Here is a 46,092-nt window from a genome sequence, read left to right as displayed (position 1 = left end):
AACAATTCAAAATAGCTCCGGTTTTTTTGAATTCTGAATTTTGAATTTTGAATTGATTGGTGTCCGCTTTCTCCTCTCATGGGGGCGCTTTTTCTCAAGCCTTTGGATGACCGCATGGCGGAGTTGGGTTGCTTTTATGTCCGTTTTATGGATGATTGGGTGATTCTCGCGCCGACGCGGTGGAAGTTAAGGAAGGCGATTAAGGCAACCAATGAGGTGATGGAGGAGTTACAGGTGGAGAAGCATCCCGACAAAACTTTTATCGGGCGCATCTCGCGAGGGTTTGATTTTTTGGGCTATTGGTTCTCGCCACGGGGGTTATCGGTGGCGAGGAAAACCGTAGAACGGATGCTGGAGAAGGTACGGCGGCTTTATGAGCAAGGTGCGTCTAGGGGGCGCATTCTGTCTTATCTTTCTCTTTGGGGGCGTTGGGTGCGATCGGGTTTGCAAAAGGTTCAGCCTTTTTTTGCTGGTGGGGTGCGTTACGCTGTCGCTAACGCACCATACCACGAGCGGCGATCGTGATGTGCGACAACCTTTCACTGACGCACCCTACCATTTCCTACTCGGTTTTGATCGCCAAAACCCTTTCCTAAAAGCGATCGCTTGGTTTTTGTGGGGGTCTGGGGTGCGTCTTGCTTTCGCTGACGCACCGTACCATGATCTGCGATCGTGGTATTTGTGAGTTTGTGGGGTGCGTTTCGCTCTCGCTAACGCACCATACCACGAGCTGCGATCGTGATCGCCTCGTGAATGTCAAATGCGATCGCACAGGTTTTTATCGTTGGGTGGTGCGTCTCGCTTGGGCGGACGCACCCTACCTACCATGATAGCGATCGCACTACGATGCTAATCCGCGATCATTTTTTCAGTTTTTTCACTACCCTGTCCTTGATTTTTTCGCGCTCCTCTAAAAATGAATCCATGTATCGACGGCGTTTTCGCCGACCTTTTGGTTTTTGTTCGTCCTCCTCTGTGTAATATATAATCTTTTCATCATTCTTCGTGCTGTACTCGTTCTCCCACAAATCTTGCGGTTTTTGCTTAGATCTTTTCATTGCTTTCAATGCTTTTCTCTTCTTCCTGCCTTTCTTACTTAATTGCTTACTTTTCTTGGGTTTTACCTTTTGCCCCTCCTGACTGTACTTACTGAAGAATATATCGTACGGGTATTTAGAACGATCTCCATAAAAGTAGTCTTCTTTTAATACCGATTGAGATTTGGGTATCCAAGCGTCACTTATGACTATTTTGTCGGCGTCCTCGTCCGATGTGAAACCTTGTTGCGTTATCTCGTGATCTAGTTTTAAGCTCTTACGACGGATTGGGACATTTTTGCTGTTGTTGTAAAGTGAGGCAAATACACTTGATGCATGCTCGTCACAATTGCCTCCTGGAAAATGTTTCATATCTGAGAGATTGCTGGATATCCAATCCAAGTCAGAATCGCTATACTCGGATTGCTCGCCTTGGTAATTTGCCTCGTTTCGTCCTGCTTCCATATATTCCAACGACATTCCACTACTCTCCTGCACGGTTTTTTTGATATTTCCCGCTCCAAATGGTAGCCTTTTTGCCGTTTCCAAGATCGCTTTATTGCCTCGTAGAATTCGTTTCATTGTTTTTTCGTCGATCTTCTTTTCCACAACGTCTATGGGCGGGGTTACCTTGTGTCCCTCACTTTGATTTGTATTCCACGCTTCATAAAGTCCCATTCTGTGTTCAATTTTATTGCTCTGATTATCAATATAGTTTTGTACGTCTTTTTTCTTCGGAGCATTCTTACCACTGGATAGAGGTAGCTTTTGCATTATTATGTAATTTCTGGTATCGCTCTTAGTACACTGGATTATTTCTCGGCTTGACTGTAGTTCTCTCTTTTGATGCAGCTTCTGGGGCTGAAATACAAACGATGAACTCATAAGATGTCTTAATGGCATCATAGACGCTTTTTCCCCATCCATCTCTGTCCGAACTCGTTCTTTTTTACTCCCTATCCTTGATGTCTTGTGCTCCATCACACTAATGTTGATTTCTTGCTTGCTCGCTGTTCCTCTCGTTTCCTGCTCTTCTCGCATCATCTGCATGCCTTTCTTGCCCATCACATCCGCCTCGCGCTCCAAACCCCGATCGCCATTCACCCCAACCCCATTCACCTTAAACTCTTCTTTCACCCTTCCTTGCATCTGCTGTACAACGTGCCACGCCTCATGGGGCAAATGCCGCTCCTGTCTGGGCGCAACCTCGATCGCATTCCCTTGTGTATAAGCCAGAGCATTGAGTTGCGCGGGTTTGGGCGAATTGTAATTGACGCGCACGCTAGAGAGATCGCAGCCAGACATCATTTCGATCCCTTCCTTGAGGCGATCGGATAAACCTGTTTGGTTTGGTTTAGGGAATACCTCTCGCTTTTTCACGTCTTTTCCCATCGCCAACTTCCTCTGAATCGGTATCCCATTGACTCCAGACAACGGCGACAATAAATCCGATCGCCCGCTTGCTTGCACCTCTTCCCTCGGCATCAGGTTTTCCACATCTTGCATCCCGATCCTGCTTGCGTGAACTTGTTGCAGGTGCTGTTTGTATTCCTGCCGTTCTGCCGCCATTCTCTCGATATCCTCTCGTTCCTCCTTCACATTCCAGATCGTCTCTAGCGTCGCCTCATCCGGCTTGCGAACCTCTTCTAACTCTCCTGCGGATTTTGATTCCGATCCCTCTTGCCCAGAGAATATCTCTTCGGCATTCGTAAATGGCTCATGACCGATAGTTTTCGAGAGTCTGCTCCGGTTTCTCACCTGTAACTCGGGATTCTCTGGTTCTTTACTCCAGATTGGATGGGGAATTGCTTGACAAACCTCCTTTTTTAACTTCCCGGCGGTTTTCAAGTCCGCGATCGCTCTTTGCCAAAGATCGTCAAAGCGATCGAACCGATTGGTGTTGGCAGCTTTCTGATATTCATCGATTTTGTTCGCGATCTCATCCTCATACCCTTGCCATCCCGTTTTGGCACTCGCTCCTCGAATGTTCGCCAACAGTTTCCCGCTCATTTCATTTTGAGGTATATGGCCCACTACCATCGTCCTCTGCACGATCGCTTCATTTCTTGTATTACACAACAACTGCACTGGAGAAAAACTCGAACGCACTCCCCCCTCATACTCCCTCTGGATCGGCATCGCTTCACCCTTCCCCGCCAAATCCGATCGCCGAGCAAACCCCGAACCCAAAAACTCTTCCCGCTTCTCCTCCACGGGATACTCTTTCTCGCACTGTATTCTCACTTTCATGTCAGCTGTTCTCCTAAAATTGAGAATGATTTAAACCAGATCGGGAGCGAATCGGATCGGGAAACGAAAAAGCCGAAAAATCTGCCTCGATTTTACCATCCCATTGAAACTCCGTCTCGTAGATCGGTCGTCCTAGTTTTTGATACTCCGATCGCACCGCCACCAAAAGATGCCCCATCTCCACCGCCTCCCCATCCTTCGCCGCCAGAAACGCGGCATTGATGGCGATATTGTGAATTGCGCCCCCTGTAAGATTAAACTTTGCTAAATGAGCGTAATCCAACTCCCCGACCGGCATTTGAGAGGGAAAAGCCTTCTCCCATAACTGCTGGCGATAGGCCAAAGAGGGAAAGGGAAAATCGATAATAAACCGCAAACGCCGGAGAAATGCCTTGTCGAGAGACCCTTTCAAATTCGTCGCCATAATCGCCAAACCGCGATAAGATTCGATGCGCTGGAGCAAATAATCGATCTCCATATTGGCATAGCGATCGCGTGCGTCCTTCACTTCAGACCGCTTGCCAAATAGGGCATCTGCCTCATCGAAAAAGAGAATCGCCCCCCCTTCTTCCGCCGCAGCAAACAGACGGCTCAAATTCTTCTCTGTCTCCCCGATATACTTACTCGTTATCGAAGATAAATCGATGCGATAGAGATGCAAATCCAACTCATGGGCAATAACCTCCGCCGCCATCGTCTTTCCCGTCCCGCTTTCCCCCGCAAAGAGCGCCGCCGTCCCCAAACCTCGATTTAAGCGATCGCGAAATCCCCACTCATCGTAAACCCGCGATCGCCAGCGCACCTGATGGACGATCTGCCAGAGCAACCCCAACTCTTCCTCTGGCAAAACCAAATGCTTCCAATTCGCCTTCACCTCCAACCGTTGCGCCAAACTCCCCAAACGGGGTTGAGTTCGTTGCAAACAAGCACGCCACAGCGATCGCCCTGCCGTTGACCCGGCAATTTTCTCGATTTCCCCAAAATTTAAGCTAAATTGACCCGCTAACTGCAAAGGCGCATCCTCCGCCGCCTCGGGTAACACCACTTCCCAGGCTCGACGCTGTTCCTCGGGAGTGGGTTTCTCCGTCGCGATCGCCACTGCTTCTCGATTTGCCGGCATTTTCGCATCCCGACTGTCGAGAAAGAGCAACCCCCGACTTTGACTCAAAAATCGCCGCAATGCCACCCCTGAAGTTACTTCCTGCGTATCCACGTAAAGCGCCAAAGCGAGCAAGCGTTCTTCTCGCTCCCACAATCGCAGAAACTCTGCATATTCAGTAGAAGCGGGCATGAGTTCCCCCATCAAACCGTATAGCGATCGCCCGTAAATTTCCGCCACCTCTCGGGCAATTTGCTGCTTGCAAGCAGCATTTCCCCCCGTTAACTGAATAATTGGTAAGGGTTGCGCCGGATCTGCCCGTTCTAAAACTTGACAAATTTCCGCCACGATCGCTCCTTGAGACGGCGCGAGGTTGGGTAATTGCCCCGCTTCCTCCGAGCTTCCCAAAGGAAACAACAGCGAAGCCAAACGGCGATCGAGGCGATTGGATCCCGTGAGGAAATTGAGAATGCGATCGTCAATTTTTAGAGGGGAAGCGATCGCGGGTCGAGAATCTCGTCCCAGCACCTCCAGCAAGCGCCAATAGCGCAAAGCCCCTTCGGAAGACATTGCCTCCCAACTCGGCTCCCCAAAGACCTCAAACGCTAAGGAAAACGTCGGATAGGCGCGATTGTGCGTTCCCTGTAAGCGATCGCACAATTCCGGAATCGTCGGATCCAATTCTATGGCCGTACAAAGGAGCAAAATTCCTTGTTCCAATATTGAGAGATGAAAACACTCTCCTAAATATTCGAGGGTAGAGGGCAGTTGAATGGGGGAACATTCCTCCGCCTCGCCTATCATTTGCTGCAAGCGCGATCGCAGGGTTTCCAGAGCTATCCCCAAAGCGATACGATTCTCATTCATCTTTCTCGTACCTCAATTTTTTGGTTAAATTTCAACGGTCTCGCGGCAAAATCCACAGGGATGCTATCCGCACCATCCACTCGCAACCGCACCACGTAATCCCCCGCCGGGACATTGCCCACCCGAAACGTTAAGGTAGAAGGTGCGATCGCCTCCTCTGGGGTGGCAATTTCTTGTACGGGAATGCCGCGATCGCCCAAAAACAGAATGACCCGTTGAGAGGGTCGCACTTGAGGAATGCAGGCAATCTCTATGGTCAAATTACCCGCGATCGCCTCTCGGGGAGAAATTTCCACCACCTGTGGGGCGATCGCAAGGGGCAATTCTTCACTGGTCCGCACGTACTCTTCTCGGACAATAACGAGAGAGAGGGTATAAAACCCCGCCACCCAGCGAGAAACGATTTCGGGGTCTTGCAAGCGATCGGGTAATCGCACCTGCAATTCCTCCTCCGTCGGTTCCGGTAGAGGAGAAAGGGCGATCGCTTCTTCAAGGAGGGGATGAAGCAACTGCACTGATAAATTAGGGGCATTTAATAAAGTGCCACGCAGGGTGAAAACCTCCCCCATTTGGGCGCTGTGCTGGCGATGGGGCAATTGCACTGCCTTCAACGAGGGTACGCCGAAATTGGCGATCGGACTCGCACCACCCCGCAAACGACCGTTCATTTGGGGCAGTACCGGTAAAGACACTTTCACGGGGACGTGACTATCCAAAACCACGACCGAAATTTGATAGGCAACCGAAGCCCGATACTGAGCCTGAAACCCCTGCCAAATCTTAGAGATCTCCTCAAACGCGAGAGATTGCGGCACGATATTAAGACTGTCGATTTGTTCGTGGAGATTGCTTTGCGGCAATCGTTTTGCGGTCGCCGTGGCAATTTCAGCCGGTTTCAGGATTTTATGGTCGTGAAAGATGCTCATCACGCGACCGAGTAATTGATGGCTCGCGATTTCATCATCATCTTTGCCATAGGCCACGATTAAATAGTAGAGATCCAACCCTAAAGGCGACTCCTCGCGAATTCCTCGCGCCCCTTGCATTCTTTTCGGAAGATTTTTCCAAGCCAGATTGGGGGTTGCGTGATATAGAAACAAGTTGATTTGATTGCTATCGCTATGGCCGCGTGCTTTATCGAGAGGAAAGGCAGTGATATTACCACTTCCCAGTTCTTCTCGGAGACCCGAGAAAAGTAAGTTTTGCAACGTGGTCGTCACGGCGGCGATCGCAAGAGAGTTACTCATTGCTTATCTCGTTGGGAGCTAACTATACACTAGAATACAGCGTATCCTTTTTGATCTAGCATAGAATGCAGACTTTTCTTGAGTCCAAAGAATACACTAAAGAGATTACCAAAATACTTTTTAGAGAAGCAACTTAAAGAAAATTAATTTTTCTCTTTCTTGATAATATCGTGGATCGCAAGCTCTAATAGAAGAGAAAGCGATCGCACCTCTCATCTTCTCTTTCGGCTTTACTCCCATGCGTCCAATTGAGCTAACCAATTTTGCAGAGTTGAAGATACGCGATCGCGGCTGCGTTCAAAGTTAGCGGCAACAATAATTAAAATGATACCTGTCACCAAACCAATGACCCATTTTAAAAAAGCATATTGAAAAATGAGGACAATGAGTTGATAGAACGTGGCAAAAAGAAAAGTTATCGTTCCCACATACAAAAATGCCCGCACTTTTATCCCCAAGCCGATAAAAATAGCCAACAATGCGATCGCCCCGGGAACGAGTCCTGTTTCGCTATGCAATACCAGTGCGACAACACAAGTTAAACTACTGCCGATAACCCGCAATAAATGGCGGTTTTTCCCTTGGGAAGCGTCTTGCAAAGCCGGATCGAACTGGGCTATATAAATCAGGGATAAACTAGCTAGAGAAACATACCAAAGCGGATCTTGTAACTGATTGCTTTGGAAAAACCGCGCGATCGCCCAATTACAAAACCCTAAGGCAAAATACGTCCAACGCCAGTTTTTTGACTGTTGCGCCACTCGTAAATAAAATGCCGAAACAATGAGTAAATTTAGGGTGGAAATATCGGGAGATTGAGTTAAAAGAACGATGATGGGTAATGCGATCGCGCAATATTGCCAAGGTTGTTTGCGCCATCCCCAAACATTCCAAGGTAAAGAATAAAGGGCTAATGCGATCGCGCAACCGATGGGGACGGCGGCAATGCCAAAAAGCATAAATTCCGGCCAGAATAAGCGCAGATAAATTGAGAACAATCCTACTTCAATGAGTCCTAAAATGACCCAGAGATCGTTGATTTTGGGCTTATCTAAGCCACGTCCTTGTAGAACTGCATAGAGTGGGATAATTCCCCAAATTGGCGTTCCTAAAAGGCGTAATTGTGAGGGAAAATTCATGCCAAAAAGTAATCCCCACCCCATCAGTAAACTCGCGATCGCCCAGTGAATATTTCCGGCAAAAACCAGATCGATCCGTCGCAAATTATAGAAAATCTCACGATCGTTAGTTTGCAAGATGAATGTCAAACTCCGATAAGCGATCGCGATAACCATTGCAATCATTGCAAGGATAGTCAAGCCATCCACCGGACTGCCTCCCGATCCTTGCGCCATTTGATAGATCGTGAGTTCGTAGAGGGCGACGGATATACCTGCCAGAGAAAGGTAAGATAACCCCCGCCAACTGGGACGCTGACTTCCGATCGCCAGTCCTGTTAAAGCTGCGCCCAAGGTCAAAAATCCGGTATATGCGGTAAAGTATCCCCAACGTAGCAGCAACCCAAAAATTGTATACAGCAAGGAGATGAGGTAAAAGCGATCGGGAGAGACAAAACGCGATCGCAAGCCAGAGAAGCGATCGTAGACCATCACACCACCTATGAGGATATTAGCGATCGCAAGGGTAAATAAGGACGCATCTATGAGCAATAAACCGCCACTAACCATCAATTCTATCCCCCAAGCAATGCCCCAAACAATCTCATTCTCATGGCTGGGTTTCGTCCAGCCGCGCAAGGCGATCGCTCCAGTTAAAACGATAGGTGCAATGAAAAACGCCCAATGGGAGAGTAAAAGCTGCCCGTATCCTGCCGCGATCGTGGAGGACAGTCCAGACAATAGCGCAATTGTGAGCGCGATCGCCCAAATATCGGCAGCTTCTCGATAGACTTTCGCGAGAATGCCTTCTCGATGTTTTAAGAAGCGATGGAAACTCCAGAGGAGTGCAATGGCGATCGCACCCACAAATAACCATTCTGCACCCGCCAATTTCGGCCAGCAGATAGCAATTCCCAATCCTAATCCATAACCAATGCTAATGAATGCAGTCTCAGTGCGTTTGAAAAAATTTGTATTTGCAACCATGAGACCCGTCGCTGTCCCCAAACCAATTAATCTGGGGATAGGTTGTCCAATGAGTAAATATTGAACGGCGAAAAGTGCGATCGTACTGGCCAAAACTGCTTCTTTTTGGCGAGGAGAACTAACCCGAGAGACAATCGTTAAGGTCAGAGGAATCAGTAACCATACTAAAGCATATTCGGCTAAGATAATGTTTCCAACTTGAGGAACACTTAAACAAAGATAACTACCGATCGCCCCCATAAATCCCAAATGCCAACAACTGAAAGACCAGATTGCAAGCCGTTGTGTTGTTAATTTTGTTCGGTCTGCAATCTGTATTTTTTCTAAGCCCATAAAAGCGATCCATTCTGCGATCGCCCAAACCATAAAAATCACCGCATAATTCTCGATCGCGAGTTGGGGAAACAGCCAAGGAAAAAGCGAGAAAGTTGCGATCGTACTGGAAATATGAGCGAGATAGATAAGAAAAGGACGAATTCTAACGCGATGAGCAATAATGAGAAAAGAAATTGTCCAGAAGAACAAGGAAAGTGATAGTAATGAAGGAGAGGAAGAAACGAGTAAACAAGTCGATCCTCCTAATGTCAGTGCTAATCCTTCGCTAACGTTAATAAAGACAATTTTTTGACTGCGAGGATGTCCAATTCGAGAAACAAAGGTTAAAGCCAGAGGAACGAATAACCAGATTAGAGATTGTTCTATTGCAATAGATTTTACTGGCAGAATACTCACGAAAAAATAACTGCCGATCGCTCCAATAAATCCTAAATACCAACAACTTAAAGACCAGATCGAAAGCCGTTTTGCTGCTGATTTTGTTCGATCTCCAATCTGTATTTTTTCTAATCTCATAAAAGCGATCCATTCTACGATCGCCCAAGTGAAAAGAAGAATGCCATACGTTTCGATCGCGAGTTGGGGAAATAACCAAGGAAGAAGCGAGAAAACTGCGATCGCACCGGAAATATGCGCGAGATAGATGGTGACAGGACGAACTTTGAAACGATGGGCAATAATGAGAAATGAAATTGTCCAGAAAAATAAAGAAAGCGATCGCAAAGAAGGAACAAAAGATGCAGCCAAGCAAGTTAATCCTCCCAACACAAGCGCCAATCCTTCACCAAAATAGGCGAGATTGGGTTTGTCGAGTCGGTACAGTTTTTCCATGTAATGAATACAAAGAAAGCCGTAACCAAATGATGCACCAATCGTGAATGCAGCGCTAATCTCTTGATAACCTGTTAAATTGGCTAATACTATAAAGAAACTGTCCCAAAATTCTCTCGGAATTAAGAGGGTTAATAACACCCCACCTTGTGCGCCGATCGCAAATAATGCCAGTAAGTCTCCCTTGTGCCAATATTGCTTGAACCTTTTCAGAAAGCACCAAAATCCCAAACTACTGACCGCGACAGATTGCCAAGGAAATTCTCTTTGCAAGCCTACTTGCCAACCGAATATTATTAAAACAATACCAACAATTTCTAAATTTTTAGCCAGTACAATATTAGATTTAAGATACGGAACAATTTCCGTACATAGCCAGCCTCCAATCCCAATGACTAAACTTAATTGAGCAAGGGGGAGTTGTTCGAGAATTAGACCTCGAATCAATAAAACAAGAAGCGCAAACAGAATAAAACCGATCTGCAAAGGATCGATCTTTTCGGATTGAGAGAATTTTTGTCGTAAGAGAATCGCAGTGAAAATTGCCCCTAAATAAATAGCAATCAGAGGAAAATCGGGAAAATTCCATCCCCAATGTAAATAACATAATCCTAAAAATAAAGATGTTTCGATCGCGATCGCTTTTCGGGAAAGTAAAAAGGGTAAACTACTCAAACTAATTGTCGCGATCGCAATTGCCAACCACCCAAAAATATTACGCCATAAGCCAAAACTATCCATTGCGACAAAGTTAATGGGAATGAGCAACAGCGCGACAATTTTTAAGGTTTGCGAGGTTAATTTCAGTTTTTCATTTTTCCCAGTCCACCAGCTAGAAAGACCAAAAACTAAAGTATAAAGATATAAGATGCCATATTGTCCAATAGAAGAGATTTCTTGCCATTGAGTGGCAGCCATGACCCCCGAGGAAACAATAATGAGGAAAATTCCGAGGAAGAAGAGCCAGCGCAAACTCAGTTCATCTTTAAAAGATTGAAAAATTTGCTCGAGTCCAGAAGGTTGATAGGGTGCAGTATTTTGCGTTGCCAGCGCTCTTTGTGGGATGGGAATGGGAATTTCTTCGGGGATTTTCCGAACTGAAGATTCTGTTTTTTGTACCGTTATCATGGGTTCGGGTAAAGAGCAGGTTAAATAGCGCTGACTTAATTGTTTGACTTGGCGATCGTCTAGCAAACCTAATTGCAACCAATATTCTAAACCTGCTAAGAGTTGGGGTTGCGAGGCATTGACGGTAATTTCCAAGTATAAAAAACGGTTTATCTGAGAAGACATGGAAGTAATTTAAAATAACATTGGCAAATTTAAACTCGCGATCGCATAAATTTTTGAGCCAGAGGAGGAAATTTGGATTAAACCAAAAAGCATTTCATTTTTACCCAAATCTATTGGCTTCTAACCTTTAAGATGCCCTGAATTTTTACTCTTTTTCAAGGGCGATCGGGACGATCTCGCGATCGTCATGTTCGGAGTCCTAAAAATAACAAGGGAAAACCAACGATCTCGATATGAAAAAGCGAAGGAACGAATGACGATTTTGAGATTGCCACTTTCTCGATTTATGCTGGGTCAATATAATGCTATGGGAGGATGCAAATATGCAAATACTCACTCTTACTGTAGCGAACTCGAGAAGCGATCGCCTTTTTTCCTAAAATGTTCTTAAAGATTGTGAAACATAAAGAAATATGAATTAACCTAAGAAAAACGCGATCGACTCTTCTATAGGTTGTTATGGTTCAAGACATTTCTCCCCAATACTCTCTCACTTGGTTGCACAAAATGTCAGAAATTCCCCAAACAGCGTGGGATGAGTTGGCAAAACCTCTCGAAACGCCCTTTTTGGAATGGGAATGGCTGAATAATATCGAGACTTCTCGCAGTGCAACAGCGAAAACGGGATGGCAACCCTGTCATTTGACCGTCTGGCGCGATCGCCAATTGGTCGCCGCCGCACCATTGTATCTTAAAGCTCACAGTTACGGCGAGTTTGTTTTCGACCATCAATGGGGAGATTTGGCGAATCGTTTGGGGGTTTCTTACTATCCGAAGCTATTGGGAATGACTCCCTTTACTCCCGCAGTCGGCTATCGTTTTTTAATTGCACCGGGAGAAGATGAAGATATTTTAACGGCAATGATGGTCGCCGCGATCGACCATTTTTGCGATCGCAATCAACTCTCGGGGTGCAATTTTCTCTTTGTCGATCCCGAATGGCGTAAAGTCATGGAACGTCATGGGTTTAGTAGTTGGTTGCACCATAGCTATATTTGGAGCAATCGAAATTTTACGACATTTGATGATTATTTAAAAGTGTTTAATGCCAACCAACGGCGCAATATTAAACGGGAACGAAAATCGGTGACAAAAGCCGAGTTACGGATGGAAGTTCATGCAGGAGCAGAAATCCCTCATTTTCTCTATCCTATGATTTACCAATTTTACAGCAATACTTGTAATAAATTCTATTGGGGAAGTCAATATTTAACGCGCAAATTTTTCGAGCAATTGTATCCTAAGTATAGCGATCGCGTCGTTCTTTTTGCTGCTTATTTAGACGAACGAGACCCCAATAAACCCGTAGGAATGTCTTTTTGTTTGCGAAAAAATCAGAACTTTTACGGACGCTATTGGGGAAGTTTTGATGAGTTTGATTGTCTTCATTTTGAAGCCTGTTATTACAAACCCATTGAATGGGCAATTTCTCAAGGGATTCAAATGTTCGATCCGGGTGCAGGGGGAAGACACAAGCGCAGGCGAGGATTTCCCGCAACTCCCAATCATAGTTTACATCGTTTCTATGACGATCGCATGAGAAAAATTCTCTGTTCCTATATTGGCGAAATTAACGATATGGAACAGCAAGAAATTGAGGCAATTAATCAAGATTTACCATTCAATAAGCGAGAAATTAATTTCGATATATGTGATGGATGATTGAGCCAATAAAACTTTAATAACTGATGAGAAATGAACCAATTTCAATAAAACTCGACTCGATAAATTGATTCATTCGTTTCGAGATTAAACCAGAAAACCAGCATTCCTCGCCCAGTATCAACATACATTTTGCCCAATCTTGAATCGCGATGAAATATCGCAGAATAATCTAAATCTTCTAGGAATTGGGCAACAATTTGAGTGTTGCGACCTAAGAAACGTTTTAATTCTGAAGGACGGGGAGGCCATTGTCCAAAAGGTTCAAAGGCCGATCCTTCTTCAGAATCATATAAAAATGTGCCATCGCATAAAGTTATATCATTTCTAATACAAGAACGAACGGATTCTGTTAATATTGTCTTACCATTTTCTAAAATAGTTAATTGGGTCTCATCGATCTGATAGCGAGCGATCTTGCTTCTGGCATAATATTCATTCTCATTTTCTCCGCGAAATGCGGGCAATCGGAGAAATTCATTAGGGTCTTGACGATTGATGCTATAGTAATCTAGAGCATTATTCGAGGCAGTGCGATCTCGTCCCCGGCTGCCTTGACAAACATAAATATAAAAACTCTCTGTAACATAACGAACCAAAGTTTCTCCCCGTCCGCCATTTTCTGGGCAATATCGGGGCGGTTGACGGAGAAAACTCTCAAAATTTTGACTGTTAACGACAGAGGTTTGAGAGAGTCCTAATGTAAAACAGATGAGTCCCAATGCAGCATAGTGCAGTTTTTTGATAAGATATCTTTGAGTCATGATAGCATTTTACTCTGCGCTCCTGTTTTGCTTATAATATAAAGCTAAAGCTCAGAAAACAAGCAGTTTTAATAATTCCTCAAAAAACTCAGCATTATGTTAACAAATATTCGCCTTTTACTTGAGGCTTGTAAAAGACTAAACCTTAATTATGATATTCTCCATTCTACACAAAATCTCATCCGGGTACATTTATCTCAAGATTATTATTTTGTTAATTATACAATTCCGATTGTCAGTCAAGCGATCGCAAAAATTCTGATTGATAAAGAATATACTTATCAATTGCTTAAGGATTGCGTTAAGAGTCCCAAAACTCTTGCCTTTTTAACCCCTTTTTGTGACGAAAAATATCAGAATTATTTGCACTTTGATACAATTGGTAAAATCGTCGCAGAAATACAAACTCATTTTTCCTATCCCACAATTGTCAAAAGAAATCGAGGAACATCAGGTAATAATGTTTTTTTATGTAGTCATGAACATGAAGTGATTAATTCTCTTAAAACTATTTTTGATATCAAAAGTAAAAATAGCGACTATGTTGCTTTAGCACAGGAATATATTAATATTGAACAGGAATATCGAGCCGTTTTTTTAGATCGAGAATTAGTTTTACTGTATGAGAAAGACAATAAGAAGGCAAAATTCACAGGTAATTTAAGTCCGCTACATTGGGAAGGTGCAAAAGCAAAACATATTTGCGATCGCGATCTCATTGCCGAAATACAAACATTTATTGCTCCGGTTTTTACTCATCTCGATATCGGTTATGGTGGATTTGATGTCGCCCGCGATCGCAATAATCAGTTATGGTTAATTGAAATTAATTCTCATCCCAATTACAGTATTTTTATCCGAGACAATCACGAAGAAATTATCATCCAACTTTTCATCAAAATCCTCAAAAAATTACAAGATAACTCACTGGTAACTGGTGACTGGTGACTGATAACTGAATAAGGTTCGGTTCTCCTGCTATAGTATAAGCACGAGAAGCGTTAGCATCAAATAGATAGGAGGGATGTCGCCGCCTGCAAATGCAAGTTCTTGTAAAAAGGTAGAGAGGAATGGTTGGACTGAACTGGTCGTTACCCACTCTAAGTCAAGTGGTAGAACAAAGTGAAGATTGTTGGGAACAAAACAGACAAGATTCCCAACGAGAACCTCTATGTACTCTTAATGCACTGTTAAAAATTGAAGGTCAATGGTACGGTGCGATCGCGGCATTAGAACAATTATTATTAAAACTTATTCCCAAGGATACCGATAGCTGCCAAGGATTGTTACTGTCGGGTTCGACTCCAATTTTATGTAACCCAGAATTATTGTCCCACTTAAAAATGGGCGTATTTGCCCCTAAACGCCAACGGCAATTTTCCCTCCCTGCTGCTTTTTGTCAACCTCAACCGACCAAAACGCCGACGGTTTTTGAATATCCTCTCCTTGCTGCCGATCCTCTTTCCAGTGAGAAGTTTTGCCTCGCTTTAACCACTCATTTTGGGTTGGTTGTGGTTTTGGGCAAAGGAATAAGCGGAAAATTACAGTTTCGCTTCTCCTTCGATCCCGAGGTGGTCAATTTAGCATGGCAAACTTTGCGATCGCGCCTTCTCGTTCTCTGTAGCGATCGCCTTGCTTCCCTTGACAAAATCGTCTCTCGCTTTATCCCTCCTCCTCCAGACTATCGCCTCGTTACGGCCTTCAGTCGCCATTTATTAGCTAATTTACCTGATGAATCTCCTTTGATTTCTGTACGAGCCAAGCCTGAGATTTCTTGTGAGCAAAAAAAAGAGAAGTCAGAGTCTCTGGATACAGATATTATTTCAGAAATAGAACTATTGCAAGCGCTAACTCACGAAATTCGGACTCCTCTCACAACAATCCGAATGCTGACACGGTTGTTATTGAAAAAACGAGAAAATTTATCTGCTAAGGCGATCGAACGTTTGGAAATCATCGATCGCGAATGTACCGAACAGATCGATCGCATGGAACTCATTTTCCGAGCTGCTGAGTTAGAAAGCAAGCCCATGCGATCGGAAAGTATGCAATTAATTCCCATTTCCCTCAAAAATATTATTCAGCAAAATATTCCTCGCTGGAAAAAACAAGCGCAAGGTCGCAATGTTACGCTTGATGTGTTGCTTCCCGAACAATTACCCACGGTTGTGAGCAACCCAGAAATGTTGGGTCGTGTCCTATCTGGACTTATGGAAAGTTTCACCCGCAGTTTACCGACAGGAGGGCAATTACAAGTTCAAGTGGCTACCGCAGGGCATCAATTAAAATTGCAATTGGTTTCGGAAAATGTATCTTTAACCAACTCTTTGAAATCAATGGGACAATTGCTCATGTTCCAACCAGAAACCGGAAATTTAAGTTTAAATCTCGATGTTACTAAAAATCTTTTCCAGATATTGGGAGGTAAATTAACGATTCGCCAGCGCCCTCAAAAAGGTGAAGTTTTAACTATTTTTCTCCCTTTGGGGGTGCACCCTTCTCCTTTCCAAAAGTCCGATCTCAAAAAACAGAAAACCACCCATTAAGCTGACTCTCAAATGACTTTTCTGGCAATATGAAAAGCAGAAAGATAAGAAAGTTCGATTTTTCCTTCAAAATCTTTTTCAATTGTCTCTCTTAACGCTGTAAACAAAGATTCGCGATCGCGAGTTTCTATGCGTCGATAAGGAGAGAATGTATAGAGAAGAAGTAAATAATCATCTACTGTATAGGTAGTTTGACAAACAATTTGTTCGGAAATTAAATCTTGAAATTTACCCGAGTCGATAAGATTCTCAGCAACACTTTGTAAAATTTCTTCTTGTTTGGTTTTACCTTCATAGCAAGAGAGAGAAGGAGTATATCTTTGATAAACTTTGTTTAATTTCTTGTATTCTTCATATCGAGGTTCGGGATGCGTATTCCAAAATAAGATTAAGCGGCCTTCTTTTTGTAAAGCATTTGCTGCTTTAGGATAACCAATTTCTGACGGTATCCAATGAAATGAATTGGCAGCTAAAACGGCAGCAAATTTCTCTGGTTCTACTTCCCATTCTTCAAAAGATGTATTAGCAATCTTAACGCAAGGATACCCACGACAGTTATCTTGTAAAAATTGGCAAGCTTCTCGACTGGGTTCGAGACAAACCATTGAAAAACCGCGTTTAGCAAAGCCAATGGTTGCATTACCCGGACCGCTACCGATTTCTAAAATAGTTGCATCGGGACGCAATTGGGAAACTGCAACAGCGCGATCGCAGAGTGCTTGGGGATATCTCGGCCTCGCTCGATTATACGCCTCAGCAACCCTTGAATACCAAGTTTTCCGTGTGGCTAAATCTTGATTCGCATACCATTTTTTTTGTTGTTGCCAATCATTCATTGTTTTTGTTTTCGGTTATACTAAAACATTAGCATAAAATTAACAGATGAATGCTCTCCCTCCTCGCTGGCAACTTCCTCCTACTTCTGATGTTCCTGCGGAATTTATCGAGGTAATTAAATCTTACTGTCCTGCTTCCGAAGGAAAATTTGCCGCACAATTACTTTGGCAAAGAGAGATGCAGGATTTAGAAAAATTACCGGGTTTTATCAACTGCGATCGCTATCAGTCTGCCAGTCCTTTTGCTTTTGGCGAAGAGATGCAATATGCTGTCAAACGCCTTCAAAAGGCACGAGAAAGAGGGGAAAAAGTGACGATCTGGGGAGACTTTGATGCTGATGGAATCACCTCAACAAGCGTCCTCTGGGATGGGTTAGGGCAATTTTTCCCGCAATACTTGCAGTTAGATTATTATATCCCCAATCGTCTAACGGAATCCCACGGTTTAAATATACCGGGACTGGAAAAATTAGCAGCAACGGGAACAAAATTAATTGTCACTTGCGATACAGGAAGTACCAACATAGAAGAGATCCATAACGCCGCAGAATTGGGCATTGATATTATTGTCACCGATCATCATACTTTACCAGAAAAGCGCCCCAATGTTGTCGCGATTATTAATCCTCGTTATTTAGCAAAAACACATCCTCTCTATCACCTTTCTGGGGTCGCTGTTGCTTATAAATTAGTGGAAGCACTTTACGAAGATTTGCCGCAAGTATCGCAAAAACCCCTTGAAGAATTATTGGATTTAGTGGCAATTGGTTTGATTGCAGATTTAGTCGAATTGAGTGGCGACTGTCGTTATTTAGCGCAACGAGGAATCAAACAATTACAAAAACAACTGAGACATCCGACTCGTCCCGGTGTTGCTTTACTATTAAAATTATGTCAGAGAAGTGGCGATCGCCCTACAGATATTTCTTTTGGGTTGGGACCGCGAATTAATGCCGTCAGTCGCATTCATGGGGATGCTAATTTTTGCGTGGAATTATTAACCAGTCACGATCGCGATCGCTGTCGGTATCTTGCGGAAGAAACAGAATTGGCTAATAGTCGTCGCAAAGAATTACAAAAAAATGTCACGAATTCAGTAAAGAAAAAACTCCAACATCTGGACTTATCAACAACCTATGTGATTGTCTTGGAAGATCCGCAATGGTCGGTTGGGGTTTTGGGATTAGTAGCCGGACAAATTGCTCAAGAATACGGTCGTCCTACGATACTATTAAGTACAGAACAGAATCAGTCACCAGTCACCAGTCACCAGTCACCAGTAAATAGTCAAATATTATCTCTAGCACGAGGATCGGCACGTTCTGCGAATGAAATTGACCTTTATCAATTGGTGCATTCTCAAAAACATTTATTGCATCGTTTTGGTGGACATCCTTATGCGGCAGGCTTGAGTATTCCGATTGAAAATATTGCTCTATTTACTGAGGCAATTAATCAAGAAGTTCGCTTACAGATTGGTACTATAGAATTAACTCCGATGGTAAGTGCAGATATTACTGTAACGGTAGCCGACTTAGGTAAAGAATTATTTAAAGAATTGAATATTTTAGAACCTTGTGGTATGGGAAATCCTATCCCTAAACTCCTGATTGAAAATTGTTGGTTTACGAAAGTTTGGCATAATAATACGAAAGACAGTCGCGGTAAAAAAATTCAATATATCAAAACAACTTTTGAGATGGGTGATGATTCTTCTCCTTCTAGCTTTCCGGGGGTTTGGTGGGGACATTATAAGGAGGAATTGCCCGCCGATCGCCCTTGTGATGCGATCGTTGAGTTGGATTACAATACTTATAAAAATCAATACGAAGTGCGCCTAATTGCAGTGCACGATCGCAGTGCAGATCTCGTTTATCAAAATGACTTTTATGCGTCCAATATTCTCTTAGATTGGCGAGGAGAATTGTTACCAGAACAACAATATGATTCTACCATTCTCCTCCAAGATTGTCCGATGAATTGGCGGAAAATTTCTGAGGAATTTTATAAGGCAGTTTCAGAAACCCAAAAACTTGCCCTTGCTTATTCTTCTCCTGAATCTTTAACTTCAGGAGAAGTTTGGCAGAAACTTGCAGGAATGGCTAAATATTTGCAACGTACAGGAGAAACGACGACTTATCGGAAATTGCAAGCAAAACTCGATCTGAGTTCGCAAACCTTGGGCTTAGGAATTACTGCTTTAGAAGCAATCGGATTTGAGGTCAAAAATCACCCTCTTGCCTTACAGATTATCGGTATTAAAGAGGCGCGATCGCATCCCGAAACTGCAATTCAATACTTTATTGATGCAGTAGAAGAAGAACAATTTCAACGCCAGTTCTTTTACAAGGCTCCTTTGAGAACTTTGCAGGATACTTTGTCTTTTACAGTTCGCGATCGCAAACCTTGATATCCTGCAATTGAGAACACCAATCCTTAGTTAAAAAGTTGAAAAAACAGGGAAAATCAGTAATTATCATAGCTGAAGAAAAGAAATTGAACAAACATCTTAAAGCAGAAGCTAACTTATTTATTCTGGTTCATTAACTAGCATAATAGGTTACTATCTTCCCTACACTGGAGTCGTTTTAACAAAGCGATCGCTTATTTTTGATAAACATTACCAAAAATAAGCAATCGTTATTATTCAAGAACTAACTTTGTAAAACGACCTCACCTTCCGATTCCAATTTCACTGCAGCCTGATAACCATTGCCATTCAGAGAAACTTCCCCATCAACCGGAGATTTTCCTTGATAAGCATCGGTTAAAAGTTGCTTCAAATCACTAATTAAAGGATAGCGCGGATTCGATCCGGTACACTGGTCGTCAAAAGCACGATCGGCGGTTTGTTCTAATTGAGCGTAAAAGACGCTTTCCTCATCTTTGAGATACTCTTTGATACTGCTAGGAATATCAACTTGACGCTTCAAATCTTCTACGGCTGCAATTAAAAGATTTACTTTCTCTTCTTCGGTTTCGCCACCGAGTTGTAAATAATCGGCAATGCGAGAATACCGCCATTTTGCATTGGGATATTTATATTGCGAAAAAGTGGCTTGTTTGAAAGGAACATCCGTCGCATTGTAGCGAATGACGTGGGAAATCATCAACGCATTGGCCAACCCGTGGGGAATATGAAAAGTTGCCCCCAGTTGATGCGCCATCGAGTGACAAATTCCCAAGAAAGCATTAGCAAAAGCCATCCCCGCCATTGTTGCCGCATAGTGGACTTTTTCCCGCGCTTTCGGATCTTTTGCACCATTTTTGTAGGCACTAGGAAGATATTTAAACAGGAGGCGAATGGCTTCTAATGCTAACCCATTGGTATATTCTGAAGCTAACACGGAAACAAATGCTTCTAACGCATGAGTTAAGGCATCAATGCCACCGTAAGCGGTAAGGCGATCGGGCATATTTAAGACCAATTCTGGGTCAACGATCGCCATATTTGGCGTTAAAGCATAATCTGCAAGAGGGTATTTGATATCATTGCGGCGATCGGTGACAACAGCAAACGGTGTTACTTCCGAACCCGTTCCCGATGTCGTCGGAATTGCCACCATGATCGCTTTTTCTCCTAAAGGTGGGAGATCGTAAACTCGTTTGCGAATGTCCATAAAACGCATCGCTAACCCTTCAAATTCAATCTCGGGATGTTCGTACATCAACCACATAATTTTTGCCGCATCCATTGGCGATCCGCCACCGAGGGCAATAATTACATCGGGTTGAAACGTATTCATGACCACTAAACCGCGTTGAACTGTGTCCAAAGAAGGATCGGGTTCGACATCGTAAAAGATGTCATATTTTAAACCAATTTCATCGAGAACATCTTCCACATTTGCCGTCATTCCCAAATCGTAAAGAGGTTTGTCTGTAACGATAAAAGCGCGTTGTTTGCCAGCCAATTCTCGTAAAGCAACGGGGAGAGAACCGTATTTAAAATATACTTTGGGAGGAATGCGAAACCACAGCATATTTTCCCGTCGTTCCGCAACCGTTTTAATATTGAGTAAGTGTTGGGGTTCGACGTTTTCAGAGATAGAATTTCCGCCCCAAGTTCCACAACCCAAAGTTAAAGACGGATCCAAACGGAAATTATATAAATCACCGATCGCACCCTGAGAAGACGGCGTATTAATTAATACCCGAGAAGCTTCTACCCGATCCTCAAATTGTTTGATATGTTCGCTATTTCCGGGATTGGTATATAAAGCAGCCGTATGTCCTCGTCCGCCAAATTCTACTAATTTACAGGCTTTGATGACGGCATCATCATAATCTGTGGCGCGATACATAGCCAAAATCGGGGATAATTTCTCGTAAGCAAAAGGCTCGCTGACATCAATCTCTTCTGCTTCGCCGATAATCACCCGCGTATTGGGAGGAAGAGTCACATCGATTAAAGCGGCGATTTTATCCACGGGTTGACCGACAATTTCTGCATTTAACCGCCCGTTAACAATAATTTTACCCCGCATTTTCTCCGTTTCTTCCGGGGTGAGGAAATAGGCACCGCGATCGCAAAATTCCTGCTTCACGTCCTCATAAACGCCATCCACCACGACTACCGATTGTTCGCTGGCGCAAATCATACCATTATCAAAGGTTTTACTGAGAATAATTGAGGAAACTGCCATTTTAATATGAGCAGTAGAATCAATTAAAGCAGGGGTATTACCAGCACCTACCCCTAAAGATGGATTCCCTGAGGAATAGGCTGCTTTCACCATTCCCGGCCCCCCAGTGGCGAGAATTAATTTAATATCACGATGCTGCATTAAGGCTTGGGAAAGTGGGACGGTCGGTTCGTCAATCCAACCAATAATATTAGCAGGGGCACCAGCTTCTACGGCTGCTTTCAATACGACTTTTGCTGCTTCAATGGTGCATTCTTTAGCACGAGGATGAGGAGAAAAAATAATCGCATTGCGAGTTTTTAGGGCAATTAAAGCCTTGAAAATTGCCGTAGAGGTAGGATTAGTAGTGGGAACAATTCCGGCTAAAATACCCACAGGTTCGGCAATTCTTTGAATGCCGAAAGATTTATCTTCTTCGATAATGCCGCAGGTTTTTTCGTTTTTATATTTATTGTAAATAATTTCGGAAGCAAAGTGGTTTTTAATCACTTTATCTTCAGTAACTCCCATTTTTGTCTCTGTTGCAGCCAATTTTGCAAGGGGAATTCTGGCTGTATTGGCAGCTAATGCCGCCTTTTTAAAAATGCGATCGACTTGCTCTTGACTGAAATTCGCATAAGTTTTTTGGGCAGTTTTGACTCGCAAGATCAATGATTCTAGTTGTTCGAGAGTTGTAACTTTGCTTTCCATAAGAACTTATTGCTCCTTTCTTTTTAGGGGTTAGATGTAGATTGTTATTGATTGTTGGTTACTTGCAAGGGTTTCATTCTAACACAAGCTTTTGTTTTCTCAGAAAACCTGCTACTTTGTTGGTCTTTCCTTAGGATAACATTTGTTTTTTCAAGAAATAACAAAGATAAGATTAAAGTTTGATGAAATACAAAAGACATCTGAGATATTTTAGAATGAGATATTTCCCTGCAAATCGAGAAAAACTCAATATCCAATGATATTTGAGGGTTCTCGGAAAAATGTTATGGTTTCCTCGCACAGCTTTCGCGAAAGGTGCGATCGCAAAATAGTGCAAAATCGTATCATCAACAACAAAAACGTTGTTTTAATCCAAAGAAAAAGATTAGTTTCAATTGTTTAACAATTCTAAACTTTAGGGTTATTGAACTGAAAAACAAGAGAGAATAAACAATGAAGAAATGAATTAACGGCGAATGGGGGAGAAAAACCGCGATCGCTATTAAATTATAAGGATTCTCTAGATATGCCTCCTACAATAACTGAAACAAAACCCGAAAAATCTCAAACCGCAAAACCAAAAATTGACAAGCGTTTCAAGGTTTTAGAAATGACCATGAAACGCAATCATTACAGTCAAGATGCTCTCATTGAAGTTCTCCATAAAGCGCAAGAATCATTTGGCTATCTGGAAGTAGAAGTCTTGGAATATATCGCCCGAGGCTTAAAACTTCCTCTCAGTCGCGTTTATGGGGTGGCAACTTTTTATCACTTATTTTCTCTTAAGCCCAGTGGCGAACATAACTGCGTGGTTTGTTTAGGAACTGCTTGTTACGTCAAAGGCAGCGGCCAGATTCTTGAAGACATGAAAGCCAAACTGGGGATAGAAGTCGGAGAAACTACGCCAGATGGAAAAATTTCCCTCCTTTCTGCCCGATGTATTGGAGCTTGCGGCATTGCCCCCGCAGTGGTCTTTGATGGGGAAGTGGCCGGAAAACTCGATACGGAAGATGTAACGGCACGCTTGAAGCAATTGGGTATTGAGTAAAAAGTAACGAGTAGCGATCGCTATTGAGAGGAGAAACACCAGTATGGATTTACAAGAACTATTGAGTTTAGCTGAAAGTGAAAAAGCAAAGCAGAAGGAGATTCGCGTTTGTTGCTGCACTTCTACAGGCTGTCAGGCGGCTAATTCTCTCGAGGTGAAAAAGAACCTCACCCAAGCGGTTAAAGCAGAGGGACTCAGCGATCGCGTGGAAGTTGTGGGAGTAGGCTGTATGGGCTTTTGCGGTAGAGGACCCCTTGTGGAAGTGACCCCCGACGATCGCCTTTATGAAGAAGTCAAACCCGAGGAAGCAGCCAGTATCATTCAAGCCCTTGATAGCGGCGAAGCTCAACCCATACAAGGGGATTTACAGCATCCTTTCTTCGCCCGTCAGACCCCGATCGTTCGCAAACATAGCGGTAAAATCAACCCCGATCGCATTGAAGATTATATTGCAGCAGGAGGCTATCAATCCCTTTGCAAAGCAATTTATGAAATGACCCCCGAAGCAGTGGTGCAAGAAATCACCCAAAGCGGCTTGCGGGGACGCGGCGGCGGCGGCTATCCCACGGGATTAAAATGGGCGACGGTGGCCAAAATGCCCAGAGAGCAAAAATACATCATTTGTAACGGCGATGAAGGGGATCCCGGGGCATTTATGGATCGCAGCGTTTTGGAAAGCGACCCTCATTTAGTGCTTGAAGGCATGGCGATCGCAGGCTATGCAGTAGGAGCAAACCACGGCTATATCTACGTCCGCGCCGAATATCCCCTCGCCATCAAACGCCTGCAAAAAGCCATTCAACAAGCAAAACGCCTCGGCATTCTTGGCAGTCAAATCTTTGATTCCCTCTTTGATTTTAAAATCGACATTCGCATCGGTGCAGGAGCCTTCGTTTGCGGAGAAGAAACCGCCCTCATTCGTTCCATCGAAGGCAAGCGCGGCAACCCCGTCCCCCGTCCTCCTTATCCCGCCGAAAAAGGCTTGTGGACTCATCCCACCCTGATTAATAATGTCGAAACCTTTGCCAATATTGCCACCATTATTAAAGAAGGAGCCGACTGGTTTGCCGCGATCGGCACGGAAAACAGTAAAGGGACCAAGATTTTTGCCCTCACCGGGAAAATTCGCAACAACGGTTTAATTGAAGTGCCGATGGGGATTACCTTACGGGAAATTGTCGAAGAAATGGGGGGCGGCGTTCCCGATGGGGAAGTTAAAGCGGTACAAACCGGAGGACCTTCGGGGGGGTGCATTCCCGCCGATCTCCTCGATACGCCCGTTGATTATGATTCCCTCGCTAAAGTCGGATCGATGATGGGATCCGGGGGGATGGTGGTCATGGACAAAAGTACCAGCATGGTAGAGGTGGCTAAATTCTATATGGAGTTTTGCGTAGAGGAAAGTTGCGGCAAATGTATTCCCTGTCGCGCCGGAACCGTGCAGCTTTACGGAATGTTGGCAAAAATTCTGAAAAAGCAAGCCACAGAAGCCGATCTGGAGAAATTAGAGCGCCTTTGCCAGATGGTGAAAGAAACCAGCCTTTGCGGTCTGGGGACATCGGCTCCTAACCCGATTTTAAGTACCCTGCACTATTTCCCGGAAGAATATCAAGAATTAGTCAGTCACCCGTCATCCGTAGGGACGTAAATGCTACATCCCTACACCGGCTAGGTAAGAATCCATAACCAATAATCCACAACTAACCCTTAAAACTATGTTTTGCGAACAATGCGAACAAACTGCTAGCGGTCAAGGTTGCCATCAATGGGGAGCCTGTGGTAAGAGTCCGGAAACGAATGCCCTACAAGATTTACTCGTGTATTGTCTGCGATCGCTTGCCCCGGTTGCCTTAAAAGCACGAGAATTGGGCGTTTCGACGCGAGAAGCAGATATTTTCACGGCAAAAGCGCTTTTTGCCACGATGACCAATGTGAATTTCGATAAAAAACGCTTTGTGCAGTATTTGCATACTTGTATCGACATGCGAGAAGCGTTGAAACAGAAATGTAGCGATCGCATTTCAGAATGGCCAAAAATCGCTCATTTTACACCAGATTTTTCCGCAAGTTTGGTCGAGCAAGGTCAAAATGCGTCCCTCGAACTCATCGATCTCGCTGACGGAAACCCCGATATTTTTGCCCTCAAACTGACGGTTTTATATGGGTTGAAAGGCATGGTTTCCTATGCTTTCTTGGCCTATGAATTGGGGGAAGAAGACGATCGCATTTATCAATTTACCCATGAAACCCTCGCCGCCATTGACTGCAGCGATCTCGACCTTCCCGACTGGGTAGATTTGGCGTTACAGGTAGGAGAATTGAACCTCTTGGCGATGAAACTCCTCGATGCCGGTCATGTCAATACTTACGGGCATCCCGTTCCTACTCCTGTCCCCCTCAATGTCAAACCGGGAAAAGCCCTTTTAGTTTCGGGTCACGATATCAAATATCTGGCAGCCATCTTAGACCAAACGGCTGAAACAGGCATCAACGTTTATACTCACGGAGAACTCTTACCCGCCCACGGCTATCCTCGCCTCAAAGAAAAATATCCTCATTTTTACGGTCATTACGGCACCGCTTGGCAGAATCAAACCAAAGAATTTGCCAAATTTCCCGGGGCGATCGTCATGACAACGAACTGTTTGATGCCGCCTCACGAAAACTATGAGGAAAAACTCTTTAGCGTTGGTGCCGTCGGTTATGGCGGTTTAACTCACCTGCCCGAGACTGACGGAATTCCCGATTTTGCTCCCGCGATCCAAGCATCCCTCGATCGCCCTGGGTTTACAGAAGACGAACCTGCGCGGGAAATTACGGTTGGATTTGCCCGCAATGCCGTCATGAATGTTAGCGATCGCGTCATCGAAGCCGTTAAAGCCGGACAAATTCGTCATTTCTTCCTCGTGGGAGGCTGCGACGGCGCTAAACCCGATCGCAACTATTACACGGAATTCGTGGAAAAAGTCCCCGATGATTGCGTCGTCCTCACCCTCGCTTGCGGCAAATTCCGCTTCTTCGACCAACAGTTGGGAGACATTGGCGGCATCCCTCGCTTATTAGACTTAGGACAATGCAACGATGCCTATTCTGCCATTGAAATTGCCCTCGGTTTGGCTAAAGCCTTTGACACCGATGTCAATTCTTTACCCTTGTCCATGATTCTCTCGTGGTACGAACAGAAAGCGATCGCCGTGTTACTCACACTGCTTTATTTAGGCATCCAAGATATTCGCTTGGGACCCACTTTACCCGCCTTTCTCACTCCCAATGTTTTCCAACTCTTATCTCAACAATACAACCTCAAAGCCATTACCACCCCCGAGGCAGATTTAGCAGCTTGCCTGGGTTCATGAACAATGAGCAATTATCAAAAGAAGAAAACCTAAAATCAGCAATTAATTCAGCTTCTTCTTTTGGTATTGGAGGGGTCAACCAATTACCAATTACCAATTACCAATTACCCATGCTAGTCAAAACATTAACCATTGATGGCAAAGATGTTGCCATCGAAGAAGGAAAAACTATTCTCGAAGCGGCGAAAGAGGCTGGAGTTCGCATTCCCACCCTCTGCCATCTCGAAGGGGTTTCCGATGTAGGAGCCTGTCGCCTCTGTTTGGTAGAAATTGAAGGCAGCCGCAAACTTCTTCCCGCTTGCGTCACGCAAATTAGCGAAGGGATGCAAGTGAAAACTCAAAGCGAGAAATTGCAAGAGTATCGTCGTATGACTGTCGAACTTTTGTTCTCAGAAGGCAATCACGTCTGTTCGATTTGCGTTGCGAATGGGAACTGCGAACTGCAAGATATGGCGATCGAAGTCGGCATGGATCACACTCGCTTTCCCTACCAGTTCCCCGATCGCGGTATCGATGTCTCTCATCCCATGTTCGGCATCGACCACAATCGCTGCATCCTTTGCACTCGTTGCGTTCGCGTTTGTGATGAAATCGAAGGAGCGCACGTTTGGGATGTCGCCAACCGAGGAGCATCCTGTTTTATTGTCTCCGGTTTAGAACAACCTTGGGGAGAAGTTTCTGCTTGTACCTCCTGCGGGAAATGCGTGGATGCTTGTCCGACTGGCTCCATTTTTCGTAAAGGCACCACAACCGGGGAGAAAATCCGCGATCGCGAAAAACTTGAATTCCTCGTTAATGCCCGCGAAAAACACGAATGGATCAGATAACAGTCACCAGTCACCAGTCACCAGTTTTGAGGAGATTTTTAACATGGCAAAAGTACGATTTGCAACAGTATGGTTGGCGGGATGTTCGGGTTGTCATATGTCATTTTTAGATATGGATGAATGGCTAATCGAATTGGCTCAATATGCAGATGTTGTTTTTAGTCCCGTAGGCTGTGACTTGAAAGAATATCCCGAAAATGTTGATGTTTGTTTGGTGGAAGGGGCGATCGCAAATGAGGAAAACTTGGAACTGGCTTATCAAGTTCGCCAACGAACTAAAACGGTAATTTCTTTTGGAGATTGTGCCGTTACTGCTAATGTTCCTGCCATGCGAAATATGCTTGGAGGAAGCGAACCCGTCCTCAAACGCGCTTATTTAGAATTGGGAGATGTTACGCCACAATTGCCCCACGAACCCGGTATTGTTCCCGAATTACTAGATCGGGTAATTCCTCTCCACGAAGTAATTCCCGTGGATATTTTTATGCCCGGTTGTCCTCCTTCTGCCGACCGCATTAAAGCCACGATCGAACCGCTTCTCAAAGGCGAACAGCCCCACATGATCGGGAGAGAAATGATAAAATTTGGATAATGCTTATTCTTTCTCCAAATTCATGAAAATTTTCTCCAATCTACGATCGCGCTTCAGTCTTGTCACACTGGTTTTATTGACAAGCGCGATCGCACTTCCCAAATCTGCAAATAGCCAACAAATTCCCAATCGCAATCCTGCTAATGCTTATCCCGAAGAAGTTACCAGTAGATTTGTGACCAGTTGCGTAACCTCAGCCATTCAGACAGAACTGCCCGAGGCCATCGCACAATCAGCTTGTCGGTGCATGATTTGGCAATTTCAAGATCGCTATAGCTTGGAGGATTTTGCAACTTTAACTCAGCGTATTTCTCAAGACGAACAAGCCTCTCGAGAATTCTTGCAAATTGTTAGTTCCTGTTCTCCCACACCTAACAGTTAACCGTTATTAGTAAACAGTTATCAGTAACCAGAGAAAAACTCTTCTTGGGAGATTTTCTTCTCCACAATAGAGGGTGCGGGATCGAGAAGAACAAACAATTGAGGAAATGAGTCTTAGTTTTATCATCTATTACTGATTAACCTTTATCCATTACCGAAAATGTCTAAAACTGTTGTTATCGATCCCGTTACTCGCATTGAAGGACACGCCAAAATATCGGTGTTTTTAGATGATGCAGGAGAAGTAGAAAATGCTCGCTTTCATGTTGTTGAATATCGAGGCTTTGAAAAGTTCTGCGAAGGTCGTCCATTTACAGAAATGGCGGGAATTACGGCGCGAATTTGCGGAATTTGTCCAGTTAGTCATTTACTTGCAGCCGCCAAAACAGGGGATAAAATTCTGGCGGTAAAAGTCCCGATCGCGGCAGAAAAATTGCGCCGCATGATGAATTTGGCACAAATTACTCAATCTCATGCTTTATCCTTTTTTCACCTCAGCAGTCCAGATTTTTTATTAGGTTGGGACAGCGATCCCGCAAAGCGCAATGTTTTTGGTTTAATTGCAGCCGATCCCGATTTGGCACGAGCCGGAATTCGCTTGCGTCAGTTCGGACAAACAGTAATTGAACTATTAGGGGCGCGGAAAATTCACGCCGCTTGGACGGTGCCTGGTGGGGTGCGATCGCCTTTATCAGAAGAAGGACGGACTTGGATTCGCGATCGCCTACCGGAGTCTTTTGCAACGACCCACAAAGCCTTAAATATTTTTAAAGAACTCCTTGACAAAATGACCGTAGAGGTAGAAAAATTTGGCAAATTTCCCTCTTTATTTATGGGCTTGGTGGGAAAAAATGGAGAATGGGAACATTATGACGGTCATTTGCGCTTTAAGGATAGTGAGGGAAATATTGTCGCCGATAATCTCAGTGAAGATGATTATCAAGAGTTTCTCGGTGAAGCGGTTGAGAAATGGTCTTATTTGAAGTTTCCTTACTATAAACCTTTGGGATATCCTGCGGGAATTTATCGCGTCGGTCCCCTTGCGCGTCTGAATGTTTGCGACAAGATCGGGATGGAAGGGGCAGATCGTGAATTAGCTGAATTTCGCCAACGGGGAGGAAATATCCCTACCTCTTCGTTCTTCTATCATTATGCCCGTTTGGTCGAGATTCTCACCTGTTTGGAGGCAATTCAACAATTAGTAGACGATCCCGATGTGGTCTCAAAACGGGTGCGTGCTGAAGCAGGGATTAATGAATTGGAAGCGATCGGCGTTAGCGAGGCACCGCGAGGTACTTTATTCCATCATTATAAAGTGAGCGAAGACGGCTTAATCGAGAAAGTGAATCTGATTATTGCCACGGGACAAAATAATTTAGCGATGAATCAAACCATAACGCAAATTGCCAAGCATTACATTCATAATAATGACCTTTCCGAAGGGTTTTTAAACCGCATTGAAGCAGGAATTCGCTGTTTCGATCCCTGTTTGAGTTGTTCGACTCACGCCGCCGGACAAATGCCGTTACATATCGAATTAGTTGCCGCCGACGGTACAGTAGTTAGAGAAAAATATCGGAATTAAATGGTCTGTAGGGTGGGTAGAAAAAACGAGCAAATTTTAACGATCAATTGCTCTCCTACCCACACTCCTGAAGTCAAACAAAAATTTTTTTGCTGGGATGGTTTACTCATTTCTCTACTCACAAGAGATGAGAAGGCTGCTCGCTTTGCATAAGCCTTAAAAGAGCAAGGAATCAATCTTGATACCATCCTTTAAACCGAAAGAATCAACGCCAACAAAACTAAGACAAAATTAAATAAATAAAACGCACCGACAATTTGCGTTTCCGACCAACCGCTTAACTCTAAATGATGGTGAAACGGAGCCATTTTAAATAAACGCTTGCCCACTCCTTCAGCATTTTTTGTCACTTTGTAATAACTGACCTGTGCCAATACGGAAAGAGACTCGACAAAGAATAAGCCACTAACCACAAATAAGCCCCAAAGATTGCCGGAAAGAATGCCAACACCAGCCAATGCACCTCCTAAAGCAAGGGATCCTGTATCCCCCATAAACACTTTTGCCGGGTTGCGATTGTGGAAAACAAAACCCAAACAGCCACCGCTCAAACAAGCACAAAATATGGCTAATTCTGGTGTATTGACAGCAATTAAAGCGGCTAAACCCAACAGTGCGATCGCGCAAGTTCCTCCCGCTAATCCATCCACACCGTCAGTTATATTCGTGGCATTACTTTCTGCCGCAAAAACGAAGACTGCTAGAAACCAAAAGAAAATCCCTAGAGGTAGAATGATGCCAAAAGGTAGGGCAACATGGGTTAAATCTCCGGGTTGAGTCAGAGAGACCCAAGCACAGAAAGCGATCGCGCCAATGAATTGTAAAATTAACTTTTGTCGCGGCGTAATGCCCTTATTTGACTTGCGCTGGAGAATTTGCCAATCGTCGATCCAGCCGATGAAACCATAGAATAAAGTAATTGCACCTACTGCGATCGCATTGGGTGCAAAACCTGCCCAAATAACACCGACGATCGCGGCAATGGGAACAAAAAAGATTCCCCCCATTGTCGGAGTCCCAGCTTTTTTTAAATGGCTTTGCGGTCCATCTTCCTGAATGACTTGTCCGGCTTTTAAGCGTTGCAAGATCGGGATGACCCAAAAACCCATTCCCGCACTCAACATCGCCACCACCAGTAACGGCAGTGACAATAATGAAAATTGTCCGATCTGCTGTAAATTGCGATCGCAAACGAAGGCAAATCCCATCAGCAAACCAGCCAATAAAATTAATAAATTTGTTCCCGAAGGTTTTCTTAATGCCGTTGGCAAAAATAATTTTGCTTCCACGATTCCTCACCCACTGCAAAAGTCTTTTAACAGCTATTCGTTATCAATGACTATCAGTTATTGCAACTTGAATAGTGATTCCTTTCTTTAACGTTCGCTGTTCGCTGATTTAACCGTCAAGATCTTCTGGTTCATTAGAACTAAAATCATCGTCCTCATTGTTTTCAATGGACATGAGACCTTCGAGATCTGGATCTTCCTCTTCTGGCAAACTTGCTTCTTTTGTTTCTCTGAGAATGAGACGATTTGCTGCTTGCAACCAAGTCAACATAGAATCTTCTTGTTTGAGGGGGATAACCGCCGCCGGTTCGTAGCGAGGTTCTTGACGCAATGCGGGATTATAAACAGCCATACTCGAATAAAAACGTCAATGGTCAACATATCGAGTGTACACTGAAAAGAGGGACTTCTGTAGAGTAGAGACAGAACCGAAGCAATGGATAAGAAAACTGTATTACTTGGGGCGCTGGCTGGGAAAAATCGGGGGCTTCTCGCCAATGAACTCGATAAAATTGCCATTTTGGATGCGATCGCAAAATTAGAAGATGAAAATCCCACACCAAAACCCGTAGAAGCGACGCATTTACTCGAAGGGGATTGGCGTTTGCTCTATACGACCAGCCGCGAATTGTTGGGATTGGATCGCGTTCCTCTCTTTCAACTCGGGCAAATTTATCAATGTCTGCGTCCGGAAGGCGCAAAAGTTTATAATATTGCCGAAGTTATCGGCGTACCCTTTTTGGATGGTTTGGTCTGCGTGATGGCAACATTTTCCCCTGCGTCTGAACGTCGCGTCAACGTGAAATTCGAGCGATCGATTTTTGGGTTACAACGCTTTTTCAGTTATCAGTCTCCGCAGGAAATCATTAAGAAAATTGAATCCGGTCAAAAGTTTCCCCCCCTCGATTTTAATATTGCCAGTCGCGATCGCCAAGGTTGGCTCGATATTACTTATCTTGATGAAGATTTACGGATTAATCGCGGCAATGAAGGAAGTGTTTTTATCTTAACGAAAGACAAGAGATAAGAGATATCCTTTCATCAATCGCAATCTGTTTCGGTATTCAAGAGTTTGCGTTAAAGAATCTGTGATAAAAACTGTTTGGTGCGATCGTGTTGAGGATTATTAAAAAACTTATCCGGCTTGGCTTCTTCTACTAATAACCCATCTGCCATTAAAACAACTCGATCCGCCACGTTTTCGGCAAATCCGACCTCGTGAGTAACGCAAACCATTGTCATGCCTTCACTGGCTAAAGAACGCATGGTATCTAATACTTCTTTAACCATTTCCGGATCTAATGCCGAGGTCGGTTCGTCAAACAACATGATTTTCGGCTGCATGGCTAAAGCCCGTGCGATCGCAACCCGTTGCTGCTGTCCCCCAGAAAGTTGCCCCGGAAACTTCTTCGCCTGTTCTAAAATCCCCACCTTTTCTAATAATTGCATGGCCAGTGCTTCGGCTTCGGCTTTTTTGCGACGACGCACCCAAATTGGTGCTAATGTAACATTTTGCAATACACTCAGGTGCGGAAACAAATTGAATTGTTGAAAAACCATCCCTACTTCCCGGCGAATGGCATCGATATTTTTTAAATCGTGAGAAAGTTCAATGCCATCAATCGTAATATTACCTTTTTGGTATTCTTCAAGGGCATTAAAGGTGCGAATAAAAGTAGATTTCCCCGATCCCGAAGGTCCCATCACCACGACCACTTCCCCTTTATTCACCGTTAAACTGACACCGCGCAGAACATGGAATTGATTGCTGGCATACCATTTATGTACGTCCCGCGCGACAATCATTTCTTCTCTATCGGTTACACCGTTAGTATCCTGTAAGTTTTTTGTAAGATTCTGGCCATTCATAATGATTTCTCCTTGAAATTGATTGAGTTTTAAAAAGGTTAATACCAAATTAGCTCAGAAACGGAACATTGCGCTGCGATCAATTTTCCGTGTTCAAGCGTTTTTCAATATATCGACTCCCCGCAGACATGGCATAACAAAAAATCCAGAACCCTAAGCCGTTAAAAAGCAGAACTTCGGAACTGCGGCCGAGAAAAGTAGGATTAGCTAAAACCGAACGACTGATTCCTAAGAACTCTTCTACGCCAACAATAGATAAGAGTGTCGTGTCTTGGAATAAGCTAATAAATTGTCCTACAATTGCAGGAATGACGGCTTTAATGGCTTGGGGCATGACAATGAAAGACACGGTTAACGGCGTACTCAGTCCCAATGCTTTAGCCGCTTCCGTTTGACCTCGAGGAATTGCTTGCAATCCTCCACGAATATTTTCCGCGAGATAGGCAGAACTAAATATTGTTAACCCAATAATTGCTCGCAAGACGCGATCGGGGCGCATTCCTTCAGGTAAAAATAGGGGAATCATCACTTGACCCATAAATAAGATTGCGATCAAGGGAATACCGCGAATAATTTCAATATAGAGTACCGAAAAGAGTCGCACAACGGGTAAATGGCTCTGTCGTCCCAAGGCAAAAATAACCCCGATGGGAAAACAAAGCGCAATACTAATGGTTGCCATCAGTACCGTGAGCATTAAACCACCCCATTTGCTCGTTGTCACTCCTTCCAAGCCAAAACCGCCACCAATTAACCAAAGTCCAATGAGATAAACCAAAAACCAATTAATGGCAATATATTTACCCAATCCGGGAATTTTTGCCCCAACTTGCTGCCCTCCCCAAGCTGTCAATGCAAGCAGGAGTAACAAACCAATGATTGCTAATTTGTAAGGCAGAGGGATAGGAAAGATAAAAGCAATCAAGGCTGCGATCGCCAAACCGATTAAGATATTGCGGCTAAATAAATGACTAGCATTACGAGCAACAATTCCCCAAGAAATACCCGAAAAAATAACTATAATACTGAGCAGAACCCATAGCCGCCAATATTCTTCGCTGGGATAGCGTCCGGCACCAAAGAGATGTAAATTTGCAGGAAGAACAGTCCATTGCGCCTCAGTGAATGCCCAAACGCAAAAACCATAAAACCAATAACCAAAGATCCCCAAAATAATGAAGGTAATGAGGGCATTATACCAAGGGGTTAGTAGATTCTTCATCACCCAGTTAACCGGAGAGTCCCTAATTTCTGGAGGGGGTGCGATATCGGGGTTGGGATTTTGAGGGGTAATAGTAGTCATTCGTTAATTTATTATTTGTTATTCGGTATTGGCAATCTCAGAAATTCTGCTTACCTTTCGCGTAATTGAACGCTGCGATTAAGTTGATTCATGCTGGTAGAAATCACCATGTTCATTAACAAATATGTCACCATGATAAGAAGCATAACTTCGATGGGGCGACCGGTTTGATTAAACGTGGTATTGGAGACCGAATAAATATCGGGATAGGCGATCGCTAATGCCAAACTGGAGTTTTTGGCTAAGTTTTGATATTGACTGTTAAGCGGCGGAATAATGACTCGCAAGGCTTGAGGAAAAACGACTAAACGCATGGTTAAATTAGACCGCAATCCCAAGGCTCTCGACGCTTCCCATTGACCTTTGGCCACGGACTGAATTCCGGCTCTGACAATCTCGGCAATAAATGCTCCGGTGTAAATAATTAAACCTACTAATAAGGCGCTGAGTTCTAATGTGAGTCTCAAGCCGCCTTCAATTTGTCCGACTTCTTCGGGTTCGTGGGGAAATTGCCAACCCAAACCAAACAGAAGAATTAAAAGGGCAAAGATTGCCATGACCCAAAGAACGATCGCTTGGGTTTGTCCCGACTCCCCGGCTTCGACCATTGCTTTTACCCGCGATCGCCAAACGAAAAATGCGGCGATCGCCCCAAATAGCAAAATTACCGCACAGATGCCAAACCGTCCCGCTTCTCCCGGCCACGGCATATACAACCCGCGCTTGCTGGCATAAAATAGACCCAAAAAGGAGAGCCTATCTCCCGGTCGGGGAAGTTTAGAAAAAACCGCCAGATACCAAAATAATAACTGCACCAAGATGGGAATATTGCGGGCAATTTCTACATAAACTTGACTGATTTTTCGCAACAGCCAATTATCTGAAAAACTGGCCACTCCCGCCCCAATGCCTACAATTGTCGTTAAGATCAGACCTAAAACAACTACTCGCAAAGTATTCACTAAACCCGCTAACATGACCCTTGCATAAGAACCGGCTACAGGATCGCTCGGATCGTAATTAATCAAACTTTCACCAATGGCAAAAGAGGCTTGAGATTGGAGAAAGTCAAACCCAAACTCGATTCCCACTCGCTGCATATTCACATTTAAGTTATAGCCGAGGAGGGTGAAAATCGCGATCGCGGCAAGGACGGCAAGGATTTGTAAGGCAATTTTCCAAAAGCGATCGTCTCGCCACAAGGGAATACTTTGTTCGTTGGCACTCATTTTTTCAGCTATCAGTTATCAGTTATCAGTTATCAATATTCGGAAGAGAAAAGTTTTACCCCCAGTCTATTCGAGAGGGGGCTTATGACTATGCGACTAAGGGTTTAGCGGAAAGGAGGGGCGTAAAGCAAGCCGCCTTCTGTCCATAGGGCATTCTGACCGCGATCCAACTTAAACTGAGATTCTTGTCCTAAGCTGCGTTCGTAGACTTCGCCATAGTTGCCAACACTGGAAATGACATTCACCATGAAATCATTATCCAATCCCAACCCTTTACCCAAGTCTCCTTCTTCGCCTAAGAAACGCTTAATCGTAGGATCTTCGCTTTCTTTCATCTCCTCAACATTTTCCGAAGTAATTCCCAATTCTTCCGCTTCGATTAAACCATAAGTCACCCATTTGACCACATCAAACCATTCAGAATCATTATTGATTGTCACGGGTCCGAGGGGTTCTTTCGACATGGTGACATCTAGCACGATATGATCGTCAGGGTTGGAAAGGGTACTGCGACGGGCAAGTAATTGAGATTTATCCGAGGTAAAACCGTCGCAAAGTTCGTCATCATAAGCTGCATAAGCAGGATCGGCTTGCTGGAAGGTCTTGACTTCCGGGCTGGCTCCTGCTTTCCGCATTTTATCAGTTAGATTTAATTCTGTAGTCGTTCCTGCTTCGACGCAAACAGCTTTGCCATCAAAATCTTTTAATTCTACCAGTCCGCTATCTTTGCGAACCATCATTCCTTGACCATCATAGAAAGTTGTCGGGGCAAATTCCATGCCGACTTCTGTATCTCGGTTGAGGGTCCAAGTCGTGTTACGCGAGAGCATATCCACTTCTCCTCCCGACAGTGCCGTAAAACGTTCGGTGGAATCCAAACGACGATACTCAACTTTATCGGCATCTCCTAACACGGCGGCGGCTACAGCTTTACAGACATCAACATCTAAACCGGAATAGTCTCCCGATTCGTCAACGTAACTGAAACCCGGAATACCACCATCAACACCACAGTTTAAGATACCGCGTTCTTTGACGGCATTCAAACGGCTTGCTGATGCAGACGTACTGCCTTCACCTTCGCCACCGGAACCGGATTCTGGAGGGGTCGCACAAGCAGCAAAAGACGTTGCGATCGCTGCGGTTAGTAAAAGAGAACTAATTTTACGCATTGTTGTTACACACCACTTCTTAAAGGACACTGATAGTTTATTTAATCTCTATCAGGTTAAGCACAATGGGAAGTGTAAATCAATACAAGTTGTAAAGATTTATTAAAAGTACGGTAATAAGTTTGAAAAATTTTCCTAAAGGGGGATTTTTCAGCAAGAATACAAAATATATTTGCCCGCAAAATTTTAACGTTGGGCGGCTAAGTCGCGAATGAGGGAGGTTCTCGAGCGAATGTAGTCGCTGAGAATTTCGGTTTCGTGACCTTCGAGCGATCGCTGTTGCTCTAATTGTTCTAACAGCCACTGGACTAAGCTGGCATCATCTCGTCCCAAGATGGCGGGAGCTTGGGTCGTTTCAACCACTGACCAGAGTTGACGCAATAAGTTCGGAGTCATAGCTTTATGCACTGCAACGACAGTTCTCTATAGGATAGTCTAAAAATTTAACAATGTTTTAACAATTAATTTCTCCTTCATCACCATAGCCGATCTGATGGAGTTAGCGGCCGATCTGTTGCCGGGTTGATACAAGTCGAAACAATTTTTAGGGATTAGTAACGAGATAAGGGGCGATCGCGTTGTGACTCTTAACGGGTTACTCTTTATCCGTTACTCCCTAAATTTCGGGTTTGATACTACAATGGCTGCCAATGTATTCAAGATTTTAGGAAATAAACCCTATGAGTAATTCCGATCGCATCCCTGTGGGTATTGTGGGCGCTTCTGGTTACGGCGGCATTCAGTTAGTGAAATTGCTGTTGGATCATCCTCATGTAGAAATTGTTTATGTGGGAGGAAACAGCAGTGCAGGGAAAGAATTTGGCGACCTCTATCCCCATTTGCGCGATCGCTTCAATCTCAAGATTGAAAAAATAGATTTGGAGGTTATCGGCGATCGCTGTCAGGCGGTCTTTTTGGCATTACCGAATGGGTTGGCCTGCGATATGGCTCCAAAATTATTGGCAAAGGGATGCAAAATTCTCGATCTGTCCGCAGATTATCGCTTTGAGAATTTGGAGACTTACTCGACTTGGTATAAAAAAGAACGCAGCGATCGCGAGGTGGCAGCAACGGCGGTTTATGGATTGCCGGAATTGTATCGCGATGCCATTAGAGAAACGTCATTGATCGGCTGTCCGGGGTGTTATTGTACAGCGAGTTTGCTGGCTTTGGCTCCACTCCTCAAACAAGGATTAATCGTTCCCGAAACCGCCATTATCGACGCAAAATCGGGGACATCGGGAGGAGGACGCAAAGCCGCCGTTAATCTACTTCTTGCCGAGGCAGATAATTCTCTGGCGGCTTATAATGTTGCTGGGGCGCACCGTCACACCCCCGAAATTGAGAATATTTGCAGTGACTTGGCCGGCCATGAGGTCAAAGTGCAGTTTACCCCCCACCTCATCCCGATGGTACGCGGAATTTTAGCCACGGTTTACGCGACTCTACGCGATCCGGGTTTGGTCAGAGAGGACATTATTACGATTTACAATGCTTTTTATCGTTCCTCTCCTTTTGTGAAAATTTTACCCAATGGTATTTATCCTCAAACCAAATGGGCGGCGGGAACGAATTCCTGTTATATCGGCTTGGCTGTAGATACTCGAACCGATCGCGTGATTGTCATGTCGGCGATCGACAATCTCATCAAAGGTCAGTCGGGACAAGCCGTACAAAATTTAAACATTATGATGGGCTGGGAAGAAACATTAGGGTTGCCTCAATTGGCGTTTTATCCTTAAACAGTGACCAGTTAACCGTCATCAAGGAAAAAATGCGATCGCGATCGCCTGACCATAATTTTCTTGCCCTCGCAACTCACCCAAACTCGCGATCGAAAATACCGTACCTCTGTATCCAACGACATACCAGCACCAAAAACCTTCCTTTGTCAAGATTTCCCCACAACTTGACAGAGGGTTCAAATTTCGATAGGTGTACACTGAGTAAAAGAATTGAACTCAAGGGAGTTAAACTCCGTTATGACTACAACGCCCCTCGCTAATGCCATTACACGGGAGGACAATACCAATTCCTCCTCAGCGATCGCCAGCATTAGATCCGAAGCGCCTCAACCCAAAGATTTAAACACGCTCAATCGTCACTTTACCGACACAAAAGCTAACGCCACAGAAATCGTGCGGTGGAGTGCAGAAACTTTTGGTCGCGGCTTGGTCATGAGTACCAGTTTTGGCATTCAATCCGCCGTCATGCTGCATTTAGTCACGCGCATTTCTCCCAATATTCCCGTGATTTGGGTCGATACAGGCTATCTTCCCACTGAGACTTATCGCTTTGCCGACGAATTAACCAAACGCCTGCACCTCAATTTACAAGTTTATCAATCCCCTCTCAGTCCGGCACGGATGGAGGCACTCCACGGCAAACTCTGGGAACAACACGATGTGGAAAGCCTCAATCGTTACGATAAAATCCGCAAAGTCGAACCCATGCAGCGTGCCTTACAGGAATTAGGCGCAACCGCCTGGCTGGCCGGACTTCGCAACAATCAAACCAATCACCGTAAAACCCTCAATTTTGTCAATATTCAAGGAGACATTTATAAAATTTTACCAATTCTGCCTTGGAACTCGCGAGATATTTATCAATATCTCATGGCGAACGATTTACCCTATCATCCTCTCTTCGACCAAGGTTACGTCACCGTCGGAGATTGGCATTCCAGCCGCCCTCTTATGGCTGGAGAAGACGAACGCGATACTCGCTTTCACGGCTTAAAACAAGAGTGTGGCTTACATCTCCCCGAAACCGAAGCCGAAGCCGAAAGCCTTGATTCTAGTTCCTTATAAGTTGTTTGTTATTGGTTGTTTGTTGTTTGAAACCCCATAACTAATAACCAATAACTAAAGAACTTTATTATCTCGAAGGAATTTATCAAGGAGAAAATTATCTAACTCCTCAAAGCTGGAAGCGTAAGTTACGGTGGGGGTTTCGTAACCTTTGAGGTGGACGACATGCTGGCGAAAGCGTTGCTGTGCGATCCCTAATTCTGTCAGGTAATCGTAAGTGGTTTCCCCAAGGGCAATATCTCGCTGAATCTGTTTGGTGCAAGACTCCAAGCGAAACGCAGTATTCACCGTATCGCCGATCGCCGTGTAATCCGGGCGATCGCCGGTTCCCGTATTACCCACCATTGCATAGCCGGTATTAATTCCTGCCCCAATTCTGAGTTGAAAGGGCAAGGGATAATGATTGCCGAGATCGTGGGTCATTTTATTGAGATCGCTAATGGCTTGGAAAATTTGAATAATTTCTTCTTTGGCAATGGCGGTTTCTCCGTGAAACCAGAGGGACATCACCGCATCACCAATATATTTATCTACCCAACTGCCCGAGTCGCGAATAATTCCTCCTGCTTGTCGAAACCAGTCCCCAATTAAACTAGAAAGAATTTTTTCATCTAGTTTTCGCGCCAAAACCGTGAAATCTCGAATATCTACCACCATGACTGACATTAAGCGACGAACGTGGAGAACCGACGTTGAGGTTTCCTTCTCGACGAATTCTGAATTTTTGGGAAATTCTTTGGGCGGACAGTGAAATTCTAATTCCGTTTGCCCGAAGGTAATGCGATCGCTATTGTTGAGGATCGCGGGAATGCTAACACGACGACCATTAACAAATGTACCGTTGCGACTGCCGAGGTCGATCAAGTAAAAGTCCCCTGACTCCGTACATTGAAGCATGGAATGATTCCGGGAAATCCAGCGATCCCGAATGACAAAATTATTATCTTCGTTGCGTCCCACCGTCCAGTGATTGCGACCCACTAAAGGAAGATAGCGATTGCCATTGGCAGTGCGAAGAATGAGGTAGGGGGTAGATCCCGGAGTCATGCGGGAGTTTAAAATAAGGGCTGAAGGCAAAATGGAGGTTTCTTGGGTATATTTTAGGATTGATTTTGGCAATTCGCATCAGAAATCCAATGATTCTTTCTTTTGCGATCGCTTCTTTTGCCCTATTTTTATTCCGATCAGGCCTGCGAAACTGCCAGCCAGAATAAACCATCCACTAAAATTGTGCTTAAGACGGCTCCACCAAATGCCCACCAGTGGAGTTTTTGGTTTTGGAGCGATCGCGTTCCCGTTATCAATAATAGAACGAGCAATCCAAGGGCGCAACTTGCTCCCCAAGGGTTTCGGATCTGCGCGATCGCGGCATGGAAAATTTCCGGGGCAAGTTCGGGTTGAACTTGCATCACTTGTCGCCAATAAGGAATTAATCCGGTTAAGTAAAAATAGAGATCGGTGATTGCCGTTCCCAATAAGGAGCCTAAATAGAAAAGATTGCCGATCTTGCCCCAACCGCGTTTGAGTCCCCAGAGGGCAATGGGCAAGGCGATCGCTTCTACGGGAAGATGCAAAAACGGTTCCCAGCGCAACCAACCCCAATATAAGGATCCTGCCAGCCAACTCCAACTAAAACCAATCAGCAAATCTCCCCAGAGTCGATATTTAGCATTTCTAAACAAATAGTAAGCCAGTGCAAACCAAACTATTGTCAGCAATAAACTCAATTCAGGCAGTAAACGCACTAGGGGAGCCTGAAAAAAGACAGGAACGGAAACTAGAAAACCCGATACAGCAAAGAAACGCCAGAGTTGACGTTGTAGAGGGCTTTGCCTAAACTGAAAATTAGCAAAGAAAGGCGCGTCTCGCCGTTTTACGGCCAGCCAGGTCAGGGTTAAAGAGAATAGAGAAGTGTTAAACAAGATTATGTAAATATTTATTGAGATTTTTTAATTTTTATCAATATATCACGCTTTTCCTGTTGTTGTCCCGATTTCCTAATAATTCTCTCATTGTTCTTTATTCACTGATAACTGTTCAAGGGTTTCTTTGCAAAATTGTATCGCGATTAACGCGAACGAGTTGATAGCTTCCTTGTGCTGCTAAATATTCATAATCTCCTGTTTTAAGATTGCTTTCCCAAATCTTATCGGGACGAGAGAGAATGAGAATCGGATAATCTTCTTGGCGATCGCTGGCATTTTCTTTCAGACGTTGCAAGAAATGAGGAGTATGAGAAAAGAAAGTTACGGGACGTTGAGAATAAAAAACAATGCTGGGTTTTTGAAAGCCAATCATGACAAATTCTTCTCGGGTTTGTTCGACTTGTCCGGCTAATTGTGCTAATTCTCTTAAGGGTTTCTGACGCAAATCATCGGCAAAAGAAGCGGCAGGCAGGAGGGCAAAAACAATAAAACAGAATAGAGTGATAAAATTGACACAGAAAATCCAACGCCAGTTTTTTTGCTGCCATAAAAGCAAAGCGATCGCGATCGCTCCAAGCGACCAGATCCCTGCCGCAATTTCTGGCAGAATACTTTTTAGGGCTTGCTCGGCTAAATCCAAGGCGGCGGGGTCATAACCAATAGTATAAGGTCCGTAGAGACAACCCACAACCAGTAGCAAAAAGAAAATAATGTTAGCTATTCCTGTTATAAAAAAGCTCAAATCTTGGCGATTTTTTATATCTCGTTCTCGCGTTAATTCTTGACTCCAAAACAATCCCACTAAAATTGAGGCACCGGGAAGGAGAGGTAAAGTATAACTGGGAAGTTTGGTTACGGCCACGGAAAAGAAGATAAAAATTGTTGCAAACCAGCAAAAAGCAAACAGTCCTAAATGAGCCGATCTCGGTTGTTGTTGCCAAAAAGAACGCCGCCAAAAGCGCAATTTAGCAATTGCGATCGGCAAATATAACGACCAAGGCATAAATCCAACCAGTACTACCAAAAAATAGAAATACCAGGGTGCTGAGTGTTGATTAACGACCTTGGTAAACCGTTCGAGATTATGATAACCAAAGAAAGTATCAATATAGGTCTGACCATTCGCCAAAATGACTGCGATAAACCAAGGAATAGTAATGATGCTAAAGAGAATTGCCCCAAAAACAAACTTTGCTTCTTTCACAACTTCCCAAAATTTTCCCACATAAAACAAGAACGCCAAAATCGTCAATCCGGGCAACACAATTCCTACCGGACCCTTCGTTAAAACCGCCAAAGCCAAAAGCACGTAAAACGCGATATACCAAGGATTCGGAAGAAAGGATAAAACGGTATTATTGTCTGTTTTCTGTTGCTTAACTGGTGACTGGTGACTGGTGACTGGTGACTGATAACTGGTGACTGTCTTGATGCGCGTTCCCTTGCGTCTTACGCCGACGCGGGGTCGCATCGCTGGTGACTGGTGACTGGTGACTGAACAATAGCCCCAGAAAAAGCAAAAAATTGCGCCATTCATGCAGGCAGTGAGGAGCATATCCGAGACACCTGTTCTCGCCCAAACCATTGTTTGTAAATTGAGCGCTATCATTGCCGAACCCATCCAAGCGGAAAGCCAAAGTTGACGCTGGGTACGAGGAAAATTAGGTTCTTTTGTGACAGATTTGGGAGCAGGAAAACCAAATTTTCGGAGGGTGAAAAACCCTAAAATAGTCATGGCGATCGCGGATAGGGCTGAAGGCAAACGCGCCCCCCAAGCATTGTCCCCGACGATTTGATACGCGATCGCCATTAACCAATACACCAGAGGAGGTTTATCGAAGCGTGTCGCCCCATTAAAATAGGGGGTAATCCAATCTCCTGTCACGGTCATTTGACGGGCAGCTTCAGCAAATAAAGGTTCGGTTTCATCAACTAAACCCACACTGCCTAAGTACCACAGAAACGCAACAAAACAAGTTACACCCAACAAAATTCCAGAAATCCACCGATTGCGTTGGGGATATTTCTCAAATTTTTGCCACCAGTTTTTCAAAACGTGCATTACCCTCGAATTTGTCACGAATGTTTACTCTAGCAAAATTTGCTAAGAATTCGCGATCGCTATGCTGTCAAGCGTTTCTTCGACCGATCTTTGTAGGAGGTTCCCACATTTCGCAATCCGGCTTTCAACATTTGGTCTTCTAATAAGGCAAAAAAGCGGGCGCGATCGCCACCTTTGACAACAGCTTGATTGTGAGATTCCGCGATCGCCACGGGATATCCTGCCCCTTTATAAACTTGCCCTAACATAATGCTTAAAGATTGCTCGAATAATTCTTCATCCTCAGCCACCCAACGCGGAACTTCAATCCGCGCAACTTCTGTGCCAACATGAATGTAACAAAAGTAGACTTGTAATGATTCTGGATATAAATCGAGAATTTTTGCTCGACTTTTCCACAATGCACCACGCTGTCCGGGTTGCAAGAAATTTATCCATAAGGTCGAGTCTCGCAAAGGCTCGACAATTTGACAAGGAAGGCGATTGAGTTTTTGAGATCCTTTGAGAGAAGTTGAAGTACTATTAGAATCGCAATGAGTCAAACAATCAGGGGTCTCATATTGGCATGCACAAAGGCGAAGAAAATTAGTTGCTTCGATATGGCGAGATGCGCTGAGATAACCCATCAAAGGAATGCGATTTTCGCGTAACTTTTCCCATGCTTCTAAGATTGGAGGAAGAAGGCGATCGCGGGCTTCGGTGGGCATTCCATCTAAAAACCAATACACTAAAGATCCGTCTACCATAGCCAAATTAGGGTCGGAATGAGGTCCGGGAGGTTGCACCCATTTACAAGCCATTTCCGACAGCATTTGTGCTTCAGAAACCGTTCGTCGATGTCCCATCCATTCTTCTGTACGAATACCCCATTGTTTCGAGATGTGGAGGTCTTCCGCTTTATAAAAAACTTCGGGAATGGTATCGAGAAGAGGGTGCAAACTTTGCCCGTAATGCAGCATCACTCGCCCAACATTAACAAGATAACAATAAGCAATTTCGTGATGAGAAGGAGCAATTTGAGAACCATCTGTAGCAAAGACACTATGTTTTTCTACAGGTGCTTGTAAATCTTTGCAAGTATCAATGGGTTCTATGGGAGTCGCGGCAGCAAAAATGAGGCGATCGCGCCACTTCTCTTGAACTTCGATCAATTCTGTTTGGCGATCTTGCACTTCTTCCAGTAGCGATCGCGCTTTTTCTAAACGTTGGCGACTAATCTTCGCTTCCTGTTGCAAATGCTGGCTCATTCCCGGTAATTGTCGCGCTAGTTTGGTGAGATCGAGCATAATTGATGATTAGTTGTTAGCTGTTGATTATAACAAAATAAATGTTTGTTTATTTTTCCAAACTCCTCCCCTTATTTTTATATCCCCTTGGGTTCACTTGCATGTTGCTTGCGATCGCTTTACTCATTCACTGGTTTCGTCCCCGTTGGACTCCCATTCCTATTGCTTTGGCGCTACTGGTTTTATTATTAGCGGGGAATGGTTGGGTGAGTAATGCGATCGTGCAGTCTTTGGAGTGGAAATATTTACCCGAGGGAGAACTTCCTCAAGCCGATGTTATTGTTTTACTCGGGGGGTCTTTGCGTCCGATTTCTCCTCCTCGTTCTACCGTTGAGGTTAGTGAACAAGGCGATCGCGCTCTTTTTGCTGCTCATTTATATCGTGAAGGTAAAGCACCCTTTATTATTGCTTCGGGAGGACGAGTTCAATGGCGGGGTGGCGGTCCTCCCGAAGCCGCAGATACTGAGAAGTTTTTAGAAGCGATCGGCGTTCCTACTTCGGCAATTATACAAGAACCTGACTCGTTAAATACTTATGAAAATGCGGTTAATGTGGCGAAAATTTTAAAACAAAGGAAAATGAAGCGGGTTTTGTTAGTAACATCGGCTTTACATATGCCGCGATCGCTGGCGATTTTTAGAAAGCAAAATATAGAAGCGATTCCAGCATCGACTGATTTTCTCGTCACGGAACAACTTTTACAGGAACCAAGCAACAGCATCAAGGCTTTGTTACTCAATTTTATTCCTGATGTCGATCGCTTACAAAGAGCAACGAAAGCGATGAAAGAATATATCGGTTTTGTGGTTTATTGGCTGCGAGGATGGATTTAGAAGAAGAGAAAAGGAAAGGAATAGCGGAATACTCAAATATAGCATTACGCAAATACGTTAGGATATGAAGAAAATGAACCACAGAGTCACAGAGAAACACAGAGAGAGAAATATATCCTAATCAGCCATCATAGTGCTATAAAAACTCCTCGACTGCGAAAGCCAAGGAGGAAAGGAATCAGGGTGCATCTATTACTCTCTATCTACTGGGATTTATTTCTTCATTCCGGATACTTTTTAATTATTTTTTCTGAAACCCAAATAAAAACTCCTCGACTGCGAAAGCCAAGGAGGAAAGGAATCAGGGTGCATCTAT

The 46,092-nt window shown here is 44.2% G+C and carries 35 protein-coding genes; 16 read left to right on the top strand and 19 right to left on the bottom strand.

What is annotated here, in order from left to right:
- The first annotated feature begins 51 nt into the window (after positions 1–51).
- Positions 52–525 (top strand): reverse transcriptase domain-containing protein, encoded by a 474-nt coding sequence (locus tag AC6RV6_RS08320; protein WP_500240422.1) that lies wholly within the window; start codon positions 52–54, stop codon positions 523–525.
- 335 nt (positions 526–860) lie between these two features.
- Here AC6RV6_RS08320 and AC6RV6_RS08315 read toward each other — a convergent pair whose 3' ends face one another.
- The 4 genes from AC6RV6_RS08315 to AC6RV6_RS08300 form a co-directional block, all read right to left on the bottom strand.
- Positions 861–3,287 carry an eCIS core domain-containing protein gene (locus tag AC6RV6_RS08315; RefSeq protein WP_500240355.1) on the bottom strand — a complete coding sequence of 809 codons (2,427 nt, stop codon included), beginning with the start codon at positions 3,285–3,287 and terminating at the stop codon, positions 861–863.
- Between the two features lie 13 nt (positions 3,288–3,300).
- Positions 3,301–5,253: an ATP-binding protein gene (locus tag AC6RV6_RS08310; protein ID WP_500240353.1), complete on the bottom strand. Its 1,953-nt coding sequence runs from the start codon at positions 5,251–5,253 to the stop codon at positions 3,301–3,303.
- Positions 5,250–6,500 carry a Pvc16 family protein gene (locus AC6RV6_RS08305; protein ID WP_500240352.1) on the bottom strand — a complete coding sequence of 417 codons (1,251 nt, stop codon included), beginning with the start codon at positions 6,498–6,500 and terminating at the stop codon, positions 5,250–5,252. The genes AC6RV6_RS08310 and AC6RV6_RS08305 overlap by 4 nt, the downstream gene beginning before the upstream one ends.
- 230 nt (positions 6,501–6,730) lie before the next feature.
- The gene (locus AC6RV6_RS08300) at positions 6,731–11,065 is read right to left on the bottom strand and encodes a hypothetical protein (protein WP_500240351.1); all 4,335 of its coding nucleotides are present in this window, start codon (positions 11,063–11,065) and stop codon (positions 6,731–6,733) included.
- Between the two features lie 459 nt (positions 11,066–11,524).
- Between AC6RV6_RS08300 and AC6RV6_RS08295 the strand changes: the two genes are divergently transcribed.
- On the top strand, positions 11,525–12,727 hold the full coding sequence (locus tag AC6RV6_RS08295; RefSeq protein WP_500240349.1) for a GNAT family N-acetyltransferase: 1,203 nt from the start codon (positions 11,525–11,527) through the stop codon (positions 12,725–12,727).
- Between the two features lie 44 nt (positions 12,728–12,771).
- Here AC6RV6_RS08295 and AC6RV6_RS08290 read toward each other — a convergent pair whose 3' ends face one another.
- A complete protein-coding gene (locus tag AC6RV6_RS08290) occupies positions 12,772–13,491 on the bottom strand; it encodes a hypothetical protein (protein WP_500240347.1) in 720 nt (239 codons plus the stop codon).
- 96 nt (positions 13,492–13,587) lie between these two features.
- Between AC6RV6_RS08290 and AC6RV6_RS08285 the strand changes: the two genes are divergently transcribed.
- Both AC6RV6_RS08285 and AC6RV6_RS08280 read left to right on the top strand, forming a co-directional pair.
- On the top strand, positions 13,588–14,439 hold the full coding sequence (locus AC6RV6_RS08285; RefSeq protein ID WP_500240345.1) for an ATP-grasp domain-containing protein: 852 nt from the start codon (positions 13,588–13,590) through the stop codon (positions 14,437–14,439).
- A 122-nt stretch (positions 14,440–14,561) separates the two neighbouring features.
- Positions 14,562–16,037 (top strand): sensor histidine kinase, encoded by a 1,476-nt coding sequence (locus tag AC6RV6_RS08280; RefSeq protein ID WP_500240344.1) that lies wholly within the window; start codon positions 14,562–14,564, stop codon positions 16,035–16,037.
- Positions 16,038–16,045: 8 nt separating this feature from the next.
- On the opposite strand, the gene AC6RV6_RS08275 is transcribed toward AC6RV6_RS08280, so the two are convergent.
- Positions 16,046–16,873 carry a class I SAM-dependent methyltransferase gene (locus AC6RV6_RS08275; RefSeq protein WP_500240343.1) on the bottom strand — a complete coding sequence of 276 codons (828 nt, stop codon included), beginning with the start codon at positions 16,871–16,873 and terminating at the stop codon, positions 16,046–16,048.
- A gap of 46 nt (positions 16,874–16,919) precedes the next feature.
- On the opposite strand from AC6RV6_RS08275, the gene recJ reads away from it, so the two are divergent.
- Positions 16,920–19,283: a single-stranded-DNA-specific exonuclease RecJ gene (gene recJ, locus AC6RV6_RS08270; RefSeq protein ID WP_500240342.1), complete on the top strand. Its 2,364-nt coding sequence runs from the start codon at positions 16,920–16,922 to the stop codon at positions 19,281–19,283.
- 244 nt (positions 19,284–19,527) lie between these two features.
- Here recJ and adhE read toward each other — a convergent pair whose 3' ends face one another.
- Positions 19,528–22,209 carry a bifunctional acetaldehyde-CoA/alcohol dehydrogenase gene (gene adhE / locus AC6RV6_RS08265; protein ID WP_500240341.1) on the bottom strand — a complete coding sequence of 894 codons (2,682 nt, stop codon included), beginning with the start codon at positions 22,207–22,209 and terminating at the stop codon, positions 19,528–19,530.
- Positions 22,210–22,735: 526 nt separating this feature from the next.
- Here adhE and hoxE point away from each other — a divergent pair.
- The 7 genes from hoxE to AC6RV6_RS08230 all read left to right on the top strand — a co-directional run bounded on the left by hoxE (position 22,736) and on the right by AC6RV6_RS08230 (position 29,998).
- On the top strand, positions 22,736–23,257 hold the full coding sequence (hoxE, locus tag AC6RV6_RS08260; protein WP_500240339.1) for a bidirectional hydrogenase complex protein HoxE: 522 nt from the start codon (positions 22,736–22,738) through the stop codon (positions 23,255–23,257).
- Between the two features lie 43 nt (positions 23,258–23,300).
- A complete protein-coding gene (locus AC6RV6_RS08255; protein WP_500240337.1) occupies positions 23,301–24,905 on the top strand; it encodes a NuoF family protein in 1,605 nt (534 codons plus the stop codon).
- A gap of 67 nt (positions 24,906–24,972) precedes the next feature.
- Entirely contained in the window at positions 24,973–26,613 is a 1,641-nt protein-coding gene (gene hcp / locus AC6RV6_RS08250) for a hydroxylamine reductase (RefSeq protein ID WP_500240335.1), read from the top strand.
- Positions 26,614–26,723: 110 nt separating this feature from the next.
- On the top strand, positions 26,724–27,440 hold the full coding sequence (gene hoxU / locus AC6RV6_RS08245) for a bidirectional hydrogenase complex protein HoxU (RefSeq protein ID WP_500240421.1): 717 nt from the start codon (positions 26,724–26,726) through the stop codon (positions 27,438–27,440).
- A gap of 43 nt (positions 27,441–27,483) precedes the next feature.
- Complete coding sequence (locus tag AC6RV6_RS08240) at positions 27,484–28,032, top strand: NADH-quinone oxidoreductase subunit B family protein (RefSeq protein ID WP_500240420.1); 549 nt, start codon at positions 27,484–27,486, stop codon at positions 28,030–28,032.
- Positions 28,033–28,054: 22 nt separating this feature from the next.
- Entirely contained in the window at positions 28,055–28,414 is a 360-nt protein-coding gene (locus AC6RV6_RS08235) for a hypothetical protein (RefSeq protein ID WP_500240334.1), read from the top strand.
- 159 nt (positions 28,415–28,573) lie between these two features.
- Positions 28,574–29,998 carry a Ni/Fe hydrogenase subunit alpha gene (locus AC6RV6_RS08230; RefSeq protein ID WP_500240333.1) on the top strand — a complete coding sequence of 475 codons (1,425 nt, stop codon included), beginning with the start codon at positions 28,574–28,576 and terminating at the stop codon, positions 29,996–29,998.
- 191 nt (positions 29,999–30,189) lie between these two features.
- Here AC6RV6_RS08230 and mraY read toward each other — a convergent pair whose 3' ends face one another.
- Positions 30,190–31,287: a phospho-N-acetylmuramoyl-pentapeptide-transferase gene (gene mraY, locus AC6RV6_RS08225; protein ID WP_500240332.1), complete on the bottom strand. Its 1,098-nt coding sequence runs from the start codon at positions 31,285–31,287 to the stop codon at positions 30,190–30,192.
- Between the two features lie 109 nt (positions 31,288–31,396).
- Positions 31,397–31,639: a DUF3134 domain-containing protein gene (locus tag AC6RV6_RS08220; RefSeq protein ID WP_500240329.1), complete on the bottom strand. Its 243-nt coding sequence runs from the start codon at positions 31,637–31,639 to the stop codon at positions 31,397–31,399.
- Positions 31,640–31,723: 84 nt separating this feature from the next.
- Here AC6RV6_RS08220 and AC6RV6_RS08215 point away from each other — a divergent pair, with 84 nt between their 5' ends.
- Complete coding sequence (locus AC6RV6_RS08215; protein WP_500240328.1) at positions 31,724–32,314, top strand: PAP/fibrillin family protein; 591 nt, start codon at positions 31,724–31,726, stop codon at positions 32,312–32,314.
- A gap of 50 nt (positions 32,315–32,364) precedes the next feature.
- Here the strand turns inward: AC6RV6_RS08215 and AC6RV6_RS08210 are convergent, their stop codons facing one another.
- The 5 genes from AC6RV6_RS08210 to AC6RV6_RS08190 form a co-directional block, all read right to left on the bottom strand.
- Positions 32,365–33,093 carry an amino acid ABC transporter ATP-binding protein gene (locus AC6RV6_RS08210; protein WP_500240419.1) on the bottom strand — a complete coding sequence of 243 codons (729 nt, stop codon included), beginning with the start codon at positions 33,091–33,093 and terminating at the stop codon, positions 32,365–32,367.
- A 142-nt stretch (positions 33,094–33,235) separates the two neighbouring features.
- The gene (locus AC6RV6_RS08205) at positions 33,236–34,459 is read right to left on the bottom strand and encodes an amino acid ABC transporter permease (protein WP_500240326.1); all 1,224 of its coding nucleotides are present in this window, start codon (positions 34,457–34,459) and stop codon (positions 33,236–33,238) included.
- Positions 34,460–34,509: 50 nt separating this feature from the next.
- Complete coding sequence (locus AC6RV6_RS08200; RefSeq protein WP_500240325.1) at positions 34,510–35,688, bottom strand: amino acid ABC transporter permease; 1,179 nt, start codon at positions 35,686–35,688, stop codon at positions 34,510–34,512.
- 104 nt (positions 35,689–35,792) lie between these two features.
- The gene (locus tag AC6RV6_RS08195; protein ID WP_500240323.1) at positions 35,793–36,860 is read right to left on the bottom strand and encodes an amino acid ABC transporter substrate-binding protein; all 1,068 of its coding nucleotides are present in this window, start codon (positions 36,858–36,860) and stop codon (positions 35,793–35,795) included.
- A gap of 186 nt (positions 36,861–37,046) precedes the next feature.
- On the bottom strand, positions 37,047–37,256 hold the full coding sequence (locus AC6RV6_RS08190) for a hypothetical protein (protein ID WP_500240321.1): 210 nt from the start codon (positions 37,254–37,256) through the stop codon (positions 37,047–37,049).
- Between the two features lie 284 nt (positions 37,257–37,540).
- Between AC6RV6_RS08190 and argC the strand changes: the two genes are divergently transcribed.
- Entirely contained in the window at positions 37,541–38,602 is a 1,062-nt protein-coding gene (argC, locus tag AC6RV6_RS08185; protein ID WP_500240319.1) for an N-acetyl-gamma-glutamyl-phosphate reductase, read from the top strand.
- A 21-nt stretch (positions 38,603–38,623) separates the two neighbouring features.
- Here the strand turns inward: argC and AC6RV6_RS08180 are convergent, their stop codons facing one another.
- Positions 38,624–38,755, bottom strand: a complete 132-nt coding sequence (locus tag AC6RV6_RS08180; RefSeq protein ID WP_500240318.1) for a hypothetical protein — start codon at positions 38,753–38,755, stop codon at positions 38,624–38,626.
- A gap of 87 nt (positions 38,756–38,842) precedes the next feature.
- Here AC6RV6_RS08180 and cysH point away from each other — a divergent pair, with 87 nt between their 5' ends.
- Positions 38,843–39,670 carry a phosphoadenosine phosphosulfate reductase gene (gene cysH, locus AC6RV6_RS08175; protein ID WP_500240316.1) on the top strand — a complete coding sequence of 276 codons (828 nt, stop codon included), beginning with the start codon at positions 38,843–38,845 and terminating at the stop codon, positions 39,668–39,670.
- 54 nt (positions 39,671–39,724) lie between these two features.
- Here the strand turns inward: cysH and AC6RV6_RS08170 are convergent, their stop codons facing one another.
- From AC6RV6_RS08170 to AC6RV6_RS08155, 4 genes are all read right to left on the bottom strand, one after another.
- Positions 39,725–40,717, bottom strand: a complete 993-nt coding sequence (locus tag AC6RV6_RS08170) for an adenylate/guanylate cyclase domain-containing protein (protein WP_500240315.1) — start codon at positions 40,715–40,717, stop codon at positions 39,725–39,727.
- Between the two features lie 137 nt (positions 40,718–40,854).
- Positions 40,855–41,592, bottom strand: a complete 738-nt coding sequence (locus AC6RV6_RS08165) for a DUF3120 domain-containing protein (RefSeq protein ID WP_500240314.1) — start codon at positions 41,590–41,592, stop codon at positions 40,855–40,857.
- A 115-nt stretch (positions 41,593–41,707) separates the two neighbouring features.
- Positions 41,708–43,657 carry an ArnT family glycosyltransferase gene (locus AC6RV6_RS08160; protein WP_500240313.1) on the bottom strand — a complete coding sequence of 650 codons (1,950 nt, stop codon included), beginning with the start codon at positions 43,655–43,657 and terminating at the stop codon, positions 41,708–41,710.
- A gap of 59 nt (positions 43,658–43,716) precedes the next feature.
- Positions 43,717–44,943, bottom strand: a complete 1,227-nt coding sequence (locus AC6RV6_RS08155) for a DNA double-strand break repair nuclease NurA (protein WP_500240312.1) — start codon at positions 44,941–44,943, stop codon at positions 43,717–43,719.
- Positions 44,944–45,044: 101 nt separating this feature from the next.
- On the opposite strand from AC6RV6_RS08155, the gene AC6RV6_RS08150 reads away from it, so the two are divergent.
- Positions 45,045–45,776, top strand: coding sequence for a YdcF family protein (locus AC6RV6_RS08150; protein WP_500240310.1), 732 nt, complete (start codon positions 45,045–45,047; stop codon positions 45,774–45,776).
- Positions 45,777–46,092: the final 316 nt, after the last annotated feature.

This window comes from Spirulina sp. LEGE 11439, assembly GCF_059821285.1.
This window is presented reverse-complemented; position numbering and strand designations above follow the sequence as displayed.

Excerpts from the sequence above, each read along its gene's own strand:
- AC6RV6_RS08220 (WP_500240329.1), bottom strand. The coding sequence starts at position 31,639 with ATGGCTGTTTATAATCCCGCATTGCGTCAAGAACCTCGCTACGAACCG.
- cysH (WP_500240316.1), top strand. The coding sequence starts at position 38,843 with ATGACTACAACGCCCCTCGCTAATGCCATTACACGGGAGGACAATACC.
- AC6RV6_RS08300 (WP_500240351.1), bottom strand. The coding sequence starts at position 11,065 with ATGTCTTCTCAGATAAACCGTTTTTTATACTTGGAAATTACCGTCAAT.
- hcp (WP_500240335.1), top strand. The coding sequence starts at position 24,973 with ATGTTTTGCGAACAATGCGAACAAACTGCTAGCGGTCAAGGTTGCCAT.
- AC6RV6_RS08230 (WP_500240333.1), top strand. The coding sequence starts at position 28,574 with ATGTCTAAAACTGTTGTTATCGATCCCGTTACTCGCATTGAAGGACAC.
- adhE (WP_500240341.1), bottom strand. The coding sequence starts at position 22,209 with ATGGAAAGCAAAGTTACAACTCTCGAACAACTAGAATCATTGATCTTG.
- AC6RV6_RS08295 (WP_500240349.1), top strand. The coding sequence starts at position 11,525 with ATGGTTCAAGACATTTCTCCCCAATACTCTCTCACTTGGTTGCACAAA.
- recJ (WP_500240342.1), top strand. The coding sequence starts at position 16,920 with ATGAATGCTCTCCCTCCTCGCTGGCAACTTCCTCCTACTTCTGATGTT.
- AC6RV6_RS08200 (WP_500240325.1), bottom strand. The coding sequence starts at position 35,688 with ATGAGTGCCAACGAACAAAGTATTCCCTTGTGGCGAGACGATCGCTTT.
- AC6RV6_RS08215 (WP_500240328.1), top strand. The coding sequence starts at position 31,724 with ATGGATAAGAAAACTGTATTACTTGGGGCGCTGGCTGGGAAAAATCGG.
- AC6RV6_RS08155 (WP_500240312.1), bottom strand. The coding sequence starts at position 44,943 with ATGCTCGATCTCACCAAACTAGCGCGACAATTACCGGGAATGAGCCAG.
- AC6RV6_RS08170 (WP_500240315.1), bottom strand. The coding sequence starts at position 40,717 with ATGACTCCGGGATCTACCCCCTACCTCATTCTTCGCACTGCCAATGGC.
- AC6RV6_RS08235 (WP_500240334.1), top strand. The coding sequence starts at position 28,055 with ATGAAAATTTTCTCCAATCTACGATCGCGCTTCAGTCTTGTCACACTG.
- argC (WP_500240319.1), top strand. The coding sequence starts at position 37,541 with ATGAGTAATTCCGATCGCATCCCTGTGGGTATTGTGGGCGCTTCTGGT.
- hoxU (WP_500240421.1), top strand. The coding sequence starts at position 26,724 with ATGCTAGTCAAAACATTAACCATTGATGGCAAAGATGTTGCCATCGAA.
- AC6RV6_RS08305 (WP_500240352.1), bottom strand. The coding sequence starts at position 6,500 with ATGAGTAACTCTCTTGCGATCGCCGCCGTGACGACCACGTTGCAAAAC.
- AC6RV6_RS08285 (WP_500240345.1), top strand. The coding sequence starts at position 13,588 with ATGTTAACAAATATTCGCCTTTTACTTGAGGCTTGTAAAAGACTAAAC.
- AC6RV6_RS08195 (WP_500240323.1), bottom strand. The coding sequence starts at position 36,860 with ATGCGTAAAATTAGTTCTCTTTTACTAACCGCAGCGATCGCAACGTCT.
- AC6RV6_RS08290 (WP_500240347.1), bottom strand. The coding sequence starts at position 13,491 with ATGACTCAAAGATATCTTATCAAAAAACTGCACTATGCTGCATTGGGA.
- AC6RV6_RS08315 (WP_500240355.1), bottom strand. The coding sequence starts at position 3,287 with ATGAAAGTGAGAATACAGTGCGAGAAAGAGTATCCCGTGGAGGAGAAG.
- hoxE (WP_500240339.1), top strand. The coding sequence starts at position 22,736 with ATGCCTCCTACAATAACTGAAACAAAACCCGAAAAATCTCAAACCGCA.
- AC6RV6_RS08210 (WP_500240419.1), bottom strand. The coding sequence starts at position 33,093 with ATGATTGTCGCGCGGGACGTACATAAATGGTATGCCAGCAATCAATTC.
- AC6RV6_RS08240 (WP_500240420.1), top strand. The coding sequence starts at position 27,484 with ATGGCAAAAGTACGATTTGCAACAGTATGGTTGGCGGGATGTTCGGGT.
- AC6RV6_RS08255 (WP_500240337.1), top strand. The coding sequence starts at position 23,301 with ATGGATTTACAAGAACTATTGAGTTTAGCTGAAAGTGAAAAAGCAAAG.
- AC6RV6_RS08160 (WP_500240313.1), bottom strand. The coding sequence starts at position 43,657 with ATGCACGTTTTGAAAAACTGGTGGCAAAAATTTGAGAAATATCCCCAA.
- AC6RV6_RS08280 (WP_500240344.1), top strand. The coding sequence starts at position 14,562 with ATGGTTGGACTGAACTGGTCGTTACCCACTCTAAGTCAAGTGGTAGAA.
- AC6RV6_RS08310 (WP_500240353.1), bottom strand. The coding sequence starts at position 5,253 with ATGAATGAGAATCGTATCGCTTTGGGGATAGCTCTGGAAACCCTGCGA.
- AC6RV6_RS08150 (WP_500240310.1), top strand. The coding sequence starts at position 45,045 with ATGTTGCTTGCGATCGCTTTACTCATTCACTGGTTTCGTCCCCGTTGG.
- AC6RV6_RS08190 (WP_500240321.1), bottom strand. The coding sequence starts at position 37,256 with ATGACTCCGAACTTATTGCGTCAACTCTGGTCAGTGGTTGAAACGACC.
- AC6RV6_RS08205 (WP_500240326.1), bottom strand. The coding sequence starts at position 34,459 with ATGACTACTATTACCCCTCAAAATCCCAACCCCGATATCGCACCCCCT.
- AC6RV6_RS08275 (WP_500240343.1), bottom strand. The coding sequence starts at position 16,873 with ATGAATGATTGGCAACAACAAAAAAAATGGTATGCGAATCAAGATTTA.